Below are 57,027 nucleotides of genomic sequence, written 5' to 3'. Positions count from 1 at the left end.
ACGGCCTCCGGGTCCGGAGTGCAGGAACGCGGCGACGGATCCCAGCGTCTCCGCCAGTACGGCGTTGGCCCCACCGTGCATGATGCCGACGGGCTGGCGGTTGCCGTCGACGGGCATGGTGCCGATGACCAACCCGGGCTCGCAGCGGACCAGCTCGATGCCCATTTTCGCGACGAGCTGCTCCTGGCTGAACTCGGATGTCACGGCCCACGGCCCGAGACTGACGACGGTCATGGCGACCTCCCCCTGATGCGGAACTGGAATCCGGGTCCGCGAACGCCTTCGACGTTAGCCAATTCACCGTCGGCCCCGAAAGCCCGACAGCTGGTGGTGTGCAGGGTGGTGTTGACAGTAACCGCATGAACCGACTCTCCTTCGTCCGGCTCGATTCGGCTAGTTTCATGAGGACCGAGAAGTGCCCGCTGGGCCCGTCACATGGGAGTTGGCCTTGCCTGAAAAGGTGCCTGCAAAGGAATTACTGCTCGACTCGGTCGACGACTACCTGGGACCGGCCGAAAAAAGATTCTTCGGTTCCGGTTTCCGGCGCGTTTCCTATCGCTACGACAAGGTGGAGGTGACCCCCGGCCCGGGCGCGCGCGCCGATCTGGCCGGGCGGATGGACGTCGTCTATCCGGGCGACTGGTCGACCAAGGCTAAACACGGCGACCTGCGCCCGCACTTGAGCACCGTCGACGGCGTGATCATCGCCGTGCACCTGAGCGAGGTGACCCTCACCCACACCCTGGGCCTGACCCCGGAGAGCCGGCGCGCCGGCCGGGTCCTCGAGGTCCGGATCAAGGCGGGCACCACGCCCGACGAGGACCTGACGGGGCTGCCCGTACGGACGACCCTGCTCGGCAGCGCCCCGGTCCCCGGAGGGGACGGCGACACGGTGTCACGGCTGGAGACCCGGGCGGGCGCGATGCGGGTGCGCACTCAGCTCCGCCACCCGAGAGACGTCCATGCCACGGGCAGCCCGGCGCAGGCCGCCTACGCCTCCCCGGAGGAGTTGCTCGGTCCCGCGGACCGGCAGTACTACGGGACCGGCTTCGCCGCCCGCACGCAGAGCGTCCGCAAAGTCGCGGTGGATGTGGCGAACGCCCGTGCGGAGGCCGTCGTCGATGTGGCCCAGGAACCCGGCACCGTGCTCGCGACGGAGGGCACCGAGGGTATCTACCAGCCGTTCCTCGGCCTGGTCGACACGTTCGTCACCAGCCTGCAGCTCGGTCAGATCCTGCTGTACGAGACGGACGGTGTCTCCCGGGGCGCCAGCAACACGCTGTGGATGCGCACCACGGCGATGACGGCAGGCGTGGAACCCGACCCCATCCGCTACGAGACCCCGCTGAGCGTACGGCTCGAGAACAGCGCCCTGTTGCAGCGGGACGACGAGACCTGGCGCGCCGCCGACATCGTCGGCGATCTCGCCGGAAACACCGTGCGCTGTTCCGTGGCGCACCGGCTGCCCGGCTGAACCGGCGGACGGGGCGACGGTGCCGCGACTCCGCCGACCGGCGCCGGAATGGTCCTTCGGTCTCGGCCTTCCGGCCCCGCCTTCGGAATCCTCCTCGCACCGGAACAGCCCTCAGGAATCCACCTTCGGCTTCCGCATCGGATCCCGCCGCCGGCTTCCGCCTTCGGACACCGCCTTACTGGCTGCACTTCCGGTTCCACTTTCCGGTTCCATTTTCTGGTTCCACTGCCTGATTTCTCCTCCGGATTTCGTCCCGACCGTCCAAGACATCTCACGGGTGGCCCGCGCCGCCGCAAAACAGGAGCCTGCCATGCGTATCGCCATCTCCGGAACCTATTCCTCCGGGAAGACCCTCACCTCGTACGCACTCGCCCACTACGTGGGCGTCCCCCGCACCCGCGCCCGCACCATGCGCGAACTGCTGCCGGAGGCCGTGCCCGGAAAGACCCTGGAGGAGTGCACCGCGGCCGAGCTGATCCAGCTGATCGTGCGCCGTCACGTGGACCGGGCCGTGCACGAGAGCCGGTTCGAGGGCTCGTTCATCTCCGACGGCTCCTCGCTGCAGGAGTGGATCTACGGCGCGGTGCGCGTCATCGTCGGCATCAACCCCAATGACTCGGTGCACCTGGGGGAGTTGGAGAGTGTCGAGCGCACCCCCGAGATCCAGGTGTTCGAGGCGGTGATGGAGCAGCTGGGCGTCGCCTTCAAACAGCATGTGAAGAAGACGTACGACGCCTTCGTGCACCTGCCGAACGAACTGGCGCTGGCCGCCGACGGACACCGCCCGGTCAACGAGCGCTTCCGCTCCATGGCCGACCGACGACTGCTCGAGGTCGCCTCCGAACTCGGCATCCCCGCCCATGTGGTCGGGGGCTCCGTCGCAGAGCGGCTGGTGGAGATCGCACGGATCTTCGACCTGCCGGCGCTGATGACGCCCGAGGAGGCGATCGCGCGGGCGGAGGCCGAGTACCAGTCGCTGGACATGCGCATAGAGTCCGACCGGGCCTCGGTGATCGTGCGATGACGGCCCGGGCCGCAGTCCTCGCGGGCATCGGCTCCGCCGTCCCGCCCCGTGTGGTCACCAACCACGACCTCGCCGGCCGTATGGACACCTCCGACGAGTGGATCCGTACCCGCACGGGCATAGCCGAGCGGCGCGTGGTCGATCCCGGCACCGCCACCAGCGACCTCGCGATCGCCGCCGGGCGGCGCGCGCTCGACTCGGCGGGCGACCCGGGCGTCGGGGCGGTCGTGATCGGGACCGCCACACCGGACCACCCGTGTCCCGCGACCGGGCCCATCGTCGCCGCCGGGCTCGACCTCGGCACCGTGCCGGCCTTCGACGTCGGTGCCGTCTGCTCGGGCTTCCTGTACGCCCTGGTCACCGGCGCCGGACTGATCGCCGCCGAGGCGGCCGACAGTGTGCTGGTGATCGGCGCCGATGCCTTCACCACCATCGTCGATCCCCACGACCGCACCACCGCCCCGATCTTCGCGGACGGCGCGGGCGCCGTGGTCCTGCGCGCGGGCAGCCCGGACGAGCCTGGTGCCCTGCGGGAGATGCTGCTCGCCAGCGACGGATTGCAGGCCGACCTGATCCGTGTCGCCGCCGGCGGCTCCCGTCAGCGCAGCCACCACACCGAGGCGCTGCGCGAGGACCTGTACCTCACCATGCGCGGCGGCGAGGTGTTCAAGAACGCCGTCCTGCGGATGACGGAGTCATCACGGACCGTTCTCGCCCGCACCGGCTGGTCCACGGCCGACGTGGACCTCCTCGTCGGCCACCAGGCCAACGTGCGCATCCTGCACGCCGTGGCCGAACAGCTCGGCGTCGGCCTGGAGCGGGCGTACGTGAACATCGGGCACACCGGCAACACGGCCGCCGCCTCGATCCCGCTGGCCCTGGACGACGCGGTCGGCGAGGGCCGGCTGCACGCCGGCGACAAGGTGCTGCTCACCGCCTTCGGCGCGGGCACGACCTGGGGCGCTGTCACCCTCACCTGGCCCGACCGTCTCAGCCGGGCCGGCGCGCCCGCAACCAGCGCAGCCTGATCACGATCCGTCGACACCGTCACTTCGCGCCCCCGATCCGGATCTGCCGCCACCACACCGGAGGCGGCCCGATCCGACCTGCCGACACCCTCCACACCGGCACGCCGCACGATCCAGACCACCGGTCCCCCGGCACTCAGCCCGGCGCCCGCACACCACTCATCCCCGCCTCACCGATCCACGCAAGCCCCGGAGCACGCCTCCGAGGAGGGAGTACGAGATGCCCGTCACGGCTTATCCCGGACTGGTCGCGTTCATAGCCGAGAAGGCCGAGGTCCCCGTCGAGGAGATCGACCCCGAGAAGACCCTGGAGGACCTCGCGCTGGACTCGTTGACCTTGATCGAAATCGCCCTGTACATCCAGCGCGAGTACGGCGTCGAGGTCCCGGAGGGCGATCTGGCGCTCGGCCAGAAGCTGTCCGAGTGGGCCTCCTACCTCGACGAGCGGGTGGGCCGATGAAGGCCGTCGTCACCACCGCCGTCGGCGTGCCGGACGTGCTGCGCCTCACCGATCTGCCCACTCCCGCCCCCATCCCCACCGAGGTGCTGGTCAAGGTCGCGGCCGCGGGCGTCAACCCCGTCGACTGGAAGATCCGCGCCGGGGTGTTCCCGACCGGCGCACTCGGCGCCCCGCCCTTCGTCCAGGGCTGGGACGTCGCCGGGGTCGTCGAGTCCGGACCGCGGGTGACCCGTTTCCAGCCCGGCGACGAGGTGTTCGGTCTCGTCGGCTTCCCGCGCCCGGGCGGGGCGTACGCGGAGTACGTCACCGCTCCCGCCCGGCAGTTCGCCCGCAAGCCCGCGGAGCTGAGCTTCGAGGAGGCCGCCGCGCTGCCGCTGGCCGGGCTCACCGCCTGGCAGACGCTCGTCGAGACCGCGCACATCACGGCGGGCGACCGGGTGCTGGTCACCGCGGCGGCAGGCGGGGTGGGCCATCTGGCCGCGCAGGTCGCCCGGGCCCACGGTGCCGAGGTGACCGGCACGGCCAGCCGCGCCAAGCACGACTTCCTGCGCGAGGTCGGCGTCGACCACCCCGTCGACTACACCACGGGCCCCTTGCACCACACGGTCACCGGCCAGGACGTCGTCCTCGACCTGCTCGGCGGCGACCACAGCTTCCAGCTGCTGCGGACGCTGCGCCCGGGCGGGCTGCTCATCACCGTGATCGGCCATGTCAGCCCCGAACTCGCCACCCTCGCGGCGAGTCTCGGCGTGCGGGTGACGGGCTTCCTGGTGGAGCCCGACCACGCCGGCCTGGAGGAGCTGGCCCGTCTGGTCACCGAGGGCCGGCTGCGGGTGCGCGTGGACCAGGTCTTCCGGCTGGCCGATGCCGCGAAGGCCCACGAGTACGGCGAAGCGAACCGCACCACCGGAAAGATCGTGCTGGTCCCATGACGTCCCCCACCGCCTCCGCCCGGACCCCCGGACGCCGTGCCCGGCGGGCACTGCGTCCGGGGGGCGGGCTCCCGGACCGCCTGGTCACGGTCTTCGCCGTGGCCGCGGGGCTGGCCGTGGCCAACATCTACTATGCGCATCCGCTGCTCACCGCGATCGCCTCCGCGTTCGGGGTCGGCAGTACCGCCGCATCGCTGGTGGTCACGGCCTCCACGGCCGGCTACACCCTCGGCCTCGCCCTGCTGGTGCCGCTCGGCGACATGGTCAACCGGCGTCGGCTGCTGGTCGCCCTGATGCTCGTCACCGCCGTCACCCAGGCGGCCTCGGCCGCCGCGCCCTCGGTCACCGCGCTGGTCGTGCTGTCCGGGCTGATGGCGGTGACGGCCGTCGGCGCCCCGCTCCTCGTGGCGTTCGCCGCCGCGCTGGCCCGCCCCGAACAGCGGGGGCGGGTCACCGGCCGGGTGATGAGCGGGGTGCTCGGCGGTGTTCTGCTCGCCCGGACCGGCGCGGGTCTGCTGGCGCAGTGGACCGGTAGCTGGCGCTCGGTGTTCGCGGTGGCGGCGGTGGGCATGCTCGCGCTCGCGGCGCTGCTGTGGCGGCTGCTGCCCGACCTCGAACCCGCCGAGTCGCTCGGCTACCGGTCCCTGCTGCGCTCGGTGGCGTCGGTGCTCGGGCAGGAGCCGCTGCTGCGGCTGCGCTGCCTGTACGGCTTCCTCACCTTCGCCTCCTTCAGCGTCTTCTGGGCCTCGGCGGCCTTCCTGCTGGCGGCGCCCCCCTACCGGTACGGGGAAGCGCTGATCGGTGCCTTCGGGCTGCTGGGCGCAGCCGGGGCGCTGGCCGCGCGGGCCACCGGGCCCCTGGTGGACCGGGGCCGGGACCGGCTGGCCACCACCTTGCTGTACGTCATGAACCTGGTCGCCTGGGCACTGCTCGCACTCGACGGCGGCCATCTCCTGGCGTGTCTGGTGCCCGGCGTCCTGCTGCTCGACTTCGGGGTGCAGGGGGCTCAGGTCACCAACCTAGGCGTCCTCTACCGGCTGCGTCCGGAGGCCCGCAACCGGATCACGATGGCCTACATGACCGCCTACTTCCTGGGCGGCGCGGCGGGTTCGGCGCTGTCGGGCGCCGTCTACTCCGCCGCGGGGTGGGCCGGTGTGTCCGCGGCGGGCGGCGGCCTGGCGGCCCTGGTGCTGCTGCTCTGGGCTTTCGAACAACTGCGCGCGAGGGCCACGTAGTCGGCCGACACGACCCTCCTCTCTCGTACCTGAGTCCGCTTCACCTGAGTCCGCTTCACCTGAGTCCGCTTCACCCGAGTCCGCTTCACCCGAGTCCTGCCACCCCCGAATCCCTCTCGTATCCGACCTCGTCCCCTCTGGTCGAAGGAGTTCTCGTGCCCACTCGTCCGACGGGTGCCGTACGCTCCCGTCCCGTCCTCACCCTCATCGCGGTCTGCGTGTCCTGCGGGTTGCTGCCCGCCTCCCTGACCGGTACCTCCGTCGCCCTGCCCGATCTCGGCGCCGATCTGCACGCGTCGCTGGTGACCGTGCAGTGGGTCGTCAACGCCTACAACCTCACCTTCGCGAGCGTCATGCTCGTGGCGGGCTCCCTCGCCGACCTGCTCGGGCGGCGCAGGATGTTCACCCTGGGGCTCGCCGTCTTCGTCCTGTGCACGGCCGGTTGCGCCCTCGTCTCCGAGGTGGTGCTGATCGACGTGCTGCGCGCCGTCGCCGGCGTCGGTGCGGCGATGGTGCTCACCGCGGCGACGGCCCTGCTCGCCCAGGCGTACGACGGCGAGGCCCGGGCCCGCGCCTTCGGGTTCCTCGGCTCGTCCTTCGGTCTGGGTCTCGCGCTGGGACCGTCCCTGTCCGGCCTGCTGGTCGGTGCCTGGGGCTGGCGCTCGGTGTTCCTCGCCCACGCCGCCGTCGCCGCGGCCGTGCTGCTGCTGCGCCCGCTGTTGAACGAGTCGAGCGACCCCGAGGCGACCGGCGTGGACTACCCGGGGGCGACCACCTTCAGCGGTGCCCTCTTCGCGCTCACCCTGGCCCTGGTCGAGGGCCCGCAGATGGGCTGGGCGCATCCGCTCGTCCTCGGGCTCGCCGTGGCGGCGGCCCTGCTGCTGGTGACGTTCGTGCGCATCGAGAAGCGCCGGGCGCGGCCGATGCTGGAGCTGTCGCTGCTGCGGGAGCCGAAGTTCGTGGCGGTCAGCCTGATGCCGGTGTTGCTGGCGTTCGGCTTCGTGTGCCTGCTGGTCTTCCTGCCGTCCTTCTTCATCGGCGTCAACGGCATGAGCTCGCAGCGCGCGGGTCTGACCATGCTGCTGCTCAGTGGCCCGGTGCTGGCCCTGCCGATCATCAGCGGTCTGCTCGCCCGCAGGTTCAGCGCGGCCGTGCTGCTCGGCGTCAGCCTGCTGCTGGTGGCGGGCGGCGCGGCCTGGCTGACCGTCCTGAACCGGGGTTCCGACACGGCCTCGCTCGCCGGGCCGCTGCTCGTCATCGGCACCGGTGTCGGCATCTCCTTCGGCCTGCTCGACGGCGCCGCGGTCGGCTCCGTGGACGCGAGCCGGGCGGGCATGGCGGCCGGCCTGTTCAACACCATGCGGCTGACCGGTGAGGCCGTCGCCATCGCCGGAATGGGATCCGTCCTCGTCAGCATCACCCAGCACAACCTCCGGCACCCGAGCGCCTGGCACGGCGGCGTCGGGGAGCTCGCCAACCGTGTCGTCCAGGGCGAGATCGGCTCGGTCGCGGACCGGGTGCCGGCCGCGCAGCGCGCCGCGTTCACCGCATACGTCTCGGACGCCTACACCTCCGCCCTGCACACGGTGCTGTGGCTGCTCGCCGCGGTGTGCGCCGTGGGCGCTCCGCTGATCGTGCTCATGCTGCGCCGCCCCGCGCCCGCACAGCGGGCCGCCGGGGCCGAAGCCCGCGACGCCAAGGAACCGATCACGATGGGAGAGACCTCATGAGCAAGCCCGACTCGAGGCCCGTGCTGGTCGTCGGCGCGGGCCCGGTGGGCCTGACGGCCGCGGCCGAGCTGGCCCGGCGCGGGATCCCGGTGCGCCTGGTCGACAAGGCCGCCGAGCCCAGTCCGCTGACCAAGGCCCTGATGGTGTGGCCGCGCACGCTGGAGGTGTTCCGAGGGCTGGGTGCCGCCGCGTACATCGACAAGCACGGCCTGCCCGTGCACTCCTTCCGCTACAACTCGGGCACCGAACCGATCTGCGACATCGTCTTCGGCGACCGCACCCGCCCCATGGTGATCGTCCAGCCGGACGTCGAGGAGCTGCTGCGTGAGGCGCTGCACGGCGCCGGCGGCAAGGTGGAGTGGCGCACCGAGCTGACCCGCCTCAGCCAGGACTCCGACGGGGTGCTCGCGACCCTGAGGGGGCCGGACGGCGAGGAGCACACCGAGGAGTTCGCCTACGTGGTCGGCGGCGACGGCGCGAGCAGCACCGTGCGCAAGTCGCTGGGCTTGGAGTTCAAGGGGGCGACGTACCCGAACCTGTTCATCCTGGCCGACACCGCGATCGACGGTGACCTGCAGAGGGATTCCGTGCACTACTACTGCACGGAGAACGGGATCATGGTGCTCGTCCCTCTCTACAACGGCCGGTTCCGGGTGTTCACCGCGGGCCCACCTGGGATGAAGCCCGAGGACCTGACGCACGAGGTGCTGCAGGACTTCGTCGACAAGCGGGGTCCGGGCGGCCTCAAGCTGTACGACGTCTCCTGGCAGACCACGTTCAGCATCCACGCCCGGCACGCCGAGCGGTTCCGGGCCGGCCGGGTCTTCCTCGCGGGCGACGCCGCGCACATCCACAGCCCAGCGGGCGGCCAGGGCCTCAACACCGGTGTGACGGATGCCCACAACCTCGCCTGGAAGCTGGCGCTCGTGCACCGCGGCGCGGCCGCGCCGGCCCTCCTCGACAGCTACGGCAGCGAACGCGCGGCCGTGGCCCAGGCCGTGGTGCGGCAGGCCGAGGTGCAGACGAAGGCGTGGATGCTCGACAAGCGCTGGCAGATCCTGCTGCGCGACGTCTCCGCGCGCCTCGCCGAACGCACGGGCGTCTTCGACCGCTACTACTCGCCGTGGCTCGCGGGCCTGACCAACCACTACCCGGCGGGCCCCGCCGTCGAGGAGGACCGCAGCGGGCGGCTACGGCGGCCGCGCCACCGCAACGGCCATCTGGTGGCGGACGCCGCACTGCGCGAGTCGCTGCCGATCGACCGCTACACGCTGCTCGTCACCCTCCCGCGCTCCGGCGCACAGCCGTCGGAGCTGACGGAGCTCCAGGCGGCGTACGGGGACCTGGTCACGGTCCGGCAGAGTCGCGGACCGCGCTTCTCGGCCGTTCTGGTCCGCCCCGACCACTACGTCGCCGCCCAGGACTCCGCACCGGACCTCGGGCGGATCCACCGCCATCTGGCCGGGCTCGCGGCTCCGGCGGCGGACGGCACCCGCAAGAACCTCAGCACGGAAGGACACACCGCATGACCAGGAACACCTCCCAGACCGTCCAGGAGTTCTTCAACCGATTCGGGTCGGGCGACCTGCCCGGACTGCCGGAGCTCTTCGCCGAGGACGCCGATCTCGTGGTGGCGGGCGCCGCGACCGTCCCGTGGACGGGGCACCTCACCGGCCGACAGGAGGTGGAAGGCTATTTCCGGCGGTTCGTGGAAGCGGTCCAGACCCAGCGGTTCGACGTCGAGCGGATCGCTGTGGACGGTGAGGACGCCATCGTCCTCGGTGAGTTCACGCACAAGGTGCTCTCGACGGGGAAGCCGTTCTCGGGGCCGTTCGCCATCCGGATCACGGTCCGTGAGGGGCTGATCCGGCGCTACCAGACGTTCGAGGACAGCTACGCGGCAGCGATCGCCTTCTCCGAGGACAGCTGACCCGCCTCCGCACCCTCGGCTCGCTCCCCGCGCGGCCGGTCCGGTTCAACCGGGCCGGCCGCGCGGACAACCGGTCGAGCGTCCTGCGCCGTCGGCATGGGCAGGAAGGCCGGCAGGGTCAGCAGCGCGGGCAGGACCGGCCGTAGCGGGACGAGCAGACCCGGGAACCTCCGGCGAACCCCCTCCGTGCACGCCGGGGTCGAACGCTCGGAAGTCGTCGCCCGCTACGCCGCCACGGTCGCCTCGTCAGAGGACAGCGTGCCCTCTCCTCCCCCCTCCTTGCCCGGCCGGTCCGTCTCCTCCGGGCCGACCGCGGCGAAGAACCGGTCGAGCTTCTCCCTCGTCTCCGGCATGGTCGGCATGTGCAGGACCAACTGGACCTCGTGGTCCCCGGCGAGTTCCCACTCGTGAACGTCGAAGCTGAGCGTCCCGACCTTGTCGTGGACGAGTCCCTTCGTTCGGCTCTTCATGGGTTCCAGCACTTCATGGCTGCTCCACAACCGGGCGAACTCCGGGCTTCTCTCGTTGAGTTCGTCGAGTACGCGCTCGATCTCGGGCTGGCCGAAGCAATCGGCCACATCCGAGCGGAAGCGGGCGACCGTGCTGCGGGCCAGCGCGTCGGCGCCCGCATAGCGGCTGCGGCAGGTGTCGTCCGTGAAGAACTCCACCAGGATGTTCCCGCCCGGCCCGGAGAACCCCAGGAACTCGGCCACCGCGGAGTTGGCCGCCAGGATGTTCCAGCAACGGTCCCGTACCAGCGCCGGGTTGGGGAACCAGTGGTTCACGATCTCTGCCAGACGCTGCGGATCGTCGGGACCGCCGTCGGCCCCCTGTCCGACGTCCGGTGTCTTGAGACCCGCCAGCCGGTAGAGGTAGATCTCCTCTGCGGGATTGAGCCGGAGGGCTCCACTGATCGCGCCCAGCACCGATTCCGAGACGTTGATGTCCCTTCCCTGTTCCAGCCAGGTGTACCAGGAGGTACCGACACCGGCGAGGACGGCGACCTCCTCTCTGCGCAGTCCGGGGGTACGACGGCGGCCCGATGCGTTGAGCCCCACATCGGCCGGGGACAGTCGCATACGTCGTGTCCGGAGAAAGTGAGACAACTCTTCAAGTTGACGCTTTCTGCGACCTGTAGTCATGAATCCCGAGGCTCTACGAAGGGCAATACCCAGTCAAGCAAAACCTTCACCAAGAATGGCCTGTTGTGGTCGTTACAGCACCACAGAAGCAACAAAAGTGCAGGTCAGATGCCAGAGGGGACTCGCAGGAACCTTCCTGCGTGGCCGATTCCCGCCCTCGACAAAGACGGATTTCAGACTTCCGCTTGCGTCGCTGCGGACGTTACCCCGGGAAAAGAACGAGCGGAATTCTAATTCGCTTTTCAACCAGTCCGGAAGTCGGACGCCGTCGAGCCGGAATGTGTGACTTACAGCACGTCCGGCAGGACCCTACACCGCCATCAGCGGAGAGTCGTTGCGCCACTTGAGGATCTTGTCGAAGCTCACCACCGCGCCGCCGCGGCCCGGCTTGTTGCCGATGTGCACATGGTCGGCGAGTTCCTCGATGAGACCCAGGCCACGGCCGTGCTCGGCGTCCGCGCGCACCGGGCGGGTCACCGTACGAGGTCTGCCGGCGGGGAAACCCGGGCCCGAGTCGGCGACTTCGATGCGGCACTTCTCGCCGTCGAGGTAGGCCGTGACCCGGTACGCCTCCGACACACCGCCGTTCGCGGTGTCGCCCCCGTGTTCGACCGCGTTGGCGCAGGCCTCGGTGAGGGCGATGGAGAGGTCGTAGGAGATGTCCGGATCGACGCCCGCGGTCTCCATCGTGCCCAGCAGGAGCCGTCGGGCGAGCGGCACGCTCGCAGCTTCGCGCCGCAGATGGAGTGACCACCAGATGCTCATGCTCCAGCCTCCTGGCCGCGGCTCGACATACCGTTACGTATTGCCACGCCTGCCGGGGGGCAATCGCCCGATTGTCGACTTCCCGCTCGTTCGGCGGATGCGCCGGGGCAGGGGTCGGGTGTATGCGGCGACGACTCGAGGACGGGCCACCAGAACGTGATCTTCCGGATCACTGTTCTGATTACCACATTTACGTCATCTTGCGGACCTGCTGTACGGCCCCGCCGAAGCCGGTGGGATGATGAGGCCGCCATGAGTGCCCCCCACCCGCGCACGGCGCGCACCGGATGCGATCTCCGGATTCTGCGGGCCGCGGTGTTCGCCGCGGTCTGCGTCGTGCTGGCCGCGGCCGGGCACGGGCTCGCCTCCTGCGCCACGGTCCCGCTGTGGACCCTGGGCGCCGGCCTGCTCGGCATGTTCGCCGTCGCCGCCCTGCTCGCCGGGCGGGAGCGCTCGCTGCCTGGCATCGCGGCGGTCCTCGCGGTGGGACAGGTCGTGCTGCACACGCTGTTCGGGCTCGGGCAGCACTCCGGCGCCATGGCGTCCAAGGCGATGTCCACGGCCGACGCCGCCCTCGTGGCCCGGGCCGCGCACCTGATGTGCGGCGCCACCGCGGCGACGATCTCCCCCGCACACGCCCAGAAGATCCTCTCCGACGCGCGCCTCGCCACGGCGGCGGACACGGCCGCCGCGCACCACCCGGCCGACGCCCTGTCGGCCGCCGGCTCGTGGTGGTCGGTCCTGCCGTCCCTGCCCATGCTGCTCGGGCACGTCCTCGCGGCCGTCGCCGCCGGGTGGGTGCTGCGCCGTGGGGACATGGCGCTGCTGCGGCTCATGCGGCTGTCGGCGCACGGGGCCGCAGAGGGGGCGCTCGTACGATCCCTGCGCTCGTCGTTCGCCCTCGCGCACGCCCTCCTGGCCGGGCTCCCCGGCGCGCCCGACGCAGGGCCGCGCGCCCCGCGCACCGTCTTCCTGCTGCCGCCGAAGCCGCGGACGGCCACGCTGCAGCACACGGTGATCCGGCGCGGACCGCCCTCCGCCACTCCGTTCGTCCTCGTTGCCTGACGCGACCGCACCACTCCACCCGTCCGTACGGAAGAGGCTGCCGTCGCGCGGCACGCGCGCGTGCCCACACAGGAACCGGCCACGGCCGCGATCACCCCTGCACACGCGCATCTCTCGTCGTCAACGGACTCTCACTCGAAGTGGAGTGGTCTCAAGCCATGAAGGCCATCAAGGGTTCCCTGAAGGGCTCCCGCATCGCCGTCGCCGGTGCCGCCGCCGCATCGGCCGTCCTCGTCCTGTCCGCGCCCGCCTTCGCGCACGTGACCGTGCAGCCGGAGGGTCAGGCCGCCAAGGGCGCTTACGCGGTCGTCGACTTCAAGGTCCCGAACGAGCGGGACGACGCCTCGACCACCAAGCTCGAGGTCAGCCTCCCGACCGACCACCCGCTGGCCTCGGTGATGCCGCAGCCGGTCGACGGCTGGAAGGTGCAGGTCACCAAGTCCAAGCTCGCCAAGCCGCTCACGATGCACGGCCGGCAGATCAACGAGGCCGTGTCCAAGGTCACCTGGACCGCCACCGGCAAGGGCATCGAGCCGGGCTACTTCCAGAAGTTCCCCCTCTCGGTCGGCCAGCTGCCCGAGAACACCGACCAGCTCGTCTTCAAGGCCCTCCAGACGTACTCCGACAACGAGGTGGTGCGCTGGATCGAGCCGAAGAAGGAGGGTCAGGAAGAGCCCGAGAACCCCGCCCCGGTGCTCGAGCTGGCCTCCGCCTCCTCCTCCGGCCACCACGGCTCCACGGCCGCGGACGCCTCCGACACCACGTCCGCCGCCAAGGACACCGCCGGCGACGCCGCCTCCGGCGGCACCGACACCACCGCCCGAGTCCTCGGCGTCGTCGGCATCGTCGTCGGCGCGGCGGGCGTGGCGTACGGCGTCCTGGCCGGCCGCCGACGCACCACCGACGCCTGAGCACCACCTCGCCTTCGGGCATGCGCAGGGGTCGTACGGCACCGCGGCGACGCGACACGTACGGCCCCGGCGCACCCGTAAGCACTGACATCTGGGACATTTCTCTATGCGCACCAAGAAGACGTTCGCAGCGGCCGCGCTCCTCGCCACCGCCGCGCTCACCCTCACCGCCTGCGGGTCCGGCGACAGCGGCGACAAGCCGGTCGCCGTCGTCTCCGCGGAGCCCGGCTCCGACAAGGCCGGAACGGTGCTGGACCAGCCGTTCGAGAAGCCGGACCTCGTCCTCACCGACACCCAGGGCAAGAAGTACGACCTCCGCGAGCAGACCAAGGACAAGCCGACGCTGATCTACTTCGGCTACACGCACTGCCCCGACGTCTGCCCGCTGACGATGAACAACCTCGCCGTCGCCAAGAAGGAGGTGGACCGGAGCAAGCAACTGACCCAGGCACAGAAGGACTCGCTGCGCATCGTCTTCGTCACCACCGACCCTGAGCGCGACACCCCCTCGGCGCTCGGCACATGGCTCAAGGGCATCGACCCGTCCATCGTGGGCCTGACCGGCGACTTCTCCACCATCCAGGCCGGCGCGCGCACCCTCGGCATCAGCATCGAGCCGCCGAAGAAGGACAAGGACGGCAAGATCGTCTCCACCCACGGCACCCAGGTCATCGCGTTCTCGCCGAAGAGCAACGGGGGTTACGTGGTCTACGGCCAGGACGCCACCGTCGACGACTACATCCGCGACATACCCAAGATCATCAAGGGGGAGAACCCGTGAGCCGCCGACTCGGCGGCCCCGCCGCGATGCTGGCGGCGGGGATGATCCTCGCCGGCTGCGGCGGGCTGGTGCTCGTCGGCTGCGGCGGCTCGGGCGGCTCCTCCACCAAGCCGGAGCTGAAGGTCACCGGCGCCTACATGCCCCAGCCCGTCACCGTCGACATGGCGGCCGGCTTCTTCACCGTCACCAACTCCGGCGGCGCCGACACCCTCACCTCCGTCACCAGCGGCCTCGCCGGTGACGTCACGCTGCACTCCACCGAGGGCGGCGCCATGGAGGAGGAGAAGTCGTTCGCCGTGCCCGCGCACGGCGAGCTGGACTTCGCCAGCGGTGGCAACCACCTCATGTTCGAAAAGCTCACCCGCAAGCCGAAACAGGGCGACAAGGTGTCCGTACAACTCCACTTCGCGAAGTCCGGAACGGTCACCGTCGAGATGCCCGTGAAGCCGGCGACGTACAACCCGAAGACCGGCCACTGAGGGAGGCACCACCGTGACGCAGGCCATCGCTCCCGGCGGGCGCGCCGTCCCGAGCACCATCCGTACGGCGTCCCGGCGCACGGTCCGCATCCGTGCGGCCCGCCTGCTGCTGACGCTGCTGCTCGCCGTCGCGGGCGGGCTGTTCACCGGGGCCGCGCCCGCCTCCGCGCACGCGGCACTGCTCGGCAGCGACCCCGCGCAGGGAGTGGTGGTCGACAAGGCGCCCACCCAGGTCACGCTCACCTTCTCCGAGCAGGTCGCGTTCTCCGACAGCTCGCTGCGCGTCCTCGACCCCCGGGGGCAGCGCGTCGACACCGGGAAGCCGACCAACCTCAGCGGCACGACCTACGGCGTACAGCTGCGGCCGGGGCTCCCGGGCGGCACCTATACCGTCACCTACCAGGTGGTGTCCGCCGACAGCCACCCCGTCTCCGGAGCCTTCACCTTCTCCGTCGGCGCCCCCTCCGCGACCACGGTCTCCGCCTCCGGTCCGACCGTGGGCGGCGGGGTCGTCGGCACCCTCTACGGGATCGGGCGGTACGTCTCCTACGCCGGGTACATCGTGCTGATCGGCGGAGCGGCCTTCGTACTCGCCTGCTGGCAGCGGGGCGCCGGGGTGCGGGCCGTGCAGCGGCTCGTCGTCTCCGGGTGGGTGGCCCTCACCTCGGCCACCCTCGCGCTGCTGCTCCTGCGCGGCTCGTACACCGGCTCGGGCAAGGTCGCCGACATCTTCGACCTGTCCCTGATCGGGCAGGTGCTGCAGACCAAGGCGGGGGCGGCGCTGGTGTCCCGGCTGCTGCTGCTCGCGGCCGCGGCGCTGTTCATCGCGGTGCTGTTCGGCGCCTATGTGAGGCGGGACGCGGAGGAGGCGGCCGCCGAGGCGGATGCCGGGGAGGGCGCCCCGGATGCGGATGCCGGGGAGGGCGCCGTCGATCCGTCCGCCGAGAAGCGGGACCTCACCTTCGGGCTCGCCATCGGCGGAACCGTGATCGCGGCGGGGCTCGCGGCGACCTGGGCGATGGCCGAACACGCCTCGACCGGCATCCAGACCGGCATCGCGATGCCCGTCGACGTCCTGCACCTGCTGGCGGTCGCCGTCTGGCTCGGCGGACTCGCCGCGCTGCTCGTCGCGCTGTACCGGGCGCCGTCGATGGGGGCGGCAGCCGTGCGGCGCTTCTCGCGCCTCGCGTTCGGCAGCGTCGTGACGCTGGCCGCGACCGGGGTCTACCAGTCCTGGCGCCAGGTCGGCTCCTGGTCGGCGCTGACCGGGACGGCATACGGGCAGCTGCTGCTCGTGAAGGTCGGCCTGGTCGCCGTCCTCATCGGCATCGCGTGGATCTCGCGGCGGTGGACGGCGCGGCTGACGGACGCTCCGGCCGACGTCGCACAGGACACGGCCGAGAAGAAGCGGGCCGCGGTCGCGACGCAGGCATCGACATCGGCGTCGGCATCGGCATCGGCGTCGGCATCGGCATCGGCGTCGCACGAGCAGACGTCGGCGGAGGCGAGCGGGCCGGAAGTCTCCCGCGCGGAAGGCGCCTCCCGTCCGGCCGCAGCGTCCGGCACGGCGTCCGCGGGGTCCGGTGACTCCGAGCGTGCCGCCCAGCTCGCCCGGCAGCGGGCCGCCGTGGCCGCCGCACGCGCCAAGCGGGTCCGGGACGCCGACCCCGTCCGTACCGGGCTGCGGCGCTCCGTCCTCGCCGAGGCGGCCGTCGCCGTCGTCCTGCTCGCCGTCACCACCGCACTGACCACCACGGAGCCCGGGCGCACGGAGGAGGCGGCCAAGGCGCTCACCGCCTCCGCCACCTCGCAGCGCTCCGGGTCCCTGTCGCTGGAGATGCCCTTCGACACGGGCGGCCAGGACGGCAAGGGCACGGTGCGGCTCACCCTCGACCCGGCCCGCGTCGGCGGCAACGTGCTGCACGTCTACGTGACGCGCCCGAACGGCAAGGCCTTCGACGTCCCGGAGGTGAAGGTCGCCTTCACGCTTCAGGCCAAGGACATCGGACCGCTGCCGATCGCGCCCGACCACGTCGCCACCGGCCACTGGTCGGCGAGCGGTGTCCAGATCCCCATGGCGGGCGACTGGAAGATCGAAGTGACCGTGCGGACCTCCGACATCGACCAAGTGACCGTGAACAAGAACGCGCAGATCGGCTGAACCCCACGATGGCTGACCAGTCCACCGACACCACCACCCCCAGAGCGGCCATCACACGGCGACGGCTCCTCGGCACCGCGGGCGCCACCGGCCTCGCGCTCGGGGCCGCGGGCGGGGCCGCCGGGTACGCCGCCGCGCCCGCCGAGAAGAGCGCTCCGCTGACCTCGCTGGGCGCGGACCGAGTGATGTTTCACGGGAAACATCAGCCCGGCATCACCGACGCCCTCCAGGCCCGCGGCCACCTCGTCGCCTTCGACCTGGCGGCGGGCGCCGGCCGCAAGGAGGCCGCCGCACTGCTGCGCCGCTGGTCCACCACCGCCGAGCGGCTGATGGCGGGGGAACCGGCCGCGCACGACGACACCGACGTCGCCCGTGACGCCGGCCCCTCCTCCCTGACGATCACCTTCGGCTTCGGACACAGCTTCTTCTCCCGTACCGGACTGGAGAATCAGCGCCCGGACGCCCTGGACCCGCTGCCCGACTTCTCCTCCGACCACCTCGACAAGTCCCGCAGCGAGGGCGACCTGTGGGTGCAGATCGGCGCCAACGACGCGCTCGTCGCCTTCCACGCCCTGCGCGCGATCCAGAGGGACGCGGGCGGCGCGGCCCGGCTGCGCTGGCAGATGAACGGCTTCAACCGCTCGCCGGGCGCGACCGCGCACCCCATGACCGCCCGCAACCTCATGGGCCAGATCGACGGCACCCGCAACCCCAAGCCCAGCGACGCCGACTTCGACCAGCGCGTCTTCGTGCCCGCGTCCGGTGACCCGGCGTGGATGGCGAACGGCTCCTACGCCGTCGTACGCCGCATCCGCATGCTCCTCGACGACTGGGAGAAGCTCTCGCTCAAGGCCCAGGAGGAGGTCATAGGCCGCCGCAAGTCCGACGGGGCACCGCTCAGCGGCGGCACCGAGACCACCGAGATGGACCTGGAGAAGACCGACGCCGACGGCAAGCTGGTCGTCCCGATCAACGCCCACGCACGGATCACCCGGCCCGACCAGAACGGGGGCGCGGCGATGCTCCGCCGCCCGTTCTCCTACCACGACGGTTTCGACGCGGACGGGACACCGGACGCGGGCCTGCTCTTCATCTGCTGGCAGGCGGATCCGCTGCGCGGCTTCGTGACCGTGCAGCGCAAGCTCGACCGGGGGGACGCGCTGTCGCAGTACATACGCCACGAGGCGAGCGGTCTGTTCGCGGTGCCGGGCGGCGCGGCGAAGGGGGAGTACGTGGGGCAGCGGCTGCTGGAGGGATAGGGCCTGTCTTCTTCGGATCAGGTCGGCTCGGGCAGGCCCTCGATGGGGTGCCCTTTCCCCGGCTGCGAGCCGCGCGTCGGCACGGCGCATTAGGGTGAGGGCATGCCAGCCAGCTATGCGTATCTCGGTCCCGAGGGCACCTTCACCGAGGTCGCCCTCCGTACGCTGCCCGAGGCCGCGACCCGTGAGCTCGTCCCGATGGTGTCCGTCCCGGCGGCTCTCGACGCCGTCCGCAGCGGCGAGGCGGAGGCCGCCTTCGTGCCGATCGAGAACTCGGTGGAGGGCGGCATCACCACCACGCTCGACGAACTGGTCGCCGGCGAGCCGCTGATGATCTACCGCGAGGTGCTCCTGTCGATCACCTTCGCACTGCTCGTCCGCCCCGGCACGAAGCTCTCCGAGATCAAGACGGTCACCGCACACCCCGCCGCCCAGCCCCAGGTGCGCAACTGGCTGAAGGCCAACCTCCCGGACGCCGTCTGGGAGTCGGCGGCGTCGAACGCGGACGGCGCCCGCCTGGTCCAGGAGGGCCGCTACGACGCGGCGTTCGCAGGTGAGTTCGCCGCCGCCCGCTACGGCCTCGAGGCGCTGGAGACCGGCATCCACGACGCGGAGAACGCGCAGACACGGTTCGTGCTGGTCGGCCGGCCCGCCCGGCCGGCGGCACCGACGGGCGCGGACAAGACCTCCGTCGTGCTGTGGCAGCGTGACGACCACCCCGGTGGGCTGCGCGACCTGCTGGGCGAGTTCGCCGTGCGGGGCATCAACCTGATGCTGCTCCAGTCCCGCCCGACGGGAGCCGGCATCGGGAACTACTGCTTCTGCATCGACGCCGAGGGCCATATCTCGGACCGCCGGGTCGCCGAGGCGCTCATGGGGCTGAAGCGGATCTGTCTGCAGGTGCGGTTCCTCGGCTCGTACCCGCGGGCGGACATCGAGCCGGACGCCGTGCGGGCCCCGCTGCCGGGGACGTCGGACGACGAGTTCGCCTCGGCTGCGGACTGGGTGGCGCGCTGCCAGGACGGCCGGTTCTAGCGTCTCGTCCTACCTGCAGATTTTCGTTGTCCACAGAAGTTATCCACAGGCGCCCTTCTCGATCTGGGGACAAGTCGACAGCACGGCATCAGTGAGTCGACAAATCGCTCTACGGACCCCCCGGCCGTCCATCCTCGCGTAGGCCACAGTTGTCCACCTGTTTCTTTCGATCAACCCGTTGGGGCGACCTCTTTCCACCCGAAAGTGCGGATGGCGGTGGTTTGAACCAGGAATTCGACGCCCCTCGCAGAGCTTTCGGAATGATCACCTCCAGTGTCCACAGATCTTCCGCACAGCCTGTGGATAACCCTTCGGGGCTTGTGGACGCCTGTGGACGAGCGAACCCGAAATCCAGGCCAGCTCAAGGAAGTCGCGTCAACGATTCCTGGACGAGTTGCCCCTTTCCGGCGACCGGCGCTCGTTCATTGACACCTGCCGTGATTGCCCCATAACGGAACCATGCCCTGCGGATCGGAATACGCGGTCGTGTCCCGGAACTCCGCACCGGTAGCCTTGAGGGGTGATTGACCTTCGCCTGCTCCGTGAGGACCCCGACCGTGTTCGCGCCTCCCAGCGCGCCCGTGGTGAGGACGTCGCGCTCGTCGACGCCCTCCTCTCCGCCGACGAGCGGCGCAGGTCGTCCGGCGTCCGCTTCGACGAACTCCGCTCCGAGCAGAAGGCGCTCGGCAAGCTGATCCCCAAGGCCACCGGCGACGAGAAGGCCGAGCTGCTGAAGAAGGCGAGCCAGCTGGCCGCCGACGTCAAGGCGGCCGACGCCGAGCAGAACGAGGCCGATGAGGAGACCAAGCGGCTCCTGCTCCAGTTGGGCAACCTGGTCCACCCGGACGTCCCGGTCGGCGGCGAGGAGGACTTCGTCGTCCTGGAGACACACGGCACCATCCGCGACTTCGCCGCCGAGGGCTTCGAGCCCAAGGACCACCTGGAGCTCGGCGAGGCGCTCGGCGCGATCGACGTGGAGCGCGGCGCGAAGGTCTCCGGCTCACGCTTCTACTACCTGACGGGTGTCGGCGCCCTGCTGGAGCTGGCGCTCGTCAACGCGGCCATCGCGCAGGCCACGGAGGCCGGGTTCACCCCGATGCTCACGCCGGCCCTGGTCCGCCCGCGCGCCATGGAGGGCACGGGCTTCCTCGGCCAGGCCGCCGAGAACGTGTACCACCTGGAGAAGGACGACTTCTACCTGGTCGGCACCTCCGAGGTCCCGCTCGCGGCCTACCACATGGACGAGATCATCGACGCGGACAAACTGCCGCTGCGTTACGCGGGCTTCTCGCCGTGCTTCCGCCGCGAGGCCGGCACCTACGGCAAGGACACGCGGGGCATTTTCCGCGTGCACCAGTTCGACAAGGTCGAGATGTTCTCGTTCATCGACCCCGAGGACGCCGAGAACGAGCACAAGCGGCTCCTGGAGTGGGAGAAGCAGTGGCTGACCTCGCTCGAGCTTCCGTTCCAGGTCATCGACGTGGCGACCGGTGACCTCGGCGCGTCGGCGTCGCGGAAGTACGACTGCGAGGCCTGGATCCCGACCCAGGGCAAGTACCGCGAGCTGACCTCGGCCTCCAACTGCGACACCTTCCAGGCGCGCCGGCTGGCGGTCCGCATGCGCGACGGCAAGAAGGTGCAGCCGCTGGCGACGCTGAACGGCACGCTGTGCGCCGTACCGCGCACCATCGTGGCGATCCTGGAGAACCACCAGTTGGCCGACGGCTCGGTGCGGGTGCCCGAGGTCCTGCGCCCCTACCTGGGCGGCCGGGAGCTGCTGGAGCCCGTGGCCAAGTGAGCATGGGCGAACATGCCGGTTTTCCGTCCACGTTTCCCTACAAGCTGATAGCGACCGACCTCGACGGGACGCTCCTGCGCTCCGACGAGACGGTCTCCAAGCGGACACGTGAGGCGCTCGCCGCGGCCACCGCGGCGGGCTCCGCGCACATCGTCGTCACCGGGCGCGCGGTCCCGTGGACGCGCCCCGTCCTCGACGACCTCGGCTACCGGGGTCTCGCCGTGTGCGGCCAGGGAGCGCAGGTCTACGACGCGGGCGAGCACCGTCTGCTGACGTCGGTGACGCTGGACCGGCAGATAGCGGGTCTGGCCCTGGCCAAGATCGAGGCGGAGGTGGGCCCGCTGCTGCTGGCGGCGAGCCGGGACGGCCTGGAAGGGGAGGTCCTGGTCGGCCCGGGCTACCGGGTCCATGACGGGCCTCTGCCGTACCAGCCGATCAAGGACGCGGCGGACCTGTGGTCGGCACCGCTGAACAAGGTCTACCTCCAGCACCCGACCCTGAGCGACGACGAACTCGCCGAGGCGGCGCAGCAGGCCGCCGGCGGTCTCGTCGGGGTGACCATGGCGGGCAAGGGCATCGTGGAGATCCTCCCCCTCGGCCTGAGCAAGGCGACGGGTCTGTCCCTGGCGGCACGCCGCCTCGGTGCGAAGGCCGCGGAGACGATCGCCTTCGGCGACATGCCCAACGACATACCGATGTTCGCGTGGGCGGCCCACGGTGTGGCCATGGCCAACGCGCACACGGACCTCAAGGAGGTCGCGCACGAGGTGACGCTGACCAACGACGAGGACGGCATCGCGGTGGTGCTGGAGCGGTTGCTGGGCTAGGGCCTGGCTTTCGGATCAGGTCGGCGTCGCGGGGTCCCTGGTCGAGCGTCCGGGAAGCCGGACTACGCGACTTTTATTCACTGGCGCCCGATTCGGCGAACGGGCACAGTAGTCATGTTCGCGACGCCGGATCAGGCCGACGCCACGTTCTGGGAGAGGAGCTTGGCGATGTCCATGCACGACAGTACGCCGAGCTCCCGGCAGGGCAGCCCGCGGCGGGCTCCGGAGTAGTTACCGCTCCGTCGAGTCCGCCCCGCACGGGGAGCTGCCCGGGGCGGCCGCTTCGAGCACGCGAGCACCCTCGCGTGGGCCGCCCACCCGGAGGATTGGCCGAGTGGAAAGGCACCGGCTTGCGCAGTGTTCGATCACAAGCAAGTCGTGGTCGGGGTCAACCCCCCGCGCGCGTTCGATCCGCGCATCCTCCGCAGAACCTGATCGCTACCGCCGCCGCCACCTGCGGCGCCGGGCCTTGCTGAAGAACCAGCCGGCGGGCGGCTCGTCCGAGCGCCACGGCTGGGGGGCGGGCGCCTCGTTGCGCCAGCGCGCTGCCAGCATCCGGGCGCGCGCGGACGGTTCCCTGGTCGATGCGGACCGTATGAAGTCCTCGTCGAACTCGACGCCGTCCCAGGTCTCCCCGGCCTCGTCCGCAGTCATCCCCGGTCCTTTCCGCTGCTGTGCGTCCCCTTTGCCCAGTGTGCCGAGGCAGGTGTGAAACCCCTGTCAAAAAAGGCTTCGAAAAGAGAAAGAAGACCGGGGCCCCGCCGAGGCCCCGGCTCCAGCCACGCAGGCACTGTCACTCCTCGCCCGCAAGCGTCAGCGACCGCAGCTTCTGCCCCGCGTACCAGGTGGCGGCCACGGTCACCACGATCAGCAGGACCGTGGCGGTGGGCAGCCCCACGTCCGAGGTGACCAGGGAGCTGTCGGAGACCTTGTGGGCCACGGCCAGCGACCACTGCTGGACGCTGAGCGTGCGCGCCCCGGAGACCAGCGAGCCGAAGAGCGCCTCCCAGACCAGCGCGTAGACCAGGCCGAACACCACCGCGTGCCGGCTCACCGTGCCGAGCAGCAGGAACAGCGCGGCGTAGGCGATGGAGGAGACGAGCGCCGCCACGGTGTAGGCGACCGCGATCTGCTGGCCGTTGCCGTTGAGGATCATGCCCGCGATGAACGTGGGCAGCGCGGAGAACGCCATGGTGACGGCGATCGCGACGATCAGCTTGGTGAAGATGATCGTGGACCGCTTCACCGGCTTGGCCAGCAGGTACACCACCGAGCCGTCGTCGATCTCGGGCCCGATCGCGCCGGTGCCCGCGATCACGCCGATGATCGGCACCATGGTCGCGAGCGCGAACCCGCCGAGGAGGTCGTGGGCGACCTGGTCGTCGGCGCCGGTCAGCGCCCGGACGACCACCGAGATCACGATCAGCAGGCCCGGCAGCGCGCCGAGAATGAGGGCCCGGCGGCGGCCGAGCAGGCCGCGGTAGGTGAGCCGGGCGACTGTGGGGTCGTACATCTTCGGCCTCCTACGCCGCGACCAGATACGAGAAGACGGACTCGAGGGACTCGTCGGACGGCGAGACCGTGAGCAGCCGGATGCCGTGCTCCCGCGCGACCTTCGGCAGCAGCGTCGTGAACCGGCCGAAGTCGATCGCCTGGATGCGCAGGGCGCCCTCGGTGAGGTCGACCTCGATACCGGACGTCGACGGGTCGGCGATCAGCGCGGCGGCGAGTGCCCGGTCGTCGCTGGAACGCACGAGGTAGCGGTGCGGGCGGTCGGTCATCAGGCGGCGGATCTTACGGAAGTCGCCGCTCGCCGCGTGCCGTCCCGCGACGATCACCTCGATGTGCGAGGCCAACTGCTCGACCTCTTCGAGGATGTGGGAGGAGAACAGCACGGTGCGGCCCTCGGCGCCCATACGCCGCAACAGCTCCATGAGTTGCATGCGCTGACGCGGGTCCATGCCGTTGAACGGCTCGTCGAGCAGCAGCAGCGACGGGTCGTGCACCAGGGCGGACGCCATCTTCACGCGCTGCCGCATGCCCTTGGAGTACGTGGAGATCTTCCGGTCCTGGGCGTACTCCATCTCGACCGTGGCAAGGGCCCGCTGGGCGGCCTGGGCGCCGAGTCCGTGCAACTCGGCGTTGGCGACGACGAATTCGCGGCCCGTGAGGAAGTCGTACATCGCCTCCCGCTCGGGGACGATGCCGATGTGCCGGTAGATCTCCTCGTTGCGCCACACCGGCTGTCCGTCGAGGGTGACAGAACCGGTGGAGGGAGCGAGGAAGCCGCCCATCATGTTGATGAGGGTGGACTTCCCCGCGCCGTTCGGGCCGAGCAGGCCGGTGACTCCGGGGCCGATGGTCATCGTGACGTCGTTGACGGCGACCACGTTGCCGAACCAGCGGGAGACGTGGTCGATGGTGAGCGTGGTCACAGTCCGACCTTTCGGTAGCGGCGCGTCAGCAGGCCGTAGCTGCCGGCGATGAGTCCGAGGACGACGAGGAGGAAGACGACTCCCTGCGCGGTCGAGGGTCCGTGTCCGCCGGGGAAGGACGAGTTCGCGCCGAGGAAGGCGGTCTGCACCCCGTCGATGAGGGTGATGGGCGAGAACAGGCCCATCCACACCGGGGCCGTGGAGCTGCCCGAGTGGACCTCCGCTATCGCCTGGATGGTCGAGACGGCTCCGTAGGAGATGGTCAGGACGGCGATGACGGCGGCGATACCGAAGCCGCGCCGGGGCGTCGCCGCCGCGATGACGAGGCTGATTCCGGAGAACAGCAGGGAGAGCAGGGCCACGGAGACCAGTCCTTCGGCGAATCCCTTGGTCTGGTGGGCGAAGTCCAGCTTGGCGAGCAGAGCGCCCACGTAGAGGACGAGCAGGGGCGCGGCCGTCAGGATGAACATCGCCGAGGCCAGCGCCGCGTACTTGGCGCGGACGTAGTCGGCGGTCTCGATGGGGCGGGAGAAGTACAGCGGAACGGTCTTGAAGCGCAGGTCGCGCGAGACCGCCTGGGGTGCCTGCGAGGCGACGTAGAGGCCGATGACGGCCTGCATGATGATCGCGTAGCGCGTGTACTGGACGGGGAGGTCCTTGGCGGTGGTGGCGACCGCGACCGCGACCATGATCAGCGCGGGAGCGCACATCACGACGAACAGCAGCATCGGCAACACCTTGGACTTCACCGAGCGGCCGAGGCCGTAGGCGCCGCGCAGGGACTGCGAGTAGAGCGAGCGGCGGGCGTAGGCGCGGCCCAGGCGCGGGCCGTCGTACGAGCGGTAGCCGATGTTGTGGATCCGGGTCTGTTCGGCCTCGTGGGCCAGGGGCTGCTCAACCGCCATGACCGACCGCCTCCTTCCGCTCGGCGTCGCTGTCCTTGAAGACCTCAGCGATGTGGTGCCTGCGCTGCTCCATACGGACGAGGCCGAGACCGAGGTCGGCGACGACGTCCCGGACGAGGTCGTACGTCTGCTCGCCCTCCGCGGTCAGCAGCAGGATGTGGCCGGAGCCCGGCAGGCCGCTGCCGTCCTCGGTGGTCACCCCGCGCGCGTGGAGCGCGTCGCGCACCGCGCGGGTGCCGTCCGGGTGCTCGTCGGAGTCGGTCACCTCGATCGCGAGGGTCGTGGTGGTCTGGGTGAAGTCCCGGGTGGAGCTGGACCGCAGCAGCTTGCCGCCGTCGATGATGACGACGTGGTCGCAGGTGCGCTCGAGCTCGCCGAGCAGGTGGGAGGTGACCAGGACCGAGATGCCGAAGTCGGTGTGCACGCGGCGGATCAGGCCGAGCATCTCGTCGCGGCCGACCGGGTCGAGACCGTTGGTCGGCTCGTCCAGGAACACCAGCTGCGGGTCGTGGACCAGGGCCTGGGCGAGCTTGACGCGCTGCTTCATGCCGGTGGAGTAGCCGCCGATGGGGCGGTAGCGCTCCTCGTACAGGCCGACGTGGCGCAGGGTGTCCGCGGTGCGCTCGCGGGCGGCGGCCGGAGGCAGGCCGGACATGCGGGCCATGTGCACGACGAACTCGGTGGCCGACACGTCGGGCGGCAGGCAGTCGTGCTCGGGCATGTATCCGACGCGCTCGCGGATGGCGCCGCCCTTGGTGGCGACGTCGAGGCCGAGCACCTCGGCGCGGCCCTCGGTGGCGGGGGACAGACCCAGCAGGATCTTGATCAGAGTGGACTTGCCGGCTCCGTTCGCTCCGACGAGTCCGGTCACGCCGGGTCCCACGTCCACGGAGAGCCGGTCAAGCGCGGTCACCCTCGGGAACCGCTTGCTCAGGCTTTCGGTCGCGATCACAGTCACGACATCGACGGTAGTGACGCCGGCCACTGCCGTCGTCAGACCGCAGAGCTGTATGGGGGTCCGACTCGAGTATTACGGGCCCGTAAGGGTCACCCTCAGGTCGAACGGCGACGAGCGCGGGACGGGCGGCGCATTGTCCACATCACGAGGGTTTTCCACAGACTGCGGGGCCGCTGTTGACGCCACCTCTAACAACTGCGACATTCGCCGGGTGTGACGGGACACACCAGGTGCCAGTGACGCAAGAGGGGGACGAGTGGCTGTCACGGGGGCGCGCGAGCGCCGGGTGCGGACGGGCGGGATCGAGCTGTGCGTGGCCGAGCTGGGCGACCCGGCGCGGCCCACGGTGGTGCTCGTGCACGGCTACCCGGACAGCAAGGAGGTCTGGTCCGAGGTGGCGCCACGCCTCGCCGACCGCTTCCACGTCGTGCTCTACGACGTCCGCGGCCACGGCCGGTCGACGGCGCCGAAGCCGCTGCGCGGCGGTTTCACGCTGGAGAAGCTCACGGACGACTTCCTGGCGGTCGCCGACGCGGTCAGTCCCGGCCGGCCGGTGCACCTGGTGGGGCACGACTGGGGCTCGGTGCAGGGCTGGGAGTTCGTCACCGCCGGGCGTACCGAGGGCCGGGTCGCGTCGTTCACATCGATGTCGGGGCCGTCCCTCGACCACCTCGGACAGTGGATCAAGCGGCGGGTCCGCCGGCCGACCCCCCGCCGCGTCGGCCGGCTGTTGGGCCAGGGCGCCAGGTCCTGGTACGTCTACCTGCTGCACATCCCCGCCCTGCCGGAGCTGGCCTGGCGCGGACCGCTCGGCAGACGCTGGCCCGGCATCCTGCGGCGCGCCGAGCGGCTGCCCGGCGGCGACTACCCGACCCCGTCGCTCCCCTCGGACGCGGCCAACGGCGCCTGGCTGTACCGGGACAACGTACGGCCCAGGCTCCGCCACCCGCGCCCCGACGCGTACGCGCACGCGCCCGTACAACTCATCACGCCGCTGGGGGACGCGTTCCTGTCGGAGCACCTCTACGACGAACTGGAGTGGTGGGCACCGCGGTTGACCCGCCGCACGCTGCCCGACAAGCACTGGGTCCCGCGCACACGGCCCGACCAAGTGACGGCCTGGATCGCGGAGTTCGTGACCGCCGTGGAGAACGGCCGGTCTGTGGCCGTGGGAAGCGGGCGGTACGCGGAGCGGTTCGGCGGGCAGCTCGTGCTGGTGACGGGTGCGGGCAGCGGCGTCGGGCGGGCCACGGCGGTCGCGTTCGCCAAGGCCGGAGCGCGCGTGGTGGCGGTCGACCGAAACGGCGAAGCTGCCGCCAGGACGGCCGAGTTGGCCCGGCGAGGCGGTGCTCCGGAGGCCTGGGCCGAGATGGTCGACGTCTCCGACGAGCAGGCGATGGAGAAGCTCGCCGAGAAGGTCGCCGCCGCATACGGGGTGGTGGACGTCCTGGTGAACAACGCCGGAATCGGTCTGTCCGGCTCCTTCTTCGACACCACCGCCGAAGACTGGCGCACGGTCATCGACGTCAACTTGTGGGGTGTCATTCACGGTTGCCGGTTGTTCGGCAAGCAGATGGCCGAGCGCGGTCAGGGCGGCCACATCGTCAACGTCGCGTCGGCGGCCGCGTACCAGCCGTCGAAAGTGCTGCCGGCCTACAGCACCTCCAAGTCGGCCGTCCTGATGCTCAGCGAGTGCCTGCGTGCCGAGTTGGCCGGGCAAGGCGTCGGAGTGTCGGCGATCTGTCCCGGCTTCGTGCACACGGACATCACATCGACCGCGCGGTTCGTGGGCGTGGGCGCGAAGGAGGAGAGGCGACTGCAGAAGAGGACCAACCTGTTGTACGGACTGCGTGGTTACCGACCGGAGAGGGTCGCCGACTCCGTTCTTCGCGCGGTGGTCCGCAACCAGGCGGTCGTACCGGTCACCCCGGAAGCACGCGGTGCGCGGCTGTTGTCCCGGATCGCGCCTGGGGTGTTGCGCGCGATCGCACGGATCGATCCGCCACTGTGACCAGATGGAAAGGGAGTTGGCGAACCGTCAGTCCTTCACAGGCCGGTTGGGCAAGTCGACTGATGATCCACCTACTTGGCGAACGTCCCCAAGAAGCCGAGCAGTTGTCCACAGAGTCGGCAATTTCCTTGTGGAAAACCCGTGTTGGTTGTGGATCAAACATCGGGAACGAAATCAAGTGCGTGATCCCCGTCTCTCCAGCAGTCTGGAAAGATGACGGGAAGGAATGACGACAGACGTACCGTGAAGGTGTCGAAGTACCTCTCGAAGCACCTGCGGCACCAGCCGGACCGCATCGGGATCAAGCTGGAGGACGGCGGCTGGGTGGAGATCGACACGCTGCTCGCCGCGGCGGCCGCCCACGGCTTCCCGATCACCCGCGAGGAACTGGACCGGGTGGTCGCCACCAACGACAAGAAGCGCTTCGCGATCGAAGGCACCCGCATCCGCGCCAGCCAGGGCCACAGCGTCGACGTCGACCTGGGACTGCCCCCGGCGACCCCGCCCGCGTACCTCTACCACGGGACCGTGGACCGCAACCTGGACGCGATCCGTGCCGAGGGCCTGAGGCCCATGAGCCGGCACGATGTGCACCTCTCCCCGGACCGGGAGACCGCCACCCGCGTCGGCGCCCGCCGCGGCCGACCGGTGGTGCTGGCCGTGGACGCCGGCGCGATGCACCGCGACGGCCATGTCTTCCACGTCAGCGAGAACGGGGTATGGCTCACCAAGGCCGTACCCCCGCAATACCTGCGTTTCCCAGAAAAACACTGACCCGTGGCTGCGATTCCCGGGCCTTTCCGATCAATCTCGGCTCGACCACTCCCCGGCTCCCTTACGCTCGAGGCATGAGTCTGCGTCTGAGCACCGTGATCCTGCCGTACGTCCGCTGGCACCAGGGCGGGCGTTCCGCCTGGGAGCGTGCGGAGCAGCTCGGGTTCCACACCGCGTTCACCTACGACCACCTGTCGTGGCGGTCCTTTCGCGACGGCCCCTGGTTCGGAGCTGTGCCGACGCTGACGGCTGCGGCCGCCGTCACCGACCGGCTGCGCCTCGGCACCCTGGTGACCTCGCCGAACTTCCGGCACCCGGTCACCCTCGCCAAGGAGCTGATCTCCCTGGACGACATCTCCGGCGGCCGGATCACGCTGGGCATCGGCGCGGGCGGCACCGGCTTCGACGCCACCGCGCTCGGCCAGGAGCCGTGGTCCCCGCGCGAGCGCGCCGACCGGTTCGGCGAGTTCGTCCCGCTGCTCGACCGGCTGCTCACCGAGGACTCCGTCACTTACCAGGGGACGCACTACTCCGCGCACGAGGCGCGCAACATCCCGGGCTGTGTGCAGCGCCCCCGGCTGCCCTTCGCGGTCGCCGCGACCGGCCCGCGCGGCCTGAGGCTCGCCGCCCGCCACGGTCAGGCATGGGTGACGACCGGTGACCCGAAGCTGTACGAGACCGGCACCCCGGAGGAGTCGCTGCAGGCTCTGCGCGCGCAGACCGAGAAGCTGGCCGACGCCTGCGCCGCGGTCGGCCGTGACGTGGCGGAACTCGACAAGGTCCTGCTCACCGGCTTCACCCCGGACCGCGGCCGTCCGCTTCAGTCCCTGGACGCGTTCGTCGACTTCGCCGGCCGGCACGCGGAGCTGGGCTTCACCGACATCGTGGTCCACTGGCCCATCCCCGACTCCGACTTCGCGGCGGACGAAAAGGTCTTCGAGCAGATCGCCCTGGAGGCCCCGGCGCAGCTGGGCTGAGCATGACGCGACGTGACGGCGCTGGTGAGCAGTGTCACCACTCAGGTGTGCGAGGTCTCGCACGACCGTGCGGGCATATGCGCCAGAATGGGCCGGTGACCTCAGCGACCCGACAGTCCGAGACCCCGGCCTCCACCCTCCCGCCCCGGCTGATCGCGACCGACCTCGACGGCACTCTGCTGCGTGACGACAAGTCGGTCTCCGAGCGGACCGTCGCCGCGCTGGCCGCCGCCGAGGCGGCCGGCATCGAGGTGTTCTTCGTCACAGGTCGGCCCGCCCGCTGGATGGACGTCGTCAGCGACCACGTCCACGGTCACGGACTGGCGATCTGCGGCAACGGCGCGGCCGTGGTCGACCTGCACGGAGGCCCCGGCACCCACCGCTTCGTCAAGGTCCGCGAGCTGGCCCGGGAGAACGCGCTCGACGCCGTACGGCTGCTGCGGGACGCCGCACCCGGCACGGTGTACGCCGTCGAGCAGACGTACGGCTTCTATCAGGAGCCGTCGTACCCGAAGCTGCACATGGAGATCCCGGACCTGCTCGCACCCGCCGAGGAACTGCTGGCCCCGGACGCCCCCGGCGCCCGCGAGCCGGTGCTCAAGATCCTCGCCTACCACCCGCATCTGGACCCGGACGCCTTCCTCACCCTGGCCCGCCTCGCCGTCGGCGACCGCGCCACCATCACCCGGTCCAGCCCCAGTGCCCTGCTGGAGATCAGCGGCCCGGGCGTCTCCAAGGCGAGCACCCTCGCGCTGTGCTGCGCCGAGCGCGGCATCTCCCACGAGGAGGTCGTCGCCTTCGGCGACATGCCGAACGACGTGGAGATGCTCACCTGGGCGGGACAGTCCTACGCGATGGGCAACGCCCACCCGGACGTGATCGCCGCCGCGTCGGGGCGGACCGTCGCCAACAACGACGACGGCGTGGCCGTGGTGATCGAGCGGATCCTCGCGGACCGGGCGTAGGTCGGCGGCGGTCGTAGATCGCCAGGAACGTCCATCGGACGGCGATTCCCTCGCGTACGGCTCTCAGATTCGTACGCCCCGTGCCGTCAGCCACGGCACCGGATCGATGCCCGACCCCCATTCCGGAGTCACCCGGACCTCGAAGTGCAGGTGCGGACCGGTCGAGTTGCCCGTCGTGCCGGACTGGGCGATCCACTGGCCGGTGGCCACCGGTTCTCCCTGGTCGACGGTGACGGCGGCGAGATGGGCGTACTGGGTGAAGTAGCCGTCCGGGTGCTGGATGACGACCTCGATCCCGAAGGCGCCGCCGCACGCCACCCGCACCACCTTCCCGGCGCCGACGGTCCGCACCGGTGTCCCGATGGGGACCGCGAAGTCCTGGCCGGTGTGCCGGTGCGCCCAGTGGCCGCCTCCGCTGCCGAACGGAGCGGAGAGTCTGTACGACTCCACCGGCGCCTCCCAGGCGCGGCGGGTCCTCTGCCGCGGCCGGCCCAGATGGACGGCGCCCCGGCACGATCCCGCGGCGGCGGTCGCATCTGCCTGCCTCTGCAGGACCCGTCGTGCCTCCTCCAGCTTCGCCTGAACGGTCCGCCTTCTGTCCGCCAGTTCGGCTTTCCGCTTCTGCAGCCGCCGTGACTGCGCCGACGCCTCGGCCAGGTCCGCGGCGAGACGGTCCTCCACCCTGTGGATACCGACGACCGCGTTCGCGTCGGCGCCATCCGCTCCGGCGAGCGAGTGCTGACTTCTCAGCAACTTCAGCGTGATGTCGGGGAGGAGCGTCTGCGGCACATTGGGGGGAGTCACGCTCTGGTGGTACCGGGCGCGCGCGACCAGGCCCGGATCCTTGCGGAGGGCCGCGCCCACCCGACGTTCCCGTATGAGGAGTCTCTCGTCACGCCGCGCTCGGGCACGCTGCTTCTCGGCTTCCCGGAGCCCGGTCTCGTACTGCCGCTCCACCACGGCGGCTTCGTCGTACAGCCGCGCCAGCCGGATGGCGGCGGAGGAATCGGCGCCGTCGCCCACCGTCGTGCCCCCGGCCACAGCGGGCCAGGCCGGAAGCGTCGTGAACGCGGACATCGCAACGGAAACGAGCAAGGCTCGCCGACAGGTTGAATGCATGTCAACGATCGTGACCCGTGTCGCGGGCGCAGTCCTGTCGACGTCCTACGGCTGGGGGAACGGGCGGCCACGGATGGCCCAGCGGCGTCCCTCATCCGGCTCCCAGCAGGTCCCCCCGGGCCTCCCGCTCGAGCATCTCCCGCAACGGCCCCTCCACCGCCGCCAGCTCGCCAGGGCCACCCCGCTGGACCACGCGGCCCTCCGCGAGGACGATCACCTCGTCGACCCCCTCAAGTCCGGCCAGCCGGTGGGTGATCAGCAAGGTGGTACGACCCTCGGTGGCGGCGAGCAGATCCGCGGTGAGCGCGTCCGCCGTCGGCAGGTCGAGATGTTCCGCGGGCTCATCGAGGATCAGGACGGGGAAGTCGGCGAGCAGGGCCCGGGCCAGGGCCAGCCGTTGCCGCTGACCGCCGGACAACCGGGCGCCGTACTCGCCGATCAGGGTGTCCAGGCCGTCGGGCAGCCCCTCCGCCCAGTCGAGGAGCCGGGCCCGCGCGAGCGCGTCCCGCAGTTCCGCCTCGCTCGCGCCCTTCCGCGCGAGCAGCAGGTTCTCCCGCACCGAGCTGTCGAAGAGGTGGGCGTCCTGCGCGCAGAGTCCGACCAGGCGCCGTACGTCGTCGCCGTCGAGCGCGTAGGCGTCCGTGCCGCCCAGCGTGTACGAGCCGGCGTCCGCGTCCAGGAACCGCAGCAGGACCTGCGCCAGGGTCGTCTTGCCCGCGCCCGAGGCGCCGACCACGGCGACCCGGTGGCCCTGTTCGAGGGTGAGGTCGAAGCCGCTGAGCGCGTCCCGCCGCTGCCCGTCGTACCGGGCGGTGAGCCCCTTCAGAACGAGCGGGAAGGGCGAAGAGGGAGCCGGTTGCGGCTGCTCGGGTTCGCGTACGGGCTCCGGAGCGTCCAGCACCTCGTGGACGCGCTCGGCGCTCCGGCGCACCCGCTGGCGGTGCTGCACGGCGAGCGGCAGCCCCAGGACCGCCTCGAACGCGGCCAAGGGCGTGAGCACCAGGACCGCCATGACCACCCCGTCGAGCCGCCCCTCGGCGACACCCTGTGCGCCCACGAGGGCGGAGGCCGCGACGGTCAGCCCGGTGACCAGCGCGGTGAGCCCGTCACCCAGCGCCGTCGCGGTGGCGGCGCGGGAGGCGATGCGGGTCAGCACGGCGTCGGCCTGCCGCGTCTGAGCGGTCCGCGCCGGCAGCGCACCGGCGACCGTCAACTCGGCCGTTCCGGTCAGCAGATCGGCCACCCGGGTCGCCAGTACACCCCGGGCGGGCGCCAGCCTCCGTTCCGCCCGGCGTGCCACGGCCCCCGTCACCAGGGGCACCCCCACCGCGGCCGTGAGCAGCCCGACGGCGAGGACGGCACCGGCCTCGGGCAGCAGCCAGGCGGTGAAGCAGACGGAACCGGCCGACACGACGAACGCGGCTCCCGCGGGCAGCAGCCAGCGCAGCCAGTAGTCCTGCAGCGCGTCCACATCGGCGACCAGCCGGGACAGCAGATCGCCCCGCCGGATCGCGCGCAGCCCCGCCGGAGCCAGCCGCTCGAGCCGACGGTAGACGGCGACGCGGGTGTCGGCCAGCATGCGCAGGACGGCATCGTGGGACACCAGCCGCTCCGCGTACCGGAACACGGCCCGTCCGATCCCGAACGTCCGCGTGGCCGTCACGGCCACCATCAGATACAGCACCGGTGGCTGCTGGGAGGCCCGCGAGATCAGCCAACCGGAGGTGGCCATCAGCCCCACCGCACTGCCGAGCGCGAGACTCCCGAGCACCAGGGCGAGGGCGAGCCGCCCCCGACGGGGGCCGGCCATGGCACGGACGCGGGCGAGCACGCCACCGCCCCTCGCCGGGGACGGGACGGGGGCCGGCTCGGCTTGGGCAGGTGGCGTGCCCGCCGACTCCCGGCGCGGCAGCGGCTCGGAGCCGGTCCGCGCGAGAAGGCTCGACGGGGTGTACTGCTCCGCCTCCAGCCGCACCACCCGGTCCGCCAGCCCCAGCAGTGCCGGCCGGTGCACCACCAGGAGGACCGTCCGGCCGACGGCGAGACGGCGCACCGCTTCCACGATCTCTGCCTCGGTCGCTCCGTCCAGGGACGCCGTCGGCTCGTCCAGCAGCAGCACCGGTCGGTCCGCGAGGAACGCCCGCGCCAGGGCGAGCCGTTGCCGCTGCCCCGCAGAGAGGCCCGAACCGTCCTCGCCGAGCACCGTGCGGATCCCCTCGGGCAGCGCGTCCACGAACGGAAGCGCCCCGGCGTCGGCCAGCGCCCTCCGTACCGCTGTGTCGTCCGCGTCCGGTCGCGCCAGCCGTACGTTGTCGGCGATCGTGCCCGCGTACAGATGAGGCCGCTGCGGCACCCAGGCGATCCGTGAGCGCCACTCCTCCAGATCGGCCGAGGCGAGATCGGCTCCCCCGACCCGTACGCGCCCCTCGGTGGGCGGCACGAATCCGAGCAGGACGTTCAGCAGGGTCGACTTACCCGCTCCGCTCGGTCCGACGAGAGCCACCGTTTCACCGGGCGCGACCGTGAGCGACACGTCGGAGACCGCGGCGGACGACCGCCCGGGATAGCGGACGGTCACCTCCTCGAAGACGATCGGCCCGTCCGGGACGCGCCGCTCACCGGAGGCCGGTACCGGCGTCTCCAACACCGCGAAGATCTCCTCGGCCGCGGAAAGCCCCTCGGCCGCCGCGTGATACTGCGTCCCCACCTGCCGCAACGGCAGATACGCCTCCGGAGCGAGCACCAGGATGACCAGCCCGATGTACAGGTCCATGTCGCCGTGGACGAGCCGCATACCGATCTCGACTGCGACGAGCGCGACCGAGATCGTGGCCAGGAGTTCCAGCGCGAAGGACGACAGGAAGGCGATGCGCAGCGTCCGCATGGTCGCCTGCCGGTACTCGCCGGTGATCCGCTTGATCGACTCGGCCTGGGCCTTGGCGCGGCCGAACACCTTGAGCGTCGGCAGTCCGGCGACCACGTCGAGGAAGTGGCCGGACAGGCGCGACAGCAAGCGCCACTGACGGTCCATCTGGGACTGTGTCGCCCAACCGATCAACATCATGAAGAGGGGGATCAGCGGCAGCGTGCCGGCGATGATCGCCGCCGACACCCAGTCCTCGGTGACGATCCGCGCCAGCACCGCCACAGGCACCACCACCGCGAGCCCCAACTGCGGCAGGTAGCGCGAGAAGTAGTCGTCGAGGGCATCGACTCCCCGTGTGGCCAGAGCGACCAGCGAACCGGTCTGCTGCCCGCTGAGCCACCCGGGACCGAGGGCCCCGGCTCGCTCCAGCAGCCTCGCCCGCAGTTCCGACTTCACCGCCGCGCTCGCACGGTGGGCGGAGAGTTCGGTGAGCCAGGACACCAGGGCACGTCCGACCGCCACGGCCGCCAGAAGCAACAGAGAGGTGCGGAGTTCGCTGATCGCATGGTGGTGCTGGAAGGCGCCGACCACCACCTCGGCAATCAGCATCGCCTGGGCGATGACCAGAGCCGCGCCGATGGCACCCAGGCCGACGACCGCCCCGAGGAAGAAGCGTGTGGCCCGCGCGTAGCGGAGCAGTCGTGGATCGATCGGTTTCACGTGAAACATGCCCTTCGGTCCGGGCGGGGTGTTTCACGTGAAACACCCCGCCCCGCCAGATTCAGTGCACGGCACCGGTGGACGTGTCGACGGCGATGTGCTGGGTGCCGATGCGCTTGCGGAACACCCAGTAGGTCCAGCCCTGATAGAGAAGGACGATCGGCGTGGCGATCCCGGCACACCACGTCATGATCTTCAGGGTGTAGGGGCTCGATGAGGCGTTGCTCACCGTCAGACTCCAGTCCGCGTTCAGCGTGGACGGCATGACGTTCGGGAAGAGCGTCAGGAACAGCATGGCGACCGCGGCCACGATGGTGACGCCGGAGAACGCGAACGACCAACCCTCGCGCCCCACCTGGTTGGCCACGAGCGCCGCGACGAGCGCGGCCACGGCCACGACCAGGGCGATCAGGCTCTTGCCGTCCCCTTGGTCGATCTGCGTCCAGGCGAGGAAGAGAAGCGCCAGCCCGGCGGTGACCAACCCGACGCCCAGGGCCAGCTTCCGAGCCCGCTGCCGGATGTCCCCGACGGTCTTGAGTGCCGTGAACACCGTCCCGTGGAAGGTGAACAGGGCCAGCGTGACCAGGCCGCCGAGCAGCGCGAACGGATTGAGCAGATCCCAGACGTTGCCCACGTACTCCAGGTGCTGGTCGATCTTCACACCCCGCACGATGTTGGCGAAGGCCACACCCCACAGGAAGGCCGGGATCAGGGAGGTCCAGAAGATCGCGTTCTCCCAGTTCCGCTGCCAGTTCTCCTCGGGCCGCTTCGCCCGGTACTCGAAGGCGACACCGCGCACGATCAGACAGACCAGGATGACCAGCAGCGGCAGGTAGAAGCCGGAGAAGAGCGTGGCATACCAATCGGGGAAGGCGGCGAACGTGGCGCCGCCCGCACTGAGCAGCCATACCTCGTTGCCGTCCCAGACCGGACCGATCGTGTTGATCAGTACCCGCCGCTCGGGGCGGTTGCGGGCCAGCAGCTTGGTGAGGATGCCGACCCCGAAGTCGAAGCCCTCCAGGAAGAAGTAGCCGATCCAGAGGACCGCGATGAGGACGAACCAGACGTCGTGAAGTTGCATGGTGTGAGCGCTCCCTCGGCCTAGTACGAGAAGGCCATCGGCTTGTCGGCGTCCCTCGAGTCGCCGCCGAGCCTGGTGGGCGGGTTGAGATCGGACTCGGTGAGCTCGGGCGGTCCGGCCTTGACGTACTTCGTCAGCAGCTTCACCTCGACGACGGCGAGGATCGCGTAGAGCACGGTGAACACGGTCATCGACGTGATGACCTCGCCCTGGGAGACACCGGGGGAGACGGCGTCACGGGTGCGCAGCACGCCGTAGACGACCCACGGCTGACGGCCCATCTCGGTGAAGATCCAGCCCCAGGAGTTGGCGATGAGCGGGAAGGCGAGGGTCCAGATCGCGATGCGCCAGTACCAGGTGGTGAGCGTCGGGCCGAGTGCCTTGTTCCTGAACAGGACCAGATGCGGCACCTCGTCCTCACCGACCCGCAGATGCTGCGGCAGCAAGAACTTCTTGCGGGTCAGCCAGAGCCCTGCCAGGCCGATGGCGAAGGACGCCATGCCGAAGCCGATCATCCAGCGGAAGCCCCAGAAGGTGACGGGGATGATGGGGCGGTAGTCGCCCGGGCCGTACTTCTGCTGTTCGGTCTTGTTGGTGTCGTTGATGCCGGGGACGTACGAGGTGAAGTCGTCGTCGGCCAGGAAGGACAGCAGACCGGGAACGGACAGTTCGACGGAGTTGTGGCCCTTGCTGACGTCGCCGTAGGCGAAGATCGAGAACGGCGCCGAGTTCTGCCCGTCCCACAGGGCCTCGGCGGCGGCCATCTTCATCGGCTGCTGCTTGAACATGACCTTGCCGAGGACGTCCCCGCTGACCGCGGTGAGCAGGCCGGCGATGACGACGGTGACCAGTCCGAGCCGCAGCGAGCTCTTCATCACGGGGACGTGCTTCTTGCGGAGCAGGTGGTAGGCGGCGATACCGACCATGAAGGCGCCGCCGGTGAGGAAGGACGCGGACAGGGTGTGGAAGACCTGGGCCAGCGCGGTGTTCTGGGTGAGGACGTGCCAGAAGTCGGTGAGTTCGGCGCGGCCCTTCGCCTTGTTGATCCGGTAGCCGACGGGGTGCTGCATCCAGGAGTTGGCCGCGAGGATGAAGTACGCCGACAGGATCGTGCCGATGGAGACCATCCATATGCAGGCCAGGTGGAGCTTCTTCGGCAGCTTGTCCCAACCGAAGATCCACAGCCCGATGAAGGTGGACTCGAAGAAGAAGGCGATGAGGGCCTCGAACGCGAGTGGGGCACCGAAGACGTCGCCCACGAAGCGGGAGTAGGCGGACCAGTTCATGCCGAACTGGAACTCCTGGACGATGCCGGTCACGACGCCCATCGCGATGTTGATCAGGAAGAGCTTGCCCCAGAACTTCGTCGCCCTGAGGTACCTCTCCTTCTCCGTGCGTACCCACGCGGTCTGCAGGCCGGCCGTCAGCGCGGCGAGCGAGATCGTGAGCGGGACGAACAGGAAGTGGTAGACGGTGGTGATGCCGAACTGCCATCGCGCCAGGGTCTCCGGCGCCAAAGCTATGTCCACGTCGTCCTTCTCCTTACGTCGCCGCGGTCACGCGGAATTTGCCCTGTTTGCCCCACTCATCATGGGAACAATCGGGCCCGCTTGTGAACGCGTTCACATTCACAAGCAATTATGGCGCATGGCGGTGGCAAGGCGGAGGGGTGGGGGTCCCTAAACGGGGACTGTTCGGCATCTGGCACAATCCCGCGCCGCCCCGGGCCCCGCGCCACTCGCGCGGGACCAGGGACTCGTCCGGGCCGACCCGAAGGACGCGATCTAGAGCTCCTTGTGGAAGCCCTCCGCGACCTTCATGAAGATGTCGTTCGCCTCGGCCTCGCCGATCGTCACGCGTACCCCCTCGCCCGGGAAGGGCCGCACGACCACACCCGCCTGCTCACAGGCCGCCGCGAAGTCCACCGTGCGCTCCCCCAGCCGCAGCCACACGAAGTTCGCCTGCGTCTCGGGCACCGTCCACCCCTGGGCGCGCAGCGCGTCCACCACGCGCGTGCGCTCGCACACCAGCGAGCCGACCCGGCCGAGCAACTCGTCCTCCGCGCGCAGCGAGGCGATCGCCGCCTCCTGCGCCAGCTGGCTGACACCGAACGGCACCGCCGTCTTGCGCAGCGCCGCGGCCACCGGCTCATGCCCGACCGCGAAGCCGACGCGCAGCCCGGCGAGGCCGTACGCCTTGGAGAAGGTGCGCAGCACGCACACGTTCGGCCGCTTGCGGTACAGCTGGATGCCGTCCGGCACCTGGACGTCGCGGACGAACTCGCGGTACGCCTCGTCGAGCACGACCAGCACATCGTCCGGCACGCGGTCCAGGAAGCGCTCCAGCTCCTCCCCGTGCACAACGGTGCCCGTCGGGTTGTTCGGGTTGCAGACGAAGATCAGCCGGGTCCGGTCGGTGATCGCGTCGGCCATCGCGTCCAGATCGTGCACGTCGCCCTCGGTCAGCGGCACCTGCACCGATGTGGCACCACTGATCCGCGTGATGATCGGGTACGCCTCGAAGGACCGCCAGGCGTAGATCACCTCGTCACCCGGGCCGCTCGTGGCCTGCAGCAGCTGCTGCGCCACACCGACCGAGCCCGTCCCGGTCGCGAGATGCGACTGGGGCACCCCGAAGCGCTCCGACAGCTCGCTCATCAGGCCCGTGCACGCCATGTCCGGGTAGCGGTTGAAGGACGCGGCCGCCGTGGTCACCGTCTCCAGAACGCCCGGCAGCGGGGGGTACGGATTCTCGTTGGAGGACAGCTTGTAGGCCACCGGGCCGCCGGCCGCGGCAGGCTTGCCGGGCTTGTAGGTGGGGATATCCTCCAGCTCGGCACGCAGCCTCGGGCTCGTCTCGCTCACCGCAGTCCTCCTCGCGCACACCACCGGCTCGTGACCGCCACCGGCGTCCAATGCTTCTCACCTTATGAGGATTCGGGGCCGCTGCGAATGGGCTGTGGACAACCGCTCCGTCCCGTGTGGATCACGGCATGGACGGGGGCCGTACGGATGCGGAGGGATGGCCGCCGTACGGATGCGGGCAGGGGGCCGTGCGGATCCGGGCGGGCCGCCGTACGGACCCGGACGGGCCGCCGTACGGACCCGGACGGGCCGCCGTACGGACCCGGACGGGCCGCCGTACGGACCCGGACGGGCCGCCGTACGGACCCGGACGGGCCGCCGTACGGACCCGGACGGATCGCCGTACCAACCCGGACAGATCGCCGTACGAACCCGCGCGCATCACCCCGCACGAAGGCGCGTGAATCCGGGGGCGCGTCGCCCCCTGTCGCACGCGCCGGTGGCTCACGCCGTGGCGCGCATCCCCCGTGAAGGTGAGTTGAGACCTCTTCGCAATACGGCCACCTCGACAGGCCCATGCGGGCCGTCACGTCATCTATTGACCTTAGATCGTTCAAGTCCCTTGCATTCCCAGGCACTTGAGTGTTTTTGATCATGCAGAAACGTACCTGTCAACGGGTGCATATGCGTCCGCACTACCCCACCACATGAGCCCTACTATCGGCTCGCCATGACAGCAGCAGGGAAGCACCAGGTGAGCCGGGCGGAGACCTCCCGCCGAGGCAGCCGGCCGGGCCGGGCGGGCATCAGAGACGTGGCCGCCGCCGCCGGGGTCTCCATCACGACCGTCTCCGACGCCCTCAACGGCAAGGGCCGGCTGCCGGACGCCACCCGACGCCACGTCCGCGAGGTCGCCGACCGGCTGGGCTACCGCCCCTCGGCCGCGGCCCGCACCCTCCGTACCGGCAAGTCGGGCCTCATCGGCCTGACCGTGACGACGTACGGGGATGAACCTTTCACCTTCACCGAATTCGCGTACTTCGCGGAGATGGCCAGGGCCGCCACCTCCGCCGCGCTCGCCCGGGGATACGCCCTGGTCATCCTGCCCGCCACCTCGCGCCACGACGTCTGGTCGAACGTCGCCCTGGACGGCACGGTCGTCATCGACCCCTCCGACCAGGACCCGGTGGTCAGCGAGCTGGTCCGGCAGGGGTTACCGGTCGTCTCCGACGGCCGCCCGGCCGGCTCCCTCCCGGTCACCGCCTGGGTCGACAACGACCACGAGGCCGCCGTCCTCGGCATCCTCGACCATCTGGCGGAGGCGGGCGCCCGCCGCATCGGGCTGCTGACCGGCACCACGACGGACACGTACACGCACCTGTCCACGACCGCGTACCTCAACTGGTGCGAGCGGGTCGGACAGGACCCGGTCTACGAGGCCTACCCGGCACACGACCCGTGTGCGGGCGCCGTCGCCGCCGACCGGCTGCTGGCCCGCCCGGACCGCCCTGACGCGGTCTACGGGCTCTTCGACCCGAACGGCACCGACCTGCTCGCCGCGGCCCGCCGCTACGGCCTGCGCGTTCCCGACGACCTGCTCCTCGTGTGCTGCAGCGAGTCCGCCGTGTACGCCAACACCGAGCCTCCCGTCACCACGCTCTCCCTCAAACCGCGCCGGATCGGCACCGCGGTGGTCCAGCTCCTCATCGACGCCATCGAAGGTGTCCGGCCGGAGCAGCCGGTCGAGCAGGTGATACCGACAGAACTGATCGTGCGTACATCGTCCGAGCGACGCCCGCCCCGCACCACGGTCAGCCCGCCCCGGTCGCCCGAACAGAGGTAGCCCGCAGGGGGCCCGCGGGTGACGCACCAGTCGCCCGCGGGCGCCCGACGACCGGGACACCGACGGGAAACCCCCGCCCATTTAGGGCGAATGCCGCGGTGAACTGGAGGGCTTCCCCGATTCACCACCCCTGGGTCATCACATGGCGCGATCCGCATTCCTATGATGGGCCCACGACACCGCGGGCCGCTGCGACCAGGCAGTCCGATGCGGTGCAGATGCGGCGCGATGGTGGAGGGGTCGATGACTCAGGGGGCCGGTCAGGGACCCGAGGTGGAGCGGACGGCGACGTTGCGCGACTTCCGGGTGCCCGCGTACGTCCACGAGGCCGGTCCGTACGCGCAGAGCACGCCCCACGACCAGGTCACCGGACCCGTCGCCGCCCCGGAGGCCTACCCCCACGGCTACTCCGACGAGTACACGCCCACCGAACGGGACCTCCCGGTCGTCAACCGCGGTGACACGCTCCAGGCGAACGTCGCTCCCACGTCCGCGCCCGCCCCTCAGCCCGCGGAGGGTCCCGGTCCGCTGTTCGTCGTCGGGGACGTGCACGGCTATCTCGACCAGCTCGTGGCGGCGCTCCAGGAGAAGGGCCTCATCGACGCCCAGGGGAACTGGTGCGCGGGCACGGCGCGGCTGTGGTTCCTCGGCGACTTCACCGACCGCGGGCCCGACGGCATCGGCGTCATCGACCTGGTGATGCGGCTGTCCGCGGAGGCGGCCGCGGCCGGCGGCTACTGCAAGGCGCTCATGGGCAACCACGAGCTGCTGCTGCTCGGCGCCAAGCGGTTCGGCGACACGCCGGTCAACTCCGGCGCGGGCACCGCCACGTTCCAGGCGGCCTGGCTGCTCAACGGCGGCCAGAAGACCGACATGGACCGCCTGCAGGACCACCACCTGCAGTGGATGGCCCGCCTGGACGCGGTCGAGGAGGTCGACGGACACCTGCTGGTCCACTCGGACACCACCGCCTACCTCGACTACGGCGACTCCATCGAGGCGGTCAACGACACCATCCGCGAGACGCTCACCCGCAACGACGCGGACGAGGTGTGGGACCTCTTCCGCAAGTTCACCAAGCGCTTCTCCTTCCGCGACGAGGGCGGCGCCGACGCCGTACGGTCCCTGCTGGACACCTACGGCGGCAGGCGCATCGTCCACGGCCACAGCCCCATTCCCTACCTCCTCGGAGAAGTCGGCTCGGAGGACGGCGAGGACAGCACGGGTCCGGTGGTCGAAGGGCCGCACATCTACGCGGACGGACTGGCGATCGCGATGGACGGCGGCGTGACCATGGCCGGAAAGCTGCTGGTCCAGCAACTGCCGTTGGATATCTGAGCGTTCCCCGGACAGACATCACCCCGACGGAGGACCGCGCGGAGGAGCGCAGGCCGGGGCCATTTTCCGGAAACCCCCTGTCACCGCGCGCCGTCACCGCTCTACCATCGGCTTATCCGTAGCAGGCTCCCCTCCGTTTCTGCCCGACGGCTCGTCAGCATGCCGAGCCCCAAGCCCTACGGAGCATCGGGGGATGCACATGAACAGCGTTCCGCAGCACCTGCTGAGCGAGGACCGCCAGGACTACGAGCGGATCCTCGATGAGGCGCTGCGCTCCGCACCACACCGCCCGGATCTGGCCGCTGTGGGTCAGCGGCTGAACCCCGAACAGTTGCGCACCATGGCGCTGAACGCCACCGCCCTCATCACCGCGGCGGCGGCCACCGAGTACCAGCACTACGTGATGGTCCGCGAGGAACTGCGCCGGCCGGCGCCGTCCACCCCGATCGTCCAGGACAGCACCTCCGGTTCCCCGGAGGCGGACCTGGACGCCCTGGGGCTCGCGGCCACCGTGGGAGAGGCCGCCGCGAGCGCCGGGACCGGTGCCGTCATCGCGGTCCTGGCCCCCTTCCTCGCGGGCGCCGCCGCCGCGATCTTCCTGCTCGTGGGGTACATCCTCAAGATGGTCAATCCCGATCAGGCGTTCGCCCGGACCCTCCTCACCACGGGGTGGGTCTTCGGCGCGGTGACCGCGGCGTCGATCCTGGTCGCCGCGATCGGCCTGCTGCTCACCGCCCTGCGCAACAGCTCCTCGGCACAAGAGGCGGACGCGTCGGGCACGTTGGCGACGGAGGTGTCCCGGGCCAGGGATGCCTGGCACGAGGCGCTGCTGGAGCGCGGCATCCTGCCGTTCCTCCGTGAGGCGCTCAGCGACCCGGGCACGGCCGCGATGACCCGGAAGGCACCGGAGGCGGCCGCCGGCCGTATCCCGCACCTCGGCTACGACCGTCCGGGGTTCAGCAGCCCCGACAGCGGCCCGGCCACCAGCACGCGCCCCAGCTTCACCAGCCCCGACTTCACCAGCCCGGACTTCGGGGGGCCGGAGCACACGCCGGAGTGACGGACCCGGTCGACGTCCGGTCGCCACCGAAGTTCGCAAGGCCGGGGCGCCCGCTGGCATCTCCAGCAACAGTAGGGATCTTGACGTGGACAGGTGGCATCATGCCGCTTCCGTCACCACGATCCGCGCTCGAGCGAGAGTGAGTCGGGCCCTCCGGCCTGCGCAGCGACGGCGCAGGCCGGAGGCACCGCATGACGGAACGCCGGCGGCACTGCCAGGTCAGTCGGCGATCGGCAGGTACACCCGGTTCCCCGCCTCGGCGAACTCCCTCGACTTCTGTGCCATGCCCTCCTCGATCTGCTCCCGGCTGCCACCGTGTTCGCGGCGGATGTCCTGGGAGATCTTCATCGAGCAGAACTTCGGCCCGCACATCGAGCAGAAGTGGGCGGTCTTGGCCGGCTCCGCCGGGAGGGTCTCGTCGTGGAAGTCGCGGGCCGTGTCCGGGTCGAGGGCCAGGTTGAACTGGTCCTCCCAGCGGAACTCGAAGCGCGCGTCGGACAGCGCGTCGTCCCACGCCTGCGCACCCGGGTGCCCCTTGGCGAGGTCGGCCGCGTGTGCGGCGATCTTGTAGGTGATGACGCCGGTCTTGACGTCGTCCCGGTTGGGCAGGCCGAGGTGCTCCTTGGGCGTGACGTAGCAGAGCATCGCCGTGCCCCACCAGGCGATCATCGCGGCGCCGATGCCGGAGGTGATGTGGTCGTACGCCGGCGCGATGTCCGTCGTCAGTGGCCCGAGCGTATAGAACGGAGCTTCATCGCAGATCTCCTGCTGAAGGTCGATGTTCTCCTTGATCTTGTGCATCGGGACGTGTCCCGGGCCCTCGATCATGGTCTGTACGTTGAAGCGCCTGGCGATCCGGCCGAGTTCCCCCAGCGTGCGCAGTTCCGCGAACTGTGCCTCGTCGTTGGCGTCCGCGATGGAACCGGGCCTGAGGCCGTCGCCCAGCGAGTACGTGACGTCGTAGGCCGCGAGGATCTCGCACAGCTCCTCGAAATGCTCGTAGAGGAACGACTCCTTGTGGTGGGCGAGGCACCACGCCGCCATGATCGAGCCGCCACGCGAGACGATGCCGGTCTTGCGGTTCGCGGTCAGCGGTACGTACGGCAGACGCACCCCCGCATGCACCGTCATGTAGTCCACGCCCTGTTCGGCCTGCTCGATGACCGTGTCCTTGTAGATCTCCCAGGTCAGTTCCTCGGCCTTCCCGTCGACCTTCTCGAGGGCCTGATAGAGCGGCACCGTGCCGATCGGCACGGGGGAGTTGCGCAGCACCCACTCGCGCGTGGTGTGGATGTTGCGGCCGGTGGAGAGGTCCATGACCGTGTCGGCGCCCCAGCGGGTCGCCCAGGTCATCTTCTCGACCTCCTCCTCGATGGACGAGGTCACAGCGGAGTTGCCGATGTTGGCGTTGACCTTCACCAGGAATCGCTTGCCGATGATCATCGGCTCGATCTCGGGGTGGTTGACGTTGGCCGGGAGGACCGCACGGCCTGCCGCGATCTCCTCGCGCACCACCTCCGGGGACACGTTCTCCCGGAGGGCGACGAACTCCATCTCCGGTGTGATCTCCCCGCGGCGTGCGTACGCCAGTTGCGTCACCGCCTTGCCGTCGCGGCTGCGGCGCGGCTGACGCGGCCGCCCCGGGAACACCGCGTCGAGGTTGCGCAGTCCGCCCCGAGGCGAGGTGTGCTTGATGCCGTCGTCCTCCGGGCGGACGGGACGGCCCGCGTACTCCTCGGTGTCGCCGCGGGCAGTGATCCAGTTCTCCCGCAACGGGGTCAGGCCCCTGCGGACGTCGGTCTGAACGAGTGGATCGGTGTACGGGCCGGAGGTGTCGTACAGCGTGACCGACTGCCCGTTGGTGAGGTGCACCCGACGGACCGGCACCCGCAGATCGGGGCGTGAGCCCTCGATGTACGCCTTGTGCCAGCCGATGGACGGTCCGGCCTCCTGGGACTGTTCGCTCTGAACGGAGGCAGGCGTGCGTACGTCCTTGTTGGTCATGAGACCTACTCCCTACGCCGGCATTACCCGGTAACAGGTTCAGCGGTCGACGCAGCGGTTTCCGCCCGCCGATGTTCCACGTGAAACATCGCGTCTGCGGAGGTCAGCGCCCTCTCAGCCCGGTGCTCCGAGCTCCCGCGTGTGCAAAGGTCCTCCCACGCTAGCGTCTCTTTGCGCGAGCTGAACAGTGGGCCTCATACCTTCTTGCGATGATGCCTAGGTGACCACGACACAGCATCCGCCCCCGTACCCACCGCCCGACCCGTCCCATGGCCACGGCCACGGCCCGGGCGACGCGCATGGCCATGGGCCGAGCGGCGGGCACGGGCAGGGGCCGAGCGGGCACAGCCACAGCCACAGCCACAGCCATGGCCCGGCGGCCCCCGTGTCGCGGCACCTGCGCGGAGTCATCGCCGCGATCCTCATTCCCTTCACGGCGGCCGTGGTCGTCGGTCTCGTCGTGCTGTGGCCCGGCGGAGTGCCGTCGCACAAGCGCACCGGTGTGGGATTCGACCGGCAGACCCAGCAGGCCACGGTCACCAGGGTGGTGCAGGTGGACTGCAAGTCCGTGAACGCCTCGGGTGACACCCCGACCGGCGACACCTCCACAGCCGAGGGCTCCTCAGCCCAGCAGCAGTCGACCGGCACCTGCAAGAAGGCGACGGTGCGCGTCGACACGGGCAAGGACCAGGGCCGGACCTTCACGGAGATCGTCCAGCCGGACCAGTCACGACAGCTGCATCAGGGCGAGAAGGTCGTGGTCGCGTACGAACCGTCCGCCCCCAGGGACCTGCAGTACTCGGTGGCGGATGTGAACCGCAAGGTCCCCATGGCACTGCTGGCCGGCATCTTCGCCATCGCCGTGGTGGTCGTGGGCCGGATGCGCGGTGTGATGGCGCTCATCGCACTGGCCGTCAGCTTCCTGGTGCTGAGCCTGTTCATCCTGCCGGCGATCCTCCAGGGCTCGAACCCGCTGCTCGTGGCCGTGGTCGGATCCAGCGCCATCATGCTGATCGCCCTCTACATGTGCCACGGACTCTCGGCGCGCACCTCGGTGGCGGTGCTCGGCACGCTCGTCTCCCTGTCCCTGATCGGTGTGCTGGGCTCCCTGTTCATCGGCTGGGCCGCGCTGACCGGCAACACCGACGACAACACCGGCCTGATCCACGGCCTGTACCCGGGTATCGACATGAGCGGCCTGCTGCTGGCAGGCGTCATCATCGGCTCGCTCGGCGTCCTCGACGATGTGACGGTGACGCAGACATCGGCGGTCTGGGAGCTCCACGAAGCGAACCCGTCGATGGGCTGGCGTGGTCTGTACCGTGCGGGCATCCGCATCGGCCGCGACCACATCGCGTCGGTCGTCAACACACTCGTCCTGGCGTACGCGGGTGCCGCTCTGCCGCTGCTGCTGCTGTTCTCCATCGCGCAAAGCAGCGTGGTCACCGTTGCCGACAGCGAGCTGGTCGCGGAGGAGATCGTGCGCACGCTCGTCGGTTCGATCGGCCTGGTCGCCTCCGTCCCGGTGACCACGGCACTGGCCGCCCTGGTGGTCTCGGCCGACCGCTCCGAACGCTCCGAACGCTCCGACCGGTTCGCCGCTCCGGTCGCCGTGCCGGCCCGCGGTGGGCGCGGGCGGCGCCGCAAGCACTGAGGGCGCCCAATCCACGGGGGAGGCACCGCAGAAGCGTTACGGCACCCACCGCGCCCCTCACAGCTCCGCGAGGAACCGTTACAGCACCGAAGCGCGGCCTCAGCCCGCGCTCTGCTCCTCGGCCAGGATCCGGTCCAGCGCCTCGTCAAGATGTGCGTCGAAGTCGGCAAGGGAACCCTCCTGACCGAGCGGCACCAGCTTGTCCGTACGGTCCAGGAACGCGACCAGCGGGACCGCCCCGGACCGGAACAACGCCCGGTCCGCGCCCACCTGGAGCCGGATCAGCACATCGCCGAAGGTGTCCGGCTCGGCGGGCGCGATGTGCACATCTCCGTCGCCGCACGGCCTGCCCACTCCGTCGACCAGCAGCTCGCGACCGAACGCCCACGTCACGGGCGCATCCCCGGGCAAGTGGAAGGTCAGCCGCACGGCATAGGGATCACAGGTCTCGTAACACAGCTCCACCGGAATGCGGAACGAGAGCTCCTCCGAGACGAGAAAGCTCATCATCACCTCTGCCTGTACCGACTCGCGCATCGTCTACCCCGTCAGTAGCCGTGGACTGGCCAGGAAGCATCCCCTGACACCTGCTGGAAGTTTGCTGAACGTGCATGGCAGATCACAAGGAGTGAGTTTTCAGATGCTGATAGAGAGCGCGAGTGTCCCGAGCATCCGTCCGATCTCCTCCTGAAGTCGGCGCGCCACCGGCAGCAGCCGATCGGCCTCACAGGACGGCAGGGAGATCGCCATCGTCGCGGCCGTAGACCCCACGGTCAGGGGAATCGCGGCACAGACCGCCCCGAGCGCGTACTCCTGGCGCTCGATCACGGGTTCTGTGCGTTGCAGGCGCTCCAGTCGCCGGAGGAACACGCGCTCGTCATGGACGGTGTACGGCGTGATCGCCCGAACGGGGTAGCGGCTGAGGTGGTCTCGGCGGGCCTCATCGTCGAGCTGGGACAGCAGGCACTGGCCGATCGCATGGGCGTGCCCGGTCTCCCGGAAGTCGGCCCACTCCTCCACCGCCGGGTTGCCGGGGGTGTCGGCGACGCCCAGGACGTCGATCTCGCCGTCGCGATAGACCGCGTAGTAGACGGGGACACCGATGGAATCACGCCATTGTGCGAGCGCGTCGTCCACCATGCTGCGACGTTTCTGCTGGGCTGCGCAGGCGCTCAGTCGCTCGGCCGCCTCACCGAGGAAGAACAGGCCCTTCTCGCGGCGCAGATAGCCCTCGTGAGTCAGGGTGCGCAGCAGGTGGTAGGCCGTGGGGAGCGCCAGGCCGACCTCGCGGGCCAGTTGCTTGGCAGTGGCCCCGTACGGGCGTCCGGCGACGGCCTCCAGCAGACGCATCGCGCGCTGTACGGATCCGATCAGGGTGGTGGAGGTCGGTTGTGCGGGCGGGAGCCGGGGGTGTGCCTCCGCCGGTGAGGTCCGTCGCTGTGCGGGCGGAGCGGTTGAGTCTGCGGATGCGGTACCAACCGTGGCCAAAGATCACTCCCGGAACGCGAGGGCGGCCTCCCGTGCGGGGACACGAGAGGGGATGCGCCGCGCGCGGGGGCTCCCGTGCGCGAGTTCCGGACTTTAACGGTCCGTCACCGCGGTCCGACGGCGTCGCCGGGAAAACTTCCCTCCCCCGAGGGAACGTCCTGTTCCCTGTTACCGCTGGGCCCCCGCCTCATGGAGCGCCTCCCCGTGACGCGCCCCTCCGTCTTGGCGCGCTCCGGACGACTCACCAGTCTCCGCGGGATGTGGTGCTCGACATGAACTTCCGTACGACGTAGATGAGTCCGCCGACCAGCGCGACGAAGAGCAGCACCTTGAAGAGCAGTCCGATCACGAAGCCGATGACGGACGCGATCACGCCGCCGAAGACGACCAGGGCGATGACCGGCACCGCGACCCACTTCACCCACCACGGCAAACCCGCGAAGATCTCTCGCATCGCCCTTGTCCTTGTCTCTCGGCGTCTGTGTGCGTCTTCGGGCCCGCGTCCCGTCCGACGACGGCGCTTGCGGGTCCTTCGATGTCCTGCCCTCGATGCTAGGGCCGCCGAGGGGAGCGGCGGGCGCCTCGCATCCCTCGTCCTCCCCTGATTCCTCCCCTGAGGGAACCCCTAGACGGGCCTCAGCTCTCGGGCGGAGAGAACACCACCAGCACCCTCAGGTCCTCGGTGATGTGGTGGAACTTGTGAGGGACTCCGGCGGGCACATAGACGACGCTGCCGCGCCCGACCTGAGTCGTCTCCATGCCGACGGTGATCGAGGCGCGTCCGCTGACGACGAAGTACACCTCGTCCTGCCGGTGCGGCTTCTGCGGGTCCAGTTCGCCCGCGTCGAGCGCGTACAGGCCGACCGACATGTTCCGCTCCCGCAGGAACTGCAGGTACGCACCCTCGTTGGCGGCGCGCTCCGCCTCCAGTTCGTCCAGCCGGAATGCCTTCATCGTCCTTGTCCGCCCTTGCTCGGTGCTCACCTGTGATCCGGTCTGCCACGATCAGACACATGAAGAATTTCGTAGTCAAGACGATCGCCAACGCCGGGGCCCTCGCCGTCGCCGTCTGGCTCCTGGACAAGATCACCCTCACGGGTTCGAGCACCGGCCGGAAGATAGGCACGCTCATCGTCGTGGCGTTGCTGTTCGGCCTGGTGAACTTCCTGGTGAAGCCGATCGTGAAGGTGCTGACCTTCCCGCTGTTCATCCTGACGCTCGGGCTGATCACGCTGGTCGTCAACGCGCTGATGCTGCTGCTGACCTCATGGCTGGCGGGCAAGCTGGACCTGAGCTTCCATGTCGAGGGCTTCTGGACCGCCGTCCTGGGCGGCCTGATCATCTCGATCGTCTCCTGGGCCCTGCACGTCGTGCTGCCCGACGACAAGGACTGAGTGAGCCGCATGACCTACCGCGTCTGTTTCGTCTGCACCGGCAACATCTGCCGTTCCCCGATGGCCGAGTCCGTCTTCCGCGCCCGCATCGAGGAGGCCGGTCTCGACGACCGGGTCGAGGTCGACAGCGCCGGTACGGGCGGCTGGCACGAGGGAGACGGCGCCGATCCGCGCACCGTGGCCGTCCTGGAGGAGAACGGCTACGGCAGCGATCATGTCGCACGGCAGTTCCAGCCCTCCTGGTTCTCCCGCCTGGATTTGGTGATCGCCCTGGACTTCGGGCACCTGAAGGCCCTTCGCCGCCTCGCGCCCACCCCCGAGGACGCGGCGAAGGTACGGCTTCTGCGCTCCTACGACCCGGCGGCCGACGGCGATCTCGACGTACCGGACCCGTACTACGGGGGGATGGACGGCTTCGAGGAGTGCCTTGAGATGGTGGAGGCGGCGAGCCTCGGCCTGCTCGCCGCGGTACGCGAGAAAGCGGAGGGACGGGCAGCATGAGCTCAGGGGATGCCGGCACGGCCGGCGCGGGATACGGCGACGGCACGCGCGCGGTCCGCGCGGGGCTGCCCGAGCCGGTCAAGCACGAGCCGACCCTGCCGGGTCCCGTCTTCGCCGCGCACTACCACCTGCCCGGCGAGCCGACCGGTCCGTACGCCTACGGGCGGGACGAGAACCCCACCTGGAGCCGTCTGGAGCACGCCATCGGCGAGCTGGAGGCGCCCGGTGAGGACGGCGTGGAGACACTCACCTTCGCCTCCGGCATGGCCGCGATCTCGGCCGTCCTGTTCTCCCAGCTGCGCGCGGGCGACACCGTGGTGCTGCCCGCGGACGGCTACCAGGCGCTGCCGCTGGTGCGCGAGCAGCTCACGGCGTACGGCATCGAGGTGCGTACCGCGCCGACCGCCGGTGACGCCCAGCTCGGCGTCCTCGACGGCGCGAGGCTGCTGTGGATCGAGACCCCCTCCAACCCGGGACTGGACGTCTGCGACGTGCGACGGCTCGTCGAGGCGGCGCATGCGCAGGGCACCCTCGTCGCCGTGGACAACACCCTGGCGACCCCGCTCGGCCAGCGGCCCCTGGAGCTGGGCGCCGACTTCTCCGTGGCCAGCGGCACCAAGATGCTCACCGGGCACGGCGACCTGCTGCTCGGATACGTGGCGTCCCGGAACGCCGGGCTGATGACCTCCGTACGGCGCTGGCGCAAGATCGTCGGCGCCATTCCGGGTCCCATGGAGGCCTGGCTGGCGCACCGGTCGCTGGCCACGCTCCACCTGCGCGCCGACCGGCAGACTGCCAACGCGCTCGCCGTCGCCGAGGCGCTGCGCGGCCGGCCCGAGGTGACCGGGCTGCGGTATCCCGGCCTGCCCGACGACCCGTCCCACAAGGTCGCCGCGCAGCAGATGCGGCGCTTCGGGTGTGTGGTGTCGTTCGCGTTGCCCACACGCGCGCGTGCCGAGCGTTTTCTGGACGCGCTGCGCCTCGTCGACGACGCGACGAGCTTCGGAGGGGTGCGGTCCACCGCCGAGCGGCGTGGGCGCTGGGGCGGTGACGCGGTGCCGGAAGGCTTCATCCGGCTGTCGGTCGGCGCCGAGGATCCCGAGGACCTGGTGACCGATGTGCTCCGTGCGGTGGAGGAGTCGGCGCGCTGACCGCGAGCCGGCCACCGGTGACCGCCGGGGCTACGCACCTCGGGGGAGCCGGTCCGCCGACCAAGGATGCCCTTCTACGTTCGACGGACGGTCCGAGCCTCCCCCCTCATGGCTCGGACCGTCCCGGTTCCGCGCGCAAAGAACCGCGCGACCAAGGCTAGTTGACTCTGTGTCAGTGTCCAATCACAGTAGCGACAGAAACCTATCGACTTATTTATAGTTGGGCGCGTCCGGGGGTGCGGGAGCGGAGGGAGCACCATGGATCTGGCCCTGCTGCGCACCTTCGTGACCGTGCACCGGGCCGGCTCGTTCACCCGCGCCGCGGCGCTGCTCGGCCTCTCCCAGCCGGCGGTCACCTCCCAGATCCGCACGCTGGAACGGCAGCTCGGCCGTCCCCTTTTCCTGCGGCAGGCTCGCGGGGTGACGCCCACGACCATCGGCGACGAACTCGCCCACAAGGCCGCGCCCCATCTCGACGCCCTGGTGGAGATCGCAGAGACCGGGCTCGACGAGCAGGTGTCGCTGCGCACCCTGCATCTCGCCGGTCCGCCGGAATTCACCGCAGAGCGCGCCCTGCCCGCGCTGGCGGAACTGACCGGCGACGACGGCCAGGGGCTGGCCCTGCGCGTCTCCTTCGGGACCGCGGACGAGGCGCTGGAAGGGCTTGCCGCCGGGCACCACGATCTGGCCATCACCACGGCCAGGCCGCGTGGTGCGCTGCTCACCGCGACTCCGCTGTGCGACGAGGAACATGTCCTGGTCGCCGCCCCGCGCTGGGCGTCCCGCATCGGACCCGGCAGGCTGCGCCGCAAGGGCGCCTACGCGCTGGAGAACCTTCCGGTGGTCGAGGTGCACGAGTCGCTGCCGTTCGTCTCCCGGTACTGGGCCTCCGTCTTCGACTCCCGTCCGGCCGCCGCCGGCACGGTCATCGTCCCCGATCTGCGCGCCGTACTCGGCTGCGCCGCCACCGGTGCCGGGCTCGCCGTGCTGCCGCGCTATCTGTGCGCCTCTGCACTGGAGCGGGGTGAGGTGGTGGCCCTGCACGAACCCGCGGTTCCCCCGCTGCGGACCTACTTCCTCGTGGTCCGGACCGGGACGCTTGCCATGCCGCCCATAGCCCGGGCCCATGATTGGTTGCTGCGGGCTGCGGCCGACTGGGGCTGAGTGACTACGGTGTGTAACGAAAATGCGGGCGACGGTGACCAGGGTCGGCGACGGCTGTAGACGCCCCCGCGTGCATCGCCCGGTGTTCAGCTGGGATGGGGTGCGATGTGCGGCGGGCGATGTTTCACGTGGAACATGCTGGGCCACATTTCTCCCATGACCGTTCGTCCCGTGGTCAAGCGCACCGCCCGCGCCATCCTGCTGGATGGTGACGATCTCATCCTGATCAAGCGGACCAAGCCCGGCGTTGATCCCTACTGGGTCACTCCGGGTGGCGGGGTCGAGCCGTCCGACACGACCGTCATCGACGCGCTGCACAGGGAAGTCGACGAGGAACTCGGTGCCAAGATCACCGATGTCGTGCCCTGCTTCGTGGACACGGTGGAGCACATCGGTGAAGGCGGCGGCCCGACCGGCGTGAAGGTTCAGCACTTCTTCGTCTGCCGTCTGGAGTCGATGGACGAGCGCCTTCGGCACGGTCCCGAGGTCGAGGAGCCGGCCGGTGAGTACGAAGTCGTGCGGGTGCCGTTCACCCGCGTGGGCATCGCCTCGGTCCATCTCGTTCCGCTGTCGCTGCGGCATTACCTGGACGGGAACATCGAGGGCGTACGAGCCATGCACGCGCCAGACCTGGGCTGAGTGCCGGGACTGACGTTTCACGTGAAACGTCTGGCCCTGTGCTGTGCGGTCGGGTGAGAGGTGGCCAAAAGCATGTGTGTTACGCCTCAAACCGGTGGACGCCAGTGGCTCATGTCAGACAGCCTGACCAGCGTGTCGACACCTGCCCTCGCCGCTCTGCCCATTCGCCGTCTGACCCCCCGCGACCTCCATGCCTGCGCCGACTTGTCCGAGGACCGTGGTTGGCCCCGCGAGGAACACAAGTGGGGCCTGCTCCTGGCCGCCGGGAAGGGATACGGCATCGACGATCCCGAGGGTGGGCTCGTCACCGCGTGTGTCGTCACCGAGTACGGGTCCAGCTACCGTCCCGATCTCCGCGCCGTCGGCATGGTGCTCGTCGCCGAGCGGCACGCGCGCCAAGGCGTCGGCCGCCGGCTGATGCGGCATGTGGTCGCGGAATCAGGCACCGTCCCGCTCACGCTGTACGCGACCCCGTACGGCCGCCCCCTGTACGAGGAGCTGGGCTTCAAGGCCATCGGCAGCTCCGAGATGGTGCGTGGGCACTTCACGGCCGGCGGACCGTCCCTCACCGTCTCCACCCGTCCGGCCACCGGGGAGGATCTCGCCACCCTCGTCCGGCTCGACGAGGAGGTGTTCGGCGCCGACCGGACGCACATGATCACGCGGTTGCCCGCGTTCGCCGACCAGTTGCGGGTCGCAGAGGAGAAGGAGCGGATCATCGGTTACGCGGCTGCCTGGCCCAACATGGACACCCATGTCGTGGGTCCCCTCGTCGCCCGCGACACGGAGACGGCGAAGGCGCTCGTCGCCTCCCTGGCCGCGCACACCGACCGCCCACTGCGCACGGATGTCGATGTACGGCACGAGGGCCTGCTGACCTGGTTGAAGGAGCGGGGTCTCGCCTCGGCGGGCATCAACGCGGTCATGACGTACGGCATCCCGGATCTGCCCGGCGACTGGACCCGGCGTTTCGCCCCGCTGACGGTGGCGGCGGGCTGAGCAGAGCCGCACGGCGCGACGCGTGCTCCCGGGTGCCGGGAAGCATACGCCGCGCTCGCAGGCGCTCAGTGGCGCACTGCGGTGCGCCGTTCGCTGGGCGCGGCGCCCACCACCATCGTGCTCGCGGCCGTCTCCCGGCGCTCCAGTGCCGCGGAGAGGAACGCCAGCAGCAGGGCGGACACAGCGAGGACGGCGCCGACCCAGTTGGGGGCGGTGTAGCCGAGTCCGGCGGCGATGACCAGGCCACCGAGCCAGGCCGACAGGGCATTGCCGAGGTTGAAGGCACCGATGTTCGCTGCCGAGGCGAGGGTGGGAGCGCCGTGCGCGTGATCCAGTACCCGCTTCTGCAGGGGCGGCACGGTCGCGAACCCGAGGGCGCCGATCAGCACGATCGTGACGGCGGCGAGCGTCTTGGTGTGCGCGGTGACGGTGAACAGCGCGAGCACGAGGGCGAGACCGCCCAGTGACACGTACAGCATCGGCATCAGGGCACGGTCCGCGTACTTGCCGCCGATGAGGTTCCCGCCGACCATGCCGAGGCCGAAGAGAACGAGCAGCCATGTGACCGAGCTGTCGGCGAAGCCGGTGACACGGGTCATCATCGGCGCGATGTACGTGATGGCCGCGAACACACCGCCGAAGCCGAGCACGGTCATCGCCATCGCGAGCAGCACCTGCGCGTTCTTGAAGGCGGCCAGCTCATGGCGCAGATGCACGCCCTCGGGCCTCGGCATCTCGGGCACGAGCTTCGCGACCCCCAGCAGCCCGACCACACCGAGCGCGGCGACCAGCGTGAAGGTGACCCGCCAGCCTGCGGACTGTCCGACGAGTGTGCCGAGCGGGACACCGACGACGTTGGCGATCGTGAGACCGCTGAACATCATGGAGATGGCGCCGGCCCTCTTCTCCGGTGCGACCAGATCGGCGGCGACCACCGAGCCGATGCCGAAGAACGCGCCGTGGGCCAGAGAGGCCACCACCCGACCCACCAGCATCAATCCGAAGACCGGGGCGACGGCGGACAGCAGATTGCCCACGACGAACAGGCCCATCAGAAGCATCAGCATCCGCTTGCGGGGGACCCTGGTACCTAGCGCCGTCATGATCGGAGCGCCGAACATCACTCCCAGGGCATAGCCGGTCACGAGCAGCCCGGCGGTGGGGATGGAGACCCCGAAGTCGCTCGCGACCTGGGGCAGCACACCCATGATCACGAACTCTGTGGTTCCGATCCCGAAGGCTCCGATGGCGAGAGCCAGAAGAGCGAGGGGCATGGAGGACACCTTCTCAACGTTTGCTGGAGCACCTTGCACGCTTCGACAATAATTGCAGACGCGCTATATATGCAAGCGCGGTCTATTGCGGCGGTGCTCTACCCTGGTGGTGAGCTGCTCCGAAGTGGAGGACAACGCCATGTCAGCGACGGACCCCGCGCTCACCGCCCTCGCCCAGGGCTGGTGCGCCCTCTCCCTGCTGCACGGGAGGATCGAGGCCCACCTCGAACGCGCGCTCCAGGCCAAACACGGGCTGAGCGTGCGGGAGTACTCCTTGCTGGACGTACTCAGCCGTCAGCACGACGGCGAGGGGGGACATCTCCAGATGAAGCAGGTCGCCGACGCGGTGGTCCTCAGCCAGAGCGCCACGACCCGACTGGTGACCAGACTCGAGGACCGCGGTCTGCTCTCGCGGTATCTGTGCCCCACCGACCGCCGCGGCATCTACACCAACGTCACCGAGGCCGGCCTCAAGCTCTTGGAAGAGGCCCGTCCCACCAACAACGCCGCCCTGCGCGAAGCCCTCGCCGAGGCGGCGAAGAAGCCGGAACTGGCACCACTGGTCCGCGTCGTCGAGTCCTTGGACGTACCTGCCTAGCCATCCGCTCCCGGCCACCCGGCACCCTCGAAGCGGCCCTAGGGTGCAGGCATGGGAGAACTCGACATACGGCCCGCCGTCGCGGGCGACGTCCCCGCGATCGTCGCCATGCTCGCCGACGACCCGCTCGGCGCCCAGCGTGAATCACCGGACGACCTGACGCCCTACCTGCACGCCCTGAAGCGGGTGAGCAGCGACCCGAATCAGCACCTCGTGGTCGCCGTACGCGACGGCCGGGTAGTGGGCACCCTCCAGCTCACCATCATTCC

53 protein-coding genes, 1 tRNA gene and 1 riboswitch (2 of these 55 cut by a window edge) are annotated in these 57,027 nt (G+C 70.2%); of the genes, 35 read left to right on the top strand and 19 right to left on the bottom strand.

Translation table 11 applies throughout. The annotated features are described in order from the left end of the window. On the bottom strand, positions 1-234 hold the 5' portion of the coding sequence (locus SY2F82_RS26770) for a hotdog fold thioesterase (RefSeq protein WP_200421704.1). Its footprint begins 210 nt before the window's first position; the window shows 234 of its 444 coding nt (coding positions 1-234); it begins with the start codon at positions 232-234; the stop codon falls past the left edge of the window. Between the two features lie 226 nt (positions 235-460). Here SY2F82_RS26770 and SY2F82_RS26765 point away from each other — a divergent pair, with 226 nt between their 5' ends. The 9 genes from SY2F82_RS26765 to SY2F82_RS26725 all read left to right on the top strand — a co-directional run bounded on the left by SY2F82_RS26765 (position 461) and on the right by SY2F82_RS26725 (position 9,813). Then, positions 461-1,474: an AvrD family protein gene (locus SY2F82_RS26765; protein WP_200421703.1), complete on the top strand. Its 1,014-nt coding sequence runs from the start codon at positions 461-463 to the stop codon at positions 1,472-1,474. A 310-nt stretch (positions 1,475-1,784) separates the two neighbouring features. Next, on the top strand, positions 1,785-2,498 hold the full coding sequence (locus tag SY2F82_RS26760) for an AAA family ATPase (RefSeq protein ID WP_200421702.1): 714 nt from the start codon (positions 1,785-1,787) through the stop codon (positions 2,496-2,498). Continuing rightward, on the top strand, positions 2,495-3,526 hold the full coding sequence (locus tag SY2F82_RS26755) for a beta-ketoacyl-ACP synthase III (protein ID WP_200421701.1): 1,032 nt from the start codon (positions 2,495-2,497) through the stop codon (positions 3,524-3,526). Before SY2F82_RS26760 ends, SY2F82_RS26755 begins: the two co-directional genes overlap by 4 nt. Positions 3,527-3,746: 220 nt before the next feature. Then, positions 3,747-3,986 (top strand): acyl carrier protein, encoded by a 240-nt coding sequence (locus SY2F82_RS26750; RefSeq protein ID WP_200421700.1) that lies wholly within the window; start codon positions 3,747-3,749, stop codon positions 3,984-3,986. Further along, positions 3,983-4,918, top strand: coding sequence for an NADP-dependent oxidoreductase (locus tag SY2F82_RS26745; protein WP_200421699.1), 936 nt, complete (start codon positions 3,983-3,985; stop codon positions 4,916-4,918). The genes SY2F82_RS26750 and SY2F82_RS26745 overlap by 4 nt, the downstream gene beginning before the upstream one ends. Continuing rightward, positions 4,915-6,153 carry an MFS transporter gene (locus SY2F82_RS26740; protein WP_200421698.1) on the top strand — a complete coding sequence of 413 codons (1,239 nt, stop codon included), beginning with the start codon at positions 4,915-4,917 and terminating at the stop codon, positions 6,151-6,153. Before SY2F82_RS26745 ends, SY2F82_RS26740 begins: the two co-directional genes overlap by 4 nt. Before the next feature lie 155 nt (positions 6,154-6,308). Then, positions 6,309-7,883 (top strand): MFS transporter, encoded by a 1,575-nt coding sequence (locus SY2F82_RS26735; protein ID WP_200421697.1) that lies wholly within the window; start codon positions 6,309-6,311, stop codon positions 7,881-7,883. After that, positions 7,880-9,412, top strand: coding sequence for an FAD-dependent monooxygenase (locus tag SY2F82_RS26730; protein ID WP_200421696.1), 1,533 nt, complete (start codon positions 7,880-7,882; stop codon positions 9,410-9,412). Before SY2F82_RS26735 ends, SY2F82_RS26730 begins: the two co-directional genes overlap by 4 nt. Beyond that, the gene (locus tag SY2F82_RS26725; RefSeq protein WP_200421695.1) at positions 9,409-9,813 is read left to right on the top strand and encodes a nuclear transport factor 2 family protein; all 405 of its coding nucleotides are present in this window, start codon (positions 9,409-9,411) and stop codon (positions 9,811-9,813) included. Before SY2F82_RS26730 ends, SY2F82_RS26725 begins: the two co-directional genes overlap by 4 nt. Before the next feature lie 224 nt (positions 9,814-10,037). Here the strand turns inward: SY2F82_RS26725 and SY2F82_RS26720 are convergent, their stop codons facing one another. Continuing rightward, positions 10,038-10,955, bottom strand: a complete 918-nt coding sequence (locus tag SY2F82_RS26720) for a helix-turn-helix transcriptional regulator (RefSeq protein ID WP_268980408.1) — start codon at positions 10,953-10,955, stop codon at positions 10,038-10,040. A gap of 309 nt (positions 10,956-11,264) precedes the next feature. Then, positions 11,265-11,720 carry an ATP-binding protein gene (locus tag SY2F82_RS26715; protein WP_200421693.1) on the bottom strand — a complete coding sequence of 152 codons (456 nt, stop codon included), beginning with the start codon at positions 11,718-11,720 and terminating at the stop codon, positions 11,265-11,267. A 252-nt stretch (positions 11,721-11,972) separates the two neighbouring features. On the opposite strand from SY2F82_RS26715, the gene SY2F82_RS26710 reads away from it, so the two are divergent. The 10 genes from SY2F82_RS26710 (at position 11,973) to SY2F82_RS26665 (ending at position 22,461) form a co-directional block, all read left to right on the top strand. Further along, positions 11,973-12,785 (top strand): hypothetical protein, encoded by an 813-nt coding sequence (locus SY2F82_RS26710; protein WP_200421692.1) that lies wholly within the window; start codon positions 11,973-11,975, stop codon positions 12,783-12,785. 179 nt (positions 12,786-12,964) lie between these two features. Beyond that, entirely contained in the window at positions 12,965-13,696 is a 732-nt protein-coding gene (locus SY2F82_RS26705) for a YcnI family protein (protein WP_200421831.1), read from the top strand. Between the two features lie 106 nt (positions 13,697-13,802). After that, positions 13,803-14,477: an SCO family protein gene (locus SY2F82_RS26700; protein ID WP_200421691.1), complete on the top strand. Its 675-nt coding sequence runs from the start codon at positions 13,803-13,805 to the stop codon at positions 14,475-14,477. 26 nt (positions 14,478-14,503) lie between these two features. Next, positions 14,504-14,956 carry a copper chaperone PCu(A)C gene (locus SY2F82_RS26695; RefSeq protein WP_200421830.1) on the top strand — a complete coding sequence of 151 codons (453 nt, stop codon included), beginning with the start codon at positions 14,504-14,506 and terminating at the stop codon, positions 14,954-14,956. Between the two features lie 58 nt (positions 14,957-15,014). Then, a complete protein-coding gene (locus tag SY2F82_RS26690) occupies positions 15,015-17,117 on the top strand; it encodes a copper resistance protein CopC (protein WP_200421829.1) in 2,103 nt (700 codons plus the stop codon). Positions 17,118-17,125: 8 nt separating this feature from the next. Continuing rightward, on the top strand, positions 17,126-18,376 hold the full coding sequence (gene efeB, locus SY2F82_RS26685) for an iron uptake transporter deferrochelatase/peroxidase subunit (protein WP_200421690.1): 1,251 nt from the start codon (positions 17,126-17,128) through the stop codon (positions 18,374-18,376). Between the two features lie 102 nt (positions 18,377-18,478). Beyond that, positions 18,479-19,411 carry a prephenate dehydratase gene (pheA, locus tag SY2F82_RS26680; protein WP_200421689.1) on the top strand — a complete coding sequence of 311 codons (933 nt, stop codon included), beginning with the start codon at positions 18,479-18,481 and terminating at the stop codon, positions 19,409-19,411. Positions 19,412-19,931: 520 nt separating this feature from the next. Beyond that, entirely contained in the window at positions 19,932-21,209 is a 1,278-nt protein-coding gene (gene serS, locus SY2F82_RS26675) for a serine--tRNA ligase (RefSeq protein ID WP_200421688.1), read from the top strand. A gap of 2 nt (positions 21,210-21,211) precedes the next feature. Then, complete coding sequence (locus SY2F82_RS26670; RefSeq protein WP_200421687.1) at positions 21,212-22,036, top strand: HAD family hydrolase; 825 nt, start codon at positions 21,212-21,214, stop codon at positions 22,034-22,036. 320 nt (positions 22,037-22,356) lie between these two features. After that, positions 22,357-22,461 (top strand) — tRNA-OTHER (locus SY2F82_RS26665). 13 nt (positions 22,462-22,474) lie between these two features. Here the strand turns inward: SY2F82_RS26665 and SY2F82_RS26660 are convergent. The 5 genes from SY2F82_RS26660 to SY2F82_RS26640 form a co-directional block, all read right to left on the bottom strand. Next, complete coding sequence (locus SY2F82_RS26660; protein ID WP_103837239.1) at positions 22,475-22,690, bottom strand: hypothetical protein; 216 nt, start codon at positions 22,688-22,690, stop codon at positions 22,475-22,477. A 139-nt stretch (positions 22,691-22,829) separates the two neighbouring features. After that, positions 22,830-23,549 (bottom strand): ABC transporter permease, encoded by a 720-nt coding sequence (locus tag SY2F82_RS26655; protein ID WP_200421686.1) that lies wholly within the window; start codon positions 23,547-23,549, stop codon positions 22,830-22,832. Positions 23,550-23,559: 10 nt separating this feature from the next. Next, positions 23,560-24,471 (bottom strand): ABC transporter ATP-binding protein, encoded by a 912-nt coding sequence (locus tag SY2F82_RS26650; RefSeq protein ID WP_200421685.1) that lies wholly within the window; start codon positions 24,469-24,471, stop codon positions 23,560-23,562. Then, positions 24,468-25,376, bottom strand: a complete 909-nt coding sequence (locus SY2F82_RS26645; RefSeq protein ID WP_200421684.1) for an ABC transporter permease — start codon at positions 25,374-25,376, stop codon at positions 24,468-24,470. The genes SY2F82_RS26650 and SY2F82_RS26645 overlap by 4 nt, the downstream gene beginning before the upstream one ends. After that, on the bottom strand, positions 25,366-26,328 hold the full coding sequence (locus SY2F82_RS26640) for an ABC transporter ATP-binding protein (protein WP_200421828.1): 963 nt from the start codon (positions 26,326-26,328) through the stop codon (positions 25,366-25,368). The genes SY2F82_RS26645 and SY2F82_RS26640 overlap by 11 nt, the downstream gene beginning before the upstream one ends. 262 nt (positions 26,329-26,590) lie before the next feature. Between SY2F82_RS26640 and SY2F82_RS26635 the strand changes: the two genes are divergently transcribed. The 4 genes from SY2F82_RS26635 to SY2F82_RS26620 all read left to right on the top strand — a co-directional run bounded on the left by SY2F82_RS26635 (position 26,591) and on the right by SY2F82_RS26620 (position 31,061). Next, positions 26,591-28,345, top strand: a complete 1,755-nt coding sequence (locus tag SY2F82_RS26635; protein ID WP_200421683.1) for an SDR family oxidoreductase — start codon at positions 26,591-26,593, stop codon at positions 28,343-28,345. A 213-nt stretch (positions 28,346-28,558) separates the two neighbouring features. Then, positions 28,559-29,119, top strand: coding sequence for an RNA 2'-phosphotransferase (locus tag SY2F82_RS26630; protein ID WP_200421682.1), 561 nt, complete (start codon positions 28,559-28,561; stop codon positions 29,117-29,119). A gap of 74 nt (positions 29,120-29,193) precedes the next feature. Continuing rightward, a complete protein-coding gene (locus tag SY2F82_RS26625) occupies positions 29,194-30,096 on the top strand; it encodes an LLM class flavin-dependent oxidoreductase (RefSeq protein WP_200421681.1) in 903 nt (300 codons plus the stop codon). A 77-nt stretch (positions 30,097-30,173) separates the two neighbouring features. Then, positions 30,174-31,061, top strand: a complete 888-nt coding sequence (locus tag SY2F82_RS26620; protein WP_200421680.1) for an HAD hydrolase family protein — start codon at positions 30,174-30,176, stop codon at positions 31,059-31,061. A gap of 63 nt (positions 31,062-31,124) precedes the next feature. On the opposite strand, the gene SY2F82_RS26615 is transcribed toward SY2F82_RS26620, so the two are convergent. The 5 genes from SY2F82_RS26615 to hisC all read right to left on the bottom strand — a co-directional run bounded on the left by SY2F82_RS26615 (position 31,125) and on the right by hisC (position 39,711). Continuing rightward, positions 31,125-32,138: a M23 family metallopeptidase gene (locus SY2F82_RS26615; protein ID WP_236041804.1), complete on the bottom strand. Its 1,014-nt coding sequence runs from the start codon at positions 32,136-32,138 to the stop codon at positions 31,125-31,127. Positions 32,139-32,271: 133 nt separating this feature from the next. After that, positions 32,272-35,775: a thiol reductant ABC exporter subunit CydD gene (cydD, locus tag SY2F82_RS26610; RefSeq protein ID WP_236041803.1), complete on the bottom strand. Its 3,504-nt coding sequence runs from the start codon at positions 35,773-35,775 to the stop codon at positions 32,272-32,274. 52 nt (positions 35,776-35,827) lie between these two features. Continuing rightward, positions 35,828-36,847 carry a cytochrome d ubiquinol oxidase subunit II gene (gene cydB / locus SY2F82_RS26605; protein WP_200421677.1) on the bottom strand — a complete coding sequence of 340 codons (1,020 nt, stop codon included), beginning with the start codon at positions 36,845-36,847 and terminating at the stop codon, positions 35,828-35,830. Between the two features lie 20 nt (positions 36,848-36,867). Then, positions 36,868-38,376, bottom strand: a complete 1,509-nt coding sequence (locus tag SY2F82_RS26600) for a cytochrome ubiquinol oxidase subunit I (RefSeq protein WP_200421676.1) — start codon at positions 38,374-38,376, stop codon at positions 36,868-36,870. Between the two features lie 255 nt (positions 38,377-38,631). Beyond that, positions 38,632-39,711, bottom strand: coding sequence for a histidinol-phosphate transaminase (hisC, locus tag SY2F82_RS26595; RefSeq protein ID WP_200421675.1), 1,080 nt, complete (start codon positions 39,709-39,711; stop codon positions 38,632-38,634). Between the two features lie 670 nt (positions 39,712-40,381). Between hisC and SY2F82_RS26590 the strand changes: the two genes are divergently transcribed. The 3 genes from SY2F82_RS26590 (at position 40,382) to SY2F82_RS26580 (ending at position 43,892) form a co-directional block, all read left to right on the top strand. Further along, a complete protein-coding gene (locus SY2F82_RS26590) occupies positions 40,382-41,494 on the top strand; it encodes a LacI family DNA-binding transcriptional regulator (RefSeq protein WP_200421674.1) in 1,113 nt (370 codons plus the stop codon). A 228-nt stretch (positions 41,495-41,722) separates the two neighbouring features. Next, positions 41,723-42,832, top strand: coding sequence for a metallophosphoesterase (locus SY2F82_RS26585; RefSeq protein WP_268980407.1), 1,110 nt, complete (start codon positions 41,723-41,725; stop codon positions 42,830-42,832). Positions 42,833-43,025: 193 nt separating this feature from the next. Next, a complete protein-coding gene (locus SY2F82_RS26580) occupies positions 43,026-43,892 on the top strand; it encodes a hypothetical protein (protein WP_200421672.1) in 867 nt (288 codons plus the stop codon). A gap of 219 nt (positions 43,893-44,111) precedes the next feature. Here the strand turns inward: SY2F82_RS26580 and thiC are convergent, their stop codons facing one another. Then, a complete protein-coding gene (thiC, locus tag SY2F82_RS26575) occupies positions 44,112-45,896 on the bottom strand; it encodes a phosphomethylpyrimidine synthase ThiC (protein ID WP_236041800.1) in 1,785 nt (594 codons plus the stop codon). Continuing rightward, a riboswitch (TPP riboswitch) is annotated at positions 45,889-46,045 on the bottom strand. It overlaps the preceding gene by 8 nt. Positions 46,046-46,116: 71 nt before the next feature. Between thiC and SY2F82_RS26570 the strand changes: the two genes are divergently transcribed. Continuing rightward, complete coding sequence (locus SY2F82_RS26570; protein WP_200421671.1) at positions 46,117-47,550, top strand: YibE/F family protein; 1,434 nt, start codon at positions 46,117-46,119, stop codon at positions 47,548-47,550. 99 nt (positions 47,551-47,649) lie between these two features. Here the strand turns inward: SY2F82_RS26570 and SY2F82_RS26565 are convergent, their stop codons facing one another. The 4 genes from SY2F82_RS26565 to SY2F82_RS26550 all read right to left on the bottom strand — a co-directional run bounded on the left by SY2F82_RS26565 (position 47,650) and on the right by SY2F82_RS26550 (position 49,992). Continuing rightward, on the bottom strand, positions 47,650-48,087 hold the full coding sequence (locus SY2F82_RS26565; protein WP_059127372.1) for an SsgA family sporulation/cell division regulator: 438 nt from the start codon (positions 48,085-48,087) through the stop codon (positions 47,650-47,652). Positions 48,088-48,186: 99 nt separating this feature from the next. Next, the gene (locus SY2F82_RS26560; protein WP_374707207.1) at positions 48,187-49,038 is read right to left on the bottom strand and encodes an IclR family transcriptional regulator; all 852 of its coding nucleotides are present in this window, start codon (positions 49,036-49,038) and stop codon (positions 48,187-48,189) included. A 241-nt stretch (positions 49,039-49,279) separates the two neighbouring features. Further along, positions 49,280-49,492 (bottom strand): DUF5326 family protein, encoded by a 213-nt coding sequence (locus SY2F82_RS26555; RefSeq protein ID WP_200421669.1) that lies wholly within the window; start codon positions 49,490-49,492, stop codon positions 49,280-49,282. A 182-nt stretch (positions 49,493-49,674) separates the two neighbouring features. Next, complete coding sequence (locus tag SY2F82_RS26550; protein ID WP_200421668.1) at positions 49,675-49,992, bottom strand: cupin domain-containing protein; 318 nt, start codon at positions 49,990-49,992, stop codon at positions 49,675-49,677. A gap of 59 nt (positions 49,993-50,051) precedes the next feature. On the opposite strand from SY2F82_RS26550, the gene SY2F82_RS26545 reads away from it, so the two are divergent. The 6 genes from SY2F82_RS26545 to SY2F82_RS26520 all read left to right on the top strand — a co-directional run bounded on the left by SY2F82_RS26545 (position 50,052) and on the right by SY2F82_RS26520 (position 54,886). Continuing rightward, positions 50,052-50,432: a phage holin family protein gene (locus SY2F82_RS26545; protein WP_103837261.1), complete on the top strand. Its 381-nt coding sequence runs from the start codon at positions 50,052-50,054 to the stop codon at positions 50,430-50,432. A gap of 9 nt (positions 50,433-50,441) precedes the next feature. Beyond that, entirely contained in the window at positions 50,442-50,933 is a 492-nt protein-coding gene (locus tag SY2F82_RS26540) for a low molecular weight protein-tyrosine-phosphatase (protein WP_200421667.1), read from the top strand. Beyond that, positions 50,930-52,084 carry a cystathionine gamma-lyase gene (locus SY2F82_RS26535; RefSeq protein ID WP_200421666.1) on the top strand — a complete coding sequence of 385 codons (1,155 nt, stop codon included), beginning with the start codon at positions 50,930-50,932 and terminating at the stop codon, positions 52,082-52,084. Before SY2F82_RS26540 ends, SY2F82_RS26535 begins: the two co-directional genes overlap by 4 nt. A gap of 258 nt (positions 52,085-52,342) precedes the next feature. Continuing rightward, positions 52,343-53,248: a LysR family transcriptional regulator gene (locus tag SY2F82_RS26530; RefSeq protein WP_200421665.1), complete on the top strand. Its 906-nt coding sequence runs from the start codon at positions 52,343-52,345 to the stop codon at positions 53,246-53,248. A gap of 156 nt (positions 53,249-53,404) precedes the next feature. Then, positions 53,405-53,887 (top strand): NUDIX domain-containing protein, encoded by a 483-nt coding sequence (locus tag SY2F82_RS26525; protein WP_200421664.1) that lies wholly within the window; start codon positions 53,405-53,407, stop codon positions 53,885-53,887. Positions 53,888-54,019: 132 nt separating this feature from the next. Next, positions 54,020-54,886, top strand: a complete 867-nt coding sequence (locus SY2F82_RS26520; RefSeq protein ID WP_200421663.1) for a GNAT family N-acetyltransferase — start codon at positions 54,020-54,022, stop codon at positions 54,884-54,886. A gap of 65 nt (positions 54,887-54,951) precedes the next feature. Here SY2F82_RS26520 and SY2F82_RS26515 read toward each other — a convergent pair whose 3' ends face one another. Further along, positions 54,952-56,160 (bottom strand): MFS transporter, encoded by a 1,209-nt coding sequence (locus SY2F82_RS26515; protein WP_200421662.1) that lies wholly within the window; start codon positions 56,158-56,160, stop codon positions 54,952-54,954. A 139-nt stretch (positions 56,161-56,299) separates the two neighbouring features. Here SY2F82_RS26515 and SY2F82_RS26510 point away from each other — a divergent pair, with 139 nt between their 5' ends. Continuing rightward, complete coding sequence (locus tag SY2F82_RS26510) at positions 56,300-56,758, top strand: MarR family winged helix-turn-helix transcriptional regulator (protein ID WP_200421661.1); 459 nt, start codon at positions 56,300-56,302, stop codon at positions 56,756-56,758. Between the two features lie 51 nt (positions 56,759-56,809). After that, positions 56,810-57,027, top strand: the beginning of a protein-coding gene (locus tag SY2F82_RS26505) for a GNAT family N-acetyltransferase (protein WP_200421660.1). Its footprint extends 235 nt past the window's final position; only the first 218 of its 453 coding nucleotides appear in the window; its start codon is at positions 56,810-56,812; the stop codon falls past the right edge of the window.

Source organism: Streptomyces sp. Y2F8-2, from assembly GCF_014905555.1.
Classification (GTDB): domain Bacteria; phylum Actinomycetota; class Actinomycetes; order Streptomycetales; family Streptomycetaceae; genus Streptomyces; species Streptomyces cynarae.
Note: the sequence above shows the minus strand (reverse complement) of the source record. Positions and strands in the feature narration are given on the sequence as shown.

Coding starts and splice junctions, on each gene's coding strand:
- SY2F82_RS26510 (WP_200421661.1), top strand. CDS start 56,300: ATGTCAGCGACGGACCCCGCGCTCACCGCCCTCGCCCAGGGCTGGTGC.
- SY2F82_RS26535 (WP_200421666.1), top strand. CDS start 50,930: ATGAGCTCAGGGGATGCCGGCACGGCCGGCGCGGGATACGGCGACGGC.
- SY2F82_RS26720 (WP_268980408.1), bottom strand. CDS start 10,955: ATGACTACAGGTCGCAGAAAGCGTCAACTTGAAGAGTTGTCTCACTTT.
- efeB (WP_200421690.1), top strand. CDS start 17,126: ATGGCTGACCAGTCCACCGACACCACCACCCCCAGAGCGGCCATCACA.
- SY2F82_RS26755 (WP_200421701.1), top strand. CDS start 2,495: ATGACGGCCCGGGCCGCAGTCCTCGCGGGCATCGGCTCCGCCGTCCCG.
- SY2F82_RS26645 (WP_200421684.1), bottom strand. CDS start 25,376: ATGGCGGTTGAGCAGCCCCTGGCCCACGAGGCCGAACAGACCCGGATC.
- SY2F82_RS26710 (WP_200421692.1), top strand. CDS start 11,973: ATGAGTGCCCCCCACCCGCGCACGGCGCGCACCGGATGCGATCTCCGG.
- SY2F82_RS26700 (WP_200421691.1), top strand. CDS start 13,803: ATGCGCACCAAGAAGACGTTCGCAGCGGCCGCGCTCCTCGCCACCGCC.
- SY2F82_RS26615 (WP_236041804.1), bottom strand. CDS start 32,138: ATGTCCGCGTTCACGACGCTTCCGGCCTGGCCCGCTGTGGCCGGGGGC.
- SY2F82_RS26555 (WP_200421669.1), bottom strand. CDS start 49,492: ATGCGAGAGATCTTCGCGGGTTTGCCGTGGTGGGTGAAGTGGGTCGCG.
- SY2F82_RS26745 (WP_200421699.1), top strand. CDS start 3,983: ATGAAGGCCGTCGTCACCACCGCCGTCGGCGTGCCGGACGTGCTGCGC.
- cydD (WP_236041803.1), bottom strand. CDS start 35,775: ATGTTTCACGTGAAACCGATCGATCCACGACTGCTCCGCTACGCGCGG.
- SY2F82_RS26625 (WP_200421681.1), top strand. CDS start 29,194: ATGAGTCTGCGTCTGAGCACCGTGATCCTGCCGTACGTCCGCTGGCAC.
- SY2F82_RS26670 (WP_200421687.1), top strand. CDS start 21,212: ATGGGCGAACATGCCGGTTTTCCGTCCACGTTTCCCTACAAGCTGATA.
- SY2F82_RS26725 (WP_200421695.1), top strand. CDS start 9,409: ATGACCAGGAACACCTCCCAGACCGTCCAGGAGTTCTTCAACCGATTC.
- SY2F82_RS26695 (WP_200421830.1), top strand. CDS start 14,504: ATGCTGGCGGCGGGGATGATCCTCGCCGGCTGCGGCGGGCTGGTGCTC.
- SY2F82_RS26550 (WP_200421668.1), bottom strand. CDS start 49,992: ATGAAGGCATTCCGGCTGGACGAACTGGAGGCGGAGCGCGCCGCCAAC.
- SY2F82_RS26565 (WP_059127372.1), bottom strand. CDS start 48,087: ATGCGCGAGTCGGTACAGGCAGAGGTGATGATGAGCTTTCTCGTCTCG.
- SY2F82_RS26660 (WP_103837239.1), bottom strand. CDS start 22,690: ATGACTGCGGACGAGGCCGGGGAGACCTGGGACGGCGTCGAGTTCGAC.
- thiC (WP_236041800.1), bottom strand. CDS start 45,896: ATGACCAACAAGGACGTACGCACGCCTGCCTCCGTTCAGAGCGAACAG.
- SY2F82_RS26530 (WP_200421665.1), top strand. CDS start 52,343: ATGGATCTGGCCCTGCTGCGCACCTTCGTGACCGTGCACCGGGCCGGC.
- cydB (WP_200421677.1), bottom strand. CDS start 36,847: ATGCAACTTCACGACGTCTGGTTCGTCCTCATCGCGGTCCTCTGGATC.
- SY2F82_RS26620 (WP_200421680.1), top strand. CDS start 30,174: ATGCGCCAGAATGGGCCGGTGACCTCAGCGACCCGACAGTCCGAGACC.
- SY2F82_RS26525 (WP_200421664.1), top strand. CDS start 53,405: ATGACCGTTCGTCCCGTGGTCAAGCGCACCGCCCGCGCCATCCTGCTG.
- SY2F82_RS26585 (WP_268980407.1), top strand. CDS start 41,723: ATGGTGGAGGGGTCGATGACTCAGGGGGCCGGTCAGGGACCCGAGGTG.
- SY2F82_RS26730 (WP_200421696.1), top strand. CDS start 7,880: ATGAGCAAGCCCGACTCGAGGCCCGTGCTGGTCGTCGGCGCGGGCCCG.
- SY2F82_RS26580 (WP_200421672.1), top strand. CDS start 43,026: ATGCACATGAACAGCGTTCCGCAGCACCTGCTGAGCGAGGACCGCCAG.
- SY2F82_RS26760 (WP_200421702.1), top strand. CDS start 1,785: ATGCGTATCGCCATCTCCGGAACCTATTCCTCCGGGAAGACCCTCACC.
- SY2F82_RS26590 (WP_200421674.1), top strand. CDS start 40,382: ATGACAGCAGCAGGGAAGCACCAGGTGAGCCGGGCGGAGACCTCCCGC.
- SY2F82_RS26540 (WP_200421667.1), top strand. CDS start 50,442: ATGACCTACCGCGTCTGTTTCGTCTGCACCGGCAACATCTGCCGTTCC.
- SY2F82_RS26515 (WP_200421662.1), bottom strand. CDS start 56,160: ATGCCCCTCGCTCTTCTGGCTCTCGCCATCGGAGCCTTCGGGATCGGA.
- SY2F82_RS26750 (WP_200421700.1), top strand. CDS start 3,747: ATGCCCGTCACGGCTTATCCCGGACTGGTCGCGTTCATAGCCGAGAAG.
- SY2F82_RS26715 (WP_200421693.1), bottom strand. CDS start 11,720: ATGAGCATCTGGTGGTCACTCCATCTGCGGCGCGAAGCTGCGAGCGTG.
- SY2F82_RS26655 (WP_200421686.1), bottom strand. CDS start 23,549: ATGTACGACCCCACAGTCGCCCGGCTCACCTACCGCGGCCTGCTCGGC.
- SY2F82_RS26740 (WP_200421698.1), top strand. CDS start 4,915: ATGACGTCCCCCACCGCCTCCGCCCGGACCCCCGGACGCCGTGCCCGG.
- pheA (WP_200421689.1), top strand. CDS start 18,479: ATGCCAGCCAGCTATGCGTATCTCGGTCCCGAGGGCACCTTCACCGAG.
- SY2F82_RS26545 (WP_103837261.1), top strand. CDS start 50,052: ATGAAGAATTTCGTAGTCAAGACGATCGCCAACGCCGGGGCCCTCGCC.
- SY2F82_RS26630 (WP_200421682.1), top strand. CDS start 28,559: ATGACGGGAAGGAATGACGACAGACGTACCGTGAAGGTGTCGAAGTAC.